Source organism: bacterium, from assembly GCA_022616075.1.
Lineage (GTDB): Bacteria > Acidobacteriota > HRBIN11 > JAKEFK01 > JAKEFK01 > JAKEFK01.
In genome coordinates this window covers 1-42,271 of the sequence record JAKEFK010000169.1, presented here as the reverse complement: position 1 = coordinate 42,271, position 42,271 = coordinate 1, and the positions used below count along the sequence as shown (strand labels likewise).

The window sequence follows — 42,271 nt, the reverse complement described above, 5'->3', positions numbered from 1 at the left end:
CGGACTTCTCTTCGATATCATTTTGGTTGTCGGCTATGCCGCGCTAGGTAAGAAGGGAGATAGAAGAGATATGGGGATATTTTTTAAAATCTTCTTATCATCATCAAACCCACACCCCCTTCTTACACTGATTATTTAAAGGTGTGACGATTGTGGACGATTCCAGGATGGAATAGGAGTGACTTCAATCATCGATTTAAACTGGTTCAGGTCTTCTTCAATTTGATGCGCGGGATCTTCGCCCAAAAGTGTGGCTACAATCGCGCCCACTTTGCCCGCGGGCGGCTTGTAATTCAAAACAACTTTCAAATCCGTTCCGCCGGCTGCGTTCTCTTTGAACTCTACCGATCCCGCATGGTCAATCTCAGAACCATCGACCGAGCGCCAGGCTATCAACTCATTCTGAATTTCATTATGTGTCACCGCATCCCATTCGACAACCTGTCCAGCAGGTGCTCTGCCAATCCAGTGCGAATGCTGATCATCCACAACCGTTACAGATTCCAGGTGCTTCATCACAAAGGGAAGGTTTCCAAAATTTCTCCAGAAACGGTAGAGCTGTTCTGGAGTTCGATTTATGCTGATTGTGTGTTCGATTTTGATTCCCTCACCATGGGGAACGCTCACGATCGGATTCTGAGTTTTTTGGCCGTGATTAATTCCGAAAGCATCGTAAAAGAAACTGTGACCGCTGATTCCGCAGTACATAAGACCGCCGCCTGCCGCTGCACTCAAAAGTCCACCTTTGGATCGTTTCTTCAACCCGTATGCTGCTAAAGCCAACCCGGCGATGGTCGCGATCCACCGTTCAAGATTCCCTACATTCTTTTTTGTGGTGTTAAATGTTACATTTGCCATACGATTTGCTCCTTGTTCCTCTCTGAAAACTATGCGCGCATCACTTCAAGTCAATCGCGTCATTGGCCACACGCGATGTAGAAAAGTTATGATAGAGTCACCGTTATGTCTGATCTTGTTCGAGTGATGATGATCGATGACAGCGAAAGCGATGTGTTTCTGATCCATGAGATTTTGCACAAGAGTCTGGATGCGTATTTCGAGGTGGAATCGTATCCCACGCTGGGAGAAGGGCTGAAACATCTTGCTGAAACGCGGTTCGATATCGTCCTGCTCGACCTCACTCTGCCGGACTCCCGCGGGATTGATACTTTTCACAGAATGTCCCAGGCGTATCCGCTTCTTCCGGTCATCGTTATGAGTGGCTTGGATGATCATGACACGGTTCAGACGATTATTGAAAGCGGAGCGCAGGACTATCTAGTCAAAGGAGAGATCAGCTCAACGTTGTTGAAACGCTCCATCCTGAATGCGCTTCGGCGGAAACGAGCTGAAGAAGAATTGAAGCTATTTCGAAAAGCAATTGATGCGATGCAATTGGGCGTTGTCATTACGGACGGAAAAGGCGAGATCCTTTACAGCAATCCCTCCGCTGCTGATATCCTTGGATTTTCAACAACCGAAATGATCGGACAACCCCTGGGCCAACTTACTCCCGATGCTCATCGTTTTCGTGAAGACAAATATTTTGATACTTCTTTTCGTCGTAAGGACGGCACCAGCGTGCAGGTGAAAATTCTGGCTGATCCGATCTCGTTTTCCTCTGATCCGTCGAGGTTAGTGTTTGCCATCCTTGAATTGAAATGAACGGCGAACAGCGTATCTGCGTATAAAAAGTAAATGAGCAAACGGCTCGGTTTCCTGATCCTCCTGGCTGTGATCATACTTTCACTTCGCGCTCACCAGATCTACTGTATTTTTTCCAAAGAATATCTGCATGAAGCAGAAATTGGTTTTCTCGGTGATGTGCGAAACGGCCATCTATACGTGAAGTCCATCCAGGAAAAGCGTTATACGGGAAATCCTACCGCCGGTTATCTTGCAGGACTAAAACCGGGAGATGAGGTCATTGCTATTTACAATAGCCGCGGAGAGGGTAAAGAAATCAAAAGCTATTTCGACTTAGGGGATACTTGGAAGACATTGCGGTATGGTGAAGCCTGGTCGCTGAAAATTTTGCGTGGTGGCAAGGCATTGATTTTATCGGCTCCGGCCGGCACCGAACCACCGAAGGATTTTCGTTACTGGTTCATTAACACGGTACTTATTTTTAAATTACCGCTCGTGATATTGTTCGTTGCATTCTTCCTGGGCTTTGCCAAGCCGGAAGACGATAATGCTTTTCTTGCGAGTGTTTTCTTTGCAACTTTTTCCTTCGTCTTCGGAATTGCCTTTCAGTATTTCCCGCCCGGTTTGAGAGACTTCGGTGTGCTACTGAGCGTCACCTGTGTTTCTTTTGCGGCTTATTTGTTTTCCCACTTCTTTCTTGTTTTTCCCGCGCGTTCTATTCTAGGCCGCAAGTTTCCATGGTTACTCAAGTTTCTACTGCTGTTGTCCGTGATCTTCTGGGTGTTGAATATTGCAGTGACTTACTCCTTTCATTCTTCTTTTGCAATGTTTGAACAAATCGACAAGGCGTTGGAGCCGTTCCTATGGCTGATTGGATTGATTCCGCTTGTCGTGATGCTGGTGGGACTTGTTTCCCTGGCTTTGCATTTCGTGAAAGCGGAAACAAAAGATGAACGGCGGAAAACAGGGATCCTGTTGGCCGGCGCTTTGTTCGGAATCGTTCCTCTGGCTGTTTTCTTGATGGTATATGCAAGCGGCGAATCCATCCCCCCTTTCTGGACGATCGCCGCGCTCGTGATCAGTGTGGGAATCTTTCCGCTTTCATTCCTCTATGTTGTTTTGCGTCATCGCGTACTGGGGATCCGCTTAATCATCCGCAGGGGTTTGCAGTATGCGTTGCTTTCCCGAGGTTTCTTTGTGATTGAAGGCTTCGTTATTTTTGCAGTTGTTTATTTGGCACTGGGTACACTGCGCGTGTTGAACACCCGGCAATTTAGCATTTCTACTACTCTAACCACGGCAGCGGCGGCATTCGGAATAGCAATTGGATTGCGGAAGATTAATACAAAGGCGATGGAAGCGATGGATCGGCGATTTTTTAGGCAGGCGTACAATGCGCAGCAGGTCCTGACGGATCTTGCGCGTGGTGTACGTCGCCTGGCCGCTCAACCGGACAAGCTCTTTGATCTCGTCACGGATGAAGTCAGCGATGCTCTATTTCCCGATCGCGTTGCTGTCTTTTTGCGAGAAGAAAATCCATCCGGTTTCCGCTGCCACGGATTGCGAGTTCGTACCGGCTACGATGATGAAATCTGGTGCAGTCCGGAGGAATACAAAAACTTCCATTTCAGTTCGGCTTCTTTTATTGGTCAGCAGCTCAACAAATTCAAATTGGAAGAGCCGGCATGCCTTGAAGTTTTCGTAAATGATCCTAAGTCCTGGGTATTTGCATTGATGAAAGCGGATACAGAGGACTCGCTTTATCAAGAAAAAATATTGATACAAAGGTTAAATACCAAACTTATTGTTCCCCTGGTTTCCGGAAAAGAAATACTGGGTTTTCTCAGCCTGGGCGAAAAGCTTTCTGAAGAAGCATACTCAAAACAGGATAAACAACTGCTGCTCAGCGTGGCCGAACAGACGGCAATTGCACTTGAGTATTCGAATCTGATTGCGCAGGTGTCGGAACAGGAGAAATTGAAAAGGGAATTGCAGATTGCGACCGAGGTGCAGGCCAGGTTGTTTCCACAAACTTTTCCACCGATGGAGACCTTTGAATATACGGGCTACTGCAAAGCAGCGCGCGCAGTGGGCGGTGACTACTTCGATTTTTTGCCGCTGGACGGCAATCGGCTTGGCGTTGCTCTTGGTGACGTATCGGGAAAGGGGATTTCTTCTGCTCTTCTGATGGCCAATTTGCAGGCATTGTTGCGGAGTGGCGCAGCGCTGCGCGGAAAGGAAATTGATTTGCTTATGAATGATATCAACCGCCTGCTTTGCGCTTCCACTACGACATACAAATATGCGACATTCTTTTATTGTGTTTATGAAGATCATCAACGCCGTCTTGTTTACGTGAACGCCGGTCATAATCCGCCGCTCGTTTTTCGAGCGGAGGGTGGGATCGAGCGATTGGGAACAGGCGGGCTGGTGGTGGGCATGTTGCCGGATGTTGTCTATAAAAAGGATGTCGTGGATCTCAGAACCGGAGATATTCTCCTGATCTACTCGGATGGGCTGACCGAAGCGATGAATGCACAAGATGAAGAATTCGGCGAAGAACGTCTCATCAAAGTCATTTGCGATCACAGTACGTTACCAGTGAAAGAGCTTTGTGATCGAATTTTGTGTGAAGCGAATGAGTTTGCCGGAGATGTCCCGCAACACGATGACCTGACTCTGGTGCTGGCAAGGGTTCTTTGAGTTAACCGCCAAGACGCCAAGGCGCCAAAAGTTTTCTAAGTTATCCTCACCCGCATTAACAGATCGTGAAAAGGCTCCATCAGCATGCAGAAGCCAAACCAGATCGGAGCATAATCCCAGCGAATCAGTCCTTTGAAGCTGAGCTTTTTGCCTGAATAATCCCACGGACATTTTCCAGTTATGCCCCGCAGGACCCATCCAGTCAAAAATTCAACCGCAAAAAAACCTGCTACGTAAATCAGTCCGCGAAAAAGCCAGAACACAGGACGCAACGCATCATGAACCGGCTCGAAGAGGAAGGCCAGTAGTCCGTAAATGGGAAACATCCATATGTAGCTTTTTCCACGAAAGCTCCAATCCTGGAAATTCGAACCGATCCAGGATTTGATTCCTGTAAAAATGATTTCAAAACAACACCCCGCTGCGCCATAGATCAAAAAGCGGACATAGATCGGAAGCGGCATATTCAGACTTTATAGTATTATTTCCCCTTTATGAATTCCGAAGATTTTCAGACCGGACAAACTGGACCCACGCCCGAACCACATCGAGAGCCTCATCTTACGGTTCTGCAAGCTGTCGGTGTTGTCATTCTATTGTTTGTTCTCCAACTCATCATTGCACGTTTCTTTCAATTCTCCCGAGATTCCATGCTTTCGGAGAATCATTGGTTAACTCTTTCGCTTACACATCTTGTTTCGGGACTGATTGCAGCGAAGGCAGGCGCGATACTTGCCGGGTTTACATTGATCGCTTTGATTCTTCGGCCGCGATTTCAATTTTTGCTTCTGCTGCCTCTTGCCGTTGCTTGCTGTGGCATCACGATTCTTGCATCCGAATTAGGGAACGTATTGCATTCGATAAAACCAATTCCGAGTGAGTACATCGATTTCATGAATCAGCTTTTCGCTCAGAATTTCTGGGGTGTGCTTTTCACGATTGGTATCGTTGCTCCCCTGGTGGAAGAATTGGTTTTTCGGGGTGTGATACTGGAAGGACTTCAGATCCGGTACGGCGCTAGAACGGGGGTAATCATTTCCTCCGTTCTCTTTGGGCTTACGCACATCATTCCCTGGGCAATCGTGAACGCATTTCTGCTGGGTTTTTTCTTTTCCTGGCTAAAACTGAAAACTGGCTCGCTGCGGTTATGCATCATCGCCCATGCCTTTTACAACAGCATTCCGCTGATACTTAGCCGGTTCGCGCAAATGCAGATACCCGGCTTTAATACTACTCCCGGTGACATAGCAGTTTTCCAACCGTGGTGGTTTGATCTCATGGGAGTAGTACTGCTACTGCTTGGAATCGGCGGAATGAACGCGCTCTACGAGCCGGAACCACCGCCGCTACCAGTCGAGCCGAACTCTTAGGGATGTGATCTGCGCAACATGATGTTGCCCATGCCAGGAGTAAAGTGCTAGATTCTTGTCCAGACTAACAAGTCCCAACTCCGGATGTTGAAACGATCTGGAAAAATCTGATTCACTCAGTGATTCCAAGAAGTAAACCCATCTCTTGTGAAGTGATTCCAATAAGTCCAGTGAAAAATCAATCGGCGCATTTCGTGAATCATTCAGCTCGGCCCAACGATCTTCGTAGTAGGGCCGAATCGTTGGTTGCTCTTCCGTCATCGCAAGGCGAAAGCGCGTGTAGGCATTCAGATGGCTGTCCGGGAGATGATGGGCAAGCTGGCGAATCGTCCATCCTTCCGGCCGGTAAGGAGTCTTCAGTTGTTCCTCATTCAAATCAGCAACCGCAACTCGCAGTCGAGCAGGTGTTTCTGCGATATTCGCAATGAATAGTTTACGCTGTTCTTCGGTTGCAACTCCCGCATACTGGAACTTTCCAATCGGGTAACGTAAGTCTTCCACAAAATACTCCTTAATATAATTGGAGCTGACCGGCTCTCTGAAAATGTTTGGTACTCAGCTCAAATTCCTCTTCATTCAGGCCGTACTTTTTGCAAGCCGCTTGAAATAAGGTGTAAATTGTATCAGCAAATTCTCCTTCGCCTGACATGCGTGAATGGAATCTCGCGTCGCTTAATTTTCCGCCTCTCAAATCACGGATCCGGTTGAGAATTTTCATGGCGCGTAGCGGAAATTCACGATGTACCCATTCCACGAACAGATCCTTCACGGCGTAGGGCAATCGAACCATGATGTAAGCAGCGAATCGCGCGCCATTTTCCGCCGACCGTTTCACAATCTCCGGTAATTCTTCATCGGTTAAACCAGGGATGATGGGCGCGGCGTTTACACCAACCGGGACTCCGGCTTTCGCCAGCTCATTCATCGCGAACAATCTTCTGTCAACAGTCGATGCCCGGGGTTCCATTTTGTTGAGGATTTCCGGATTCATGCTGGTAATCGAAATGGAAACCGAAATGCAATCGTATTTAGCCAGTTCTTGAAGTATATCGATATCCCGCGTGATCATCGCACTTTTCGTAACGATGCCCACAGGATTGCGATATTTCAAAAATATTTCGAGGCAGGCGCGCGTGAGTTTCAGTTTTCGTTCAACCGGCTGGTAGCAGTCTGTATTGCCGGACAGCGCGATCACTTGAGGCTCAAACCTGGGATTTCGTAGAGCCTCTGCCAGAAGTTGTGGCGCGTCCTGTTTCACCATGATCTTGCTTTCGAAATCGAGTCCTGCAGAAAAACCAAGAAACTCATGCGTAGGCCGCGCGTAGCAATAAATGCAACCATGCTCACAACCGCGATACGGATTCACGCTGAATGTAAACGGGATATCAGGACTGTCATTTTTGGCGAAAATGGTGCGCGTGCTGTCCTGATAGAAGCTTGTTTGAACTTTGCGTTCCTTTTCCGGTTCTTCCCGATCTTCCGATAGTTCATCGATGTAAAGTCTTTCGAAGCGGTTGCCCGGATTGAACGCTGCGCCCCGGCCATGAACTCGCATGAGTGTATTATAGCGCAAGGGCAAAGAAAAAGCGAAGATTCGCAGACGGGATGTCCGCGCCACTTTGTTCACATGCGTCGTGCGCAGCGGAAGGATTTTGCATACAGGCCTCGCCGGCAATCTGCAGACTTCCTTGAAACTGAGCGGGCGCTGCTTCTATGTATTGCATGGCAATTGCAAGCACATCAGGCGTCTGGTGAATGTGGCGGCCCAAGCGTTGCTGCTGTCACGAACTTCCGTTCGCGCAGGATTCTTATACTTATGGTAGGTGTAGGTTTGGGCAAAGCATGGAATCGCGATCAAAAGGAAGAAGAAGACGATTTTTTTCACGTCGGTGATTTATTCTGCGGGACATCCCCTTCGTGAATCAAGGAGAAAATGAGCTAGAATAGGTAAAAAGCGATGATTGATAAGCCAAATATTAATAATGAGGAAACGGAATGTATCGAGATCAATACGAATTGCCTTATTTTGACGAGGCTGGAAATGAGTTTGTACGCGAGCTTAATAAACAGGACGCATTCCTTAAGCGCGGGGGTAGATTATCAGCCGCTCAAATGATCAAGTACGAAAACCGGGTGGCGATGCTGGCGGAGAGGCTGAACCTTATTTTTGAGGCAGTCAAAGAGGATGCGGAATCCGTTAAAGATTATCTTGAATCGATAGAGCAGAATCGGCGAATGGGGCTGCTTCCTCGAAAAGTATACCAGCGTTTTCAAGAGCAACTGCATAAATCGGAAGAGGAATCGAAGCATTCCGAACGAGATCGCGATCGTTATCGCGTTGTGAGTGCTGGAGTTCGCGAAGAAAAATCGAACTTAACGGATATGCCGGTTTCCGAATTGCTGGATCTGTACCAGAAACGCGGGATTAGCCGGGAAATCCTTTTTCAAGAATTTCGAAAAAGAGAGAACGCAGGCATAAAACTGCAGCGGATGGATCCGGATCTCTGGGGTCGATACAGGAGTTGGGTGGCGGAACAGCGGCGCCGCAGACAAATGCGATCATGATTCAAAGCAATCTTCAGGTTTTGGTCGAAGAAGAGAAGTACGACGAACTGGAAGATCGCTGGCTTGATCAAATGACCTCGGGGCAACTGGGTGTTGAAGAATCACTTTACATTGCGCGGCTACTAGGTCGCAACAAGGAAAAGGAACGCGCAGGACTACTCCTTGGACTGCTGGCGGATCATTTTCGGGAAAAAGAGAATTGGACCGGTCGCTTCCGTGTTTTGGCGGAAATCGCTCGCCATTCAGCGGATCCTAAAAAAGTAGAAGATCTGAAAGATCAGATTGAAGAAAGTCTGAAAAGACTTTATCCGGATGCGCCTTCCTTCAGTCAGATCCTCCACCATTTTCATTTCCATGAAATAAGAACACCCGATGAGATAAAGCCCTGTCTGGACAAAGTCCAGCAATGGCTGTCGCACGACATTGGGCGTCTCTTCTACGAACCAGGTCGTGGTGTGGGCAAAGTACGTGAGATTAATCTGAATCTCGGGTTTGTGCGAATCGATTTTGAGAATCGCAAAGATGTGGCTGTCGATGTTGCCGATTCGGACCTGCTGGCATTGTTGAAAGGCCATATTTTGAGAGAGAAGATGGAACAGCCGGATGCCCTTCGCGAAAGGTTATTGGAATTGCCGGAACGGTCGCTCGGGGAGCTCCTTCAACAAATGGCCCGGCCCATGAGTGTCAGCGAAATCAAAGATTGTTTCAGCATTGTTCCTGAAAACCGATGGGCAAAATGGTGGACTTCAGCCAAAAAGAATCCTCAAGTTTTGGTTGAAGGTAAAGGTGCACAGGCGACTTTTTCTTGGATCTCATCGTCAGAACTTGCTGACGAGTCGATTAAGAAGGCATTCGGTGAGGCAAATCCCAAAATGCGATTGGAGCTTGTCAAACAGCATGCCTCGCGTTCTTCTGAGCTGAAGGCTTTTTTCGAGGAGCAGTTGCATCACATTGCGAAGTCGTCGTGGTCGAATCAAGATTGGCCGGTTGCTCTGGATTTGCTGGACCTGATTTCAAAGAGTTCTCTGCATGCAGATGTTGGTTATACGTTCGAAGGCGTTTTAGGCGCAGCCGAATCACGTTCATTACTCTCTCAAATCGAAAACGCAAATCTTAAGTTACGAATTTTGGAAGGCTACAAGAGAATTTATCCCGATCGCTTCCGCGAAATCTTTTCTTATGCCTTGTTGCATGAAGAAAATCCGCGAATTCTGTCGTACGCCTACGAAACTTTGCAAAATGAATCGCCCCGGGAGCTGGAGAATTTGCTGGATCAAGCCTTACGAATGCCGCATTCACATCCAGGCATTTTTAGCTGGATGTGTCAAAAGGGGGAAGTGGAGGGGATGGATTTGCTAAACGATCCCATAGGTCGACGGCTGGATGGCAAATTCTTGACCACTCTTTTGAGCGTTCTCGATGACCCGGAGCTCTCCGGCCATCGCAACAGAATCAAGAAGGCTCTGGAGAACGGATTATTGATCAACATTTTGGGAAGCAACGTGGACCAGGATACTGCAGGAAGAGCGATTGATATACTCGAGCATTCCTCATCAATTGAAGATTACCGTCGTGACCGCTGGAAGAATGTGGTCCGGATGCGATTCCCTGAATTCAAACGGAAAGAAGAATGGGTGTTCAGCACAAAAGAAGCTACGGAAAAGAAACGTCTTGAGCTGGAGCATCTTATAAAAGTAGAACTGCCAACGAATCGAAAAGCAGTTGGCGAAGCTGCGGCGCTTGGAGATCTCAGTGAAAACCATGAATACAAAGCCGCGCGCGAAAGGCAGGAATATCTGATCAATCGTGTTCAACAATTGCAGAATGATCTGGGCCGCGTCCGTATTCTGGAACCAGGCAAGGCCGATACGAGTGAAGTCAGACCGGGTACCTGTGTGACACTGCTTCAAAATTCACAGAAGGTGGTGGTAACGATTCTGGGGCCGTGGGATTCCAATCCAAAGGAGAACATCTTTTCCTACCAATCGCCGATCGGAATCAATTTGATTGGGAAATCGCCCGGTGATCAGGTGCAATGGAATGATACCGTCTGGATCATCGAGAGGATTGATCCATGGTAGCTCGGGCATCTCGCCTGCGAGCTTACGCAGACGGGACGTCCGCGCTACTTTGATTAAGTTCTCTTGCGTTCGGGGTTAAAGAAGGGGATTTTCACAACATCTGCCATCACTTTCTTGCGCTGGTATTCAACCGTCAATTCCATTTGCACAGAAGTTCCCGGTTTGGCATACGCGGATTCGAGCGTTGAAAGCACGATGTATTTCTTGAGCACAGGAGACCAGCATCCGCTGGTCGCTTTTCCAATCTGGTGTTCACCGTTGTAAACGGGAATTCCGCCGCGCCAGGCAGCAGAGGGAAGCTGTGGCGGCAAACCATCTTGCATGAATGCTTTTTCGAGATCATCCCAGCGGATTTCCAAACCTACAATTTCTCTGGCAGGTCCTTTTTGCTTCGCTTCCATTAGTTTCTTTTTGCCAACAAACGGACCTTTATCCAGGTTAACGGTCCAGCCTAAACTGATTTCGTATGGCGTGTATCGTTGCGAATCTATGATCGCTTTTTCCGAGCTGACGTAATCGACTTCAATCAGCACGAAGCCCGCTTCAATGCGCGCGATGTCGAGCGCAAGGTTGCCGGCTGGTGTGATGCCGTAAGCTTTTCCAACGCTCATCAGGACATCATAAAGTTGAACCGCCTCCTCCACCGGCACAAAGATTTCGTAGCCAAGATCTCCCGTATAACCGGTTCGCGACAGAATGACCGGAATTCCTTCAATAATTTCTTCACTCAGGCGGAAAAATTTCAGCTCTTCAATCGGACTGTGCATCACCTGCTTCAGGATCTCGCGGGACAATGGCCCTTGCAACGCGAGCGCCGCGTTCTTGTGTGTAACATCCGTAATCTGCACGTTCATTCCAACGGCGTTGATTTGCAACCAGCGATAAGTCGGATCAGCAGCATTAAATCGAAAATAATCGGGACCGATGCGGAAGATGGTGCCATCTTGCATCGTCATTCCATCTTCATCACACCACGTAGAATAGTAGACCTGCCCGACTTTACATTTCTTGACATCGCGCGTGATGACACGATCCACAAGTTTGGCCGCATCCGGCCCCGTTACGTCGTATTTGTACAGGGGAGTGATGTCGATGAGAGCGGCAGAATTGCGAATTGCGTAATACTCCACATCATGATGGACCTCATAGGAACTCGGTACAAAGTACTCACCCCAGTAGCGCCACATCATGCTTTTGCAAAGCTTCGACGTTCTCGGATAAAAAGGAGTCGGATCCGGCATAGGGCATATTGTTGCAACAAATCATTGAACTTGCAAGAGATTGATGATTATTCATTGCTCGATTACAATGAAGCGGATGAAACAACAGAAATACGACGCTATCGTTATCGGTGCGGGCCACAACGGCTTGATTACCGCTGCTTATCTTGGCAAAACAGGACGAAAAGTTCTTGTGCTGGAGCGGCGGCATCTGGTTGGCGGGGCTGCGGTCACGGAAGAAGTTTTTCCGGGATTCAAGTACACCGTGGCGTCCTATGTTGTTTCTCTTTTACGCCCCGAAGTGATACGAGAGCTCGATTTGCCTCGATTTGGTCTCGAGATTCTTCCGCTCGAAAGCACCGTAACACCCTTGCCTGACGGCAACTACCTGGCACGGTGGGCCGATCATGCAAAAACCCGTCAGGAAATCATGCGGCATTCCATCGCTGACGCCGAAGCTTATGACCAGTTCGGGAAATTGATGTATCACATGGCCATGATGGTGAAACCAATTCTTGGAATGGTTCCTCCTCGCATCATGTCGTTGAACGGTCTCTCGGCTGTTTCAGAAATGGGAAAATCATTCCGCCAGTTCGGCGGAAAATACTTTTATCTGATGCACAAGCTCATGACCATGAGCTCAGCAGATTTTCTGGACGAATGGTTTGAAAGCCAGGTACTGAAAGCGACCATGTCCGCAAGCGGAATCATCGGAACATTTCTCGGACCAAGATCGCCCGGAACTGCGTACGTGCTTCTTCATCATTACATGGGCGAAATTGATGGAAACTTTCGCGCCTGGGGATTTCAGCGTGGCGGAATGGGCGGCGTGAGTGATGCGTGCGCCCGCGCCGCGGAGCATTTTGGAGCTGAGATTCGCCTCGAGGCGCCGGTAGCTCAAATCATCGTGAAAGATGGCCGCGCAAAAGGGGTCGCGTTCGAAAACGGAGACGAAGTCTATGCCGATGTCATTGCCTCCAGCCTTGATCCCAAACGGACATTTTTGAAGCTCGTCGAACCGGGGATTCTGGATGAGGACTTTTTGCGGAAAATCCACAACTACAAAATTAGAGGATCATCCGGAAAGGTAAACCTTTCTCTTTCTGAGCTGCCCAATTTCACCTGTTTGCCAGGGGACGGACCGCATCTTCGCGGCGCATTCTCGATCAGTCCGGACATAGATTATCTTGAACGAGCGTACGACGACGCAAAGTACGGTAATTTTTCGCAAAAACCATACATGGACATTGTGATCCCTTCCATGATTGATCCCGGCATGGCGCCACCGGGAAGGCATGTGATGTCAATCTTTGTCCAATACGCTCCCTACGACTTAAAAGGTCGAACCTGGGAAGAGGCACGTGAAGACTTTGGTGATGCGGTGGTGAATACGCTTTCTGAGTACGCGCCAAACTTGAAAGACGCCATTTTGCACAGGCAGGTTTTGTCTCCCTGGGACATCGAGCAAAAATTCGGTTTGACAGAGGGGAATATTTTCCAGGGAGAACTGTCGTTGGATCAGCTTTTCATGTTACGTCCTGTGGCCGGTTGGGCCCAGTACCGGACACCGATTAAGAATTTCTACATGTGTGGCTCGGGAGTGCACCCCGGTGGCGGAGTCATGGGTGGACCGGGAAGACTCGCCGCTTTGGAAATCATCAGGGAAAAAGGCTGGTAGGGAGTCTACTTTGAAAAAACTAAAAGTATTTTGTCTTCTCGTTCTTGTTGTTCTTGTGGCCGGGTGTATCAACTATGAAGAAAATATTGAATTGAATGCAGACGGATCCGGAAAGATGTTGATGCATTACAGCATTCCCCAACAACTTCACGCGATGATGGAAATGGGGCAGGATGCGCAAACAGATAAGAAGGATGAAATGCCTTTTAAGTTTAAAGAAGCAGAAATCCGCACTGATATGCAGGCGCCTGGTGTAACAGTGGAAAAAGTGGAATCAAAAACAGAAGGGGATCAGCAGCACTATTATGTTCACATTTCATTTAAGAAACTGACAGATCTCAACCAGACGAAACCATTTGAGAAGATGAAGTTTCAATGGATTGAAGAGGATAAAAAGGTCACCTTTCAGCAGACATTGGAAGGAGATAAGAAACAGTCGGAAGACAATCCGATGGGAGACCAGATGGCCTCTGCCATGCTGGGCAACGCCAAATTCACTTTCAAAGTGAAACTGCCGGGAAAAGCGCTCCCTGCTCCTGATACGAATGGGACCATTCAAGAAGATGGGAAGACAGTTGTCTGGTCCTATCCATTATTGGAAGCAAGCAAAGGACAGGTGATGATTGCGAAATTTGAAAAAGGCGGATTCAATTTGCCTTTGAGCATGCCGTTAATTGCTGCTATTGGCGGCGGCCTGGTTATCTCCGTAATTGCGCTGATTATTGTCATTTCCATGGCGAGAAAAATGTAATGAGTTACGACGTAATCATTGTAGGGGGCGGCCATAACGGGCTTGTAGCGGCCGCGAAGCTGGGTAAAGCGGGGAAGAAGGTTCTTTTGCTGGAGCGCCGCTCTGTAGTTGGTGGAGCCTGCGTTACGGAGGAAATACATTCCGGATTCAAATACTCCACTTGCGCCTATACGCCCGGTATGTTTCAGCAGTCCGTGGTAGATGAACTGCAGCTGAAAGAACATGGTTATGAATTGATTGAATATGATCCCGGACTATTTGCTCCGGTGGCGGATGGAAGTTCTTTGACTTTCTGGAGCGATACGAACAAGACAGTCGAATCCATCGCGCGTTATTCGGAGAAGGATGCGAAGAGATATCCCGAGTTTGAACGGGACATGGCGAAACTGGCTTCTATTTTGAGAACGCTGTGGACAAGAGCGCTACCGGATCCTGCCACGGTGGGAGCGCGCGATTGGAAGAATCTGGTGGGTCTCGGCTGGAAGATGCGTGGAGTCAGAGAAAAAGATGTACTGGAGCTTTTGCGGGTTCTTCCGATGTCGATCGCGGATTTATTAAATGAATATTTTGAAAGCGATCATCTCAAAGGAGTTCTTGCAAGCGAAGGCATTCTGAGCAGTTTTTACGGTCCGCGATCGGCCGGTTCCGTTTACATCATGTTGTATCTGCGAATGGGCCGTGGAGATCACGTTCAGCAACAATGGCCGCTGGTTCGCGGCGGTATGGGAGCGCTCACACAGGCGCTGGCCCGGGCCGCTGAAAAGAACAAGGTTGAAATACGCACGGGCGTTGAAGTCTCAAAAATTATGGTCCAGGAGGGAACCGCTCGCGGCGTTGTTCTAGCAAACGGTGACGAAATTCAAGCCCAGGTCATCGTATCGAATGCTGATGCGAAGCGCACGTTCCTGAAACTTGTCGATCCGTATCATCTGGATCCGCATTTTGTTCTCAGCGTTCGTAACGTTCGGTCTCGCGGCGTTAGTGCGAAAGTGAATTTTGCTCTGGACAGCTATCCCAAATGGAAAGCGCTTCGGGAAGATATCAAGCCGGTCGTTATAGGAATTGCTCCCAACATGAATTATCTGGAACGCGCATTTGATGATGCGAAGTACGGCGAATATTCGCGCGCTCCTTTCCTGGATATTGCCGTTCCCTCGGTTGTCGATTCCTCTCTGGCGCCGGAAGGGAATCACGTCATGTCGGTGTATTGCTTGTTTGCTCCTTACCATTTGCGCAATGGAGATTGGAATGCGATGCGGGAATTGTTCGGTGATCTCGTAGTTCAAACGATTGAGAATTACGCTCCAGGATTTTCCGATTCGATTCTGCACAGGCAGGTAATTACACCGCTGGATCTTGAAAGGATCTACGGGCTAACTGAAGGACACGTCCATCATCAAGAGCTGACTCTGGATCAAATCTTTTTCATGCGTCCGGTTCCAGGATATTCGCACTACCGTACACCCGTGCAAAACCTCTATATGTGCAGCGCCGCCACTCATCCAGGCGGCGGTGTAACCGGGATTCCAGGAACTCTTGCCGCGCAAGCAATCCTCAGCGATCTCTAGACTCAGCAGACGCGTTAACGCGCAACGAGTAGACGCATAACGCATGCCACAACTTAAACTTGCTTTTCTCGGGTTCTGTGGGATTGCGGTCCTGCTTTACTGGTTAATCCCATCGCGCTGGCGAAATATTTTTCTCGCGATCGGTAGCAGCCTTTTTCTTGGATACCTTGACCTGCTCTCTTTTGGAGTCCTGGCGGCACTGACGATCCTCGCTTATTTTTATGGCCGCCATCCGGAATCGAAGAGTCTATACACAATTTGCCTTGCTGCCATTCTCCTCCTTTTTTGTGGAATCCGGGTTGAACAGCTGCTTCAAAAATCAGGATTGAAGGTTCCTTACATTGTACTGGTAGGTTATGGATTTTATGCATTGAAGTTGATTCACTACGCAGTGGAAAGCCGTTCCGGTAAGTTTCGCCCTCATAGCTTTCTTGACTTCTACAACTACATGTTGTTTTTTCCTACGATTACGATTGGTCCGATTCACCGCTTCGAAGACTTCTTGAAATCGGAACGAAGAATCCGGTGGAGCGATCAGGATTTTGCCAATGGATTGGAGCGGGTTCTATACGGGTACGCCAAAGTCATCGTGCTTGCAAACTGGATTGTTGCGGCTCAATTGGACTCTCTTTTTGCAAGACTGCAGCCGAACACCGCGCTCTCTGTGTTTGCGGAATCCATGATTTATGGTTTCTATCTGTATTTTGCGTTTGCGGGTTATTCGGATATTGCCATTGGCATTTCGCTTTTGCTCGGGTATCAGATCTGCGAGAACTTTAACTATCCTTTTCTGAAGCGTAACATCGGCGAGTTCTGGCAGTCCTGGCATATGAGTCTTTCTGCATGGTGCCGCCAGTATGTTTTTCTTCCGATTTTTGCGAGATGGAGGAAGCTGCCGCTAGCACTGATCGGAGCCATGCTTGCCATTGGATTGTGGCACGAGTTCTCTCTGCGATTTTTTCTCTGGGGTATCTATCATGGATTGTGGCTTCTCATTTGGAGATCGTTCAGGAAAATGAAGGAAAGCATGCTACCCAAACCGGAGGGACGAATTTGGATGCGTGTCAGCGCAATTATTTCAGTCGCTTTAACTTTTGTTTTTGTGATCGTTGGATTCACTATCCCGCGTGGCGAATCGTTAGCTGAAATATTGCAAAACCTCAAACGATTGGTGGGCTTTTGAGGTTACAAGCCCCAATAACGAAAGTCCCTCTCCGCCGTGTCGTAAAAGAGGAAGATCAGAAGCAAAAGAAACAAATACCATAGAAAGCGAAGACCTGCGCGAAGCCATGGGGAATGATGGATTCGGACATATACCGGTTTATCTTCACGAGGAACGTCGTTCATATTTCAACAACTCATCAGCAAGAACCGGATAAAACCAGTTTAAAAACTCCCTGCGACCTCTAGGGTTCGCATGATTGTAATCTACGAAATATTCGTCCGGCAAGATGCGGGGATATACAAAAGTCACTGCTCCTGATTTTGAAAGACTCTGAAGCGCTGCAGTTCGTTTCGTAAAATATTCCCGGGAACTGAAACCTGCTGACGTATTACTAACGGGCAGCTCCACCAGAACCACGCGAATTCCCGTCGCCGATGCTCTGTTGATGAACCTGCGAGCCATTATAAATATTGGGTCAGCCGTGGAAACAACTTGATTGCTCCATAAATGCCGGGTAACTTCCAATGATTCGTCACTTTTTTTCGTACGTGGTCTGGCCTTAGGCGCTTGTTTTTCGATGGTGAAAAATTGCTTCTTACCTTCTTTGCTCCTTTGCTGTTGAGAATGACCAAACACTTTGAGTCCTAAGATCCCCGACCAGGTTCCAACCCGCTCCTTTAGCGGCTGTTCTGGCCGGTTCTTGTAAATTCTGCGGACAACCATCTCGCTTTGGATCACAATGATCGAAGGTCGCGCTTCAATCAGCTGTTCAGACAGTTCCTGAATGTTCCAAATTCCACCAGTTGTAACCTTGACAGCCGAAATCCTGGATTTCAACTCGCCCTGCTGAAACCGTCCTGCAAGAGCGGTGTTCACGGATTCGTCCTTATACGGCAAAACCGCTCTCAATAAAGAATCTCCCAAAAAGATAATTCCTATTTCATCCTTCTTAAAATGAGTCTGTGCCAACTGGTCCGACAGACGGACATCCCTTCGCGCAAAAATGACTTTAATAGGATCAGAAAATGATAGAAACGCGCCCGCTGCCAGAATCACAACTAATATCAGCTTCCAAACAAACAGTGGCGAAGGCTTCGAGTTCATTTTTCCGTTAATGTGAGCTTGTTCCGGATGATTTGAACCGCAGCTTCCAGGGTTGTGATTTGGATGACTTCCCGCGGGAGAAGTTCTACTGCGAATTTCTTTTCGAGATTCGTAACAAAATCCATGTGCGCTACGGAATCCCATTTGCTGCAGCTTGCAGGCGTTGTTTTCATGGATAGCTCAGTCGAAGGAGTGCGAAAACTTTCGGACGCAAGTCGTACCACCTGCTCTTCTAAACCTGCAAGTGTTGTTTCTCTATTCTGAAAGGTTTTTTCTTTGAGCCTATTAGCCAGCTCGTTGAGCAGCACTTTTCCGGATCGCCCTTTGGGGAGCTCCGTAAGAATATGGATTTCTCTTGGAATTTTGTAATCAGTCAGATATTTTGCCGCATACTGAATTAATTCGCTGGAAGTGATCCCATCTTTTGTCACGACACAACTGACGACGCGTTCTCCCCAGATTTCGTCTGCAAAACCGAGAGTGGCTGCCTCGATTACAAAGGGATGGGAAAGGAGCGCATTATTGATTTCATCAGGATGCACATTTCGCCCCCCTACAATGATAATGTTTTTCTTGCGGCCAACGAGCCAGTAAACTCCAGCGTCATCGCAGTAAGCCAGATCGCCTGTTGGAAACCATGTAACTCCATCCATGAACTTTGTTGTAATGCTCTCATCTAAATATCCAGACGTGATGCTTGCGCCTTCCAAAAGAAGCTCGCCTGTGTCTCCAGCCTTCGCTTTTTCGCCGCTCTCACTGAGGATTGTTGCCTGGCAATCCACCGGCTTTCCAATGGATCCAATCTGATAGCTTTCTTCGTCTGGTCCGGCAAAAAGATTATTTCCTGTTTCGGACAAGCCGTAGACATTTACAATTTTCTTATCGGTTAGCTGATGAAAGTCGGACCACAGTTTGGGTGGAAGCGTTGCAGCAACTGACACAACGAAACGGAAGTCCTCGGTTTGAAACGACTCCCGGATCTCCTCTCCCAGACGAAGCATCAAACCAAGAATCGATGGAGTAATCAAAAGATGAGTGGCCCGGTATTTGTAAACAGCATCAAAGATGTCCGGCAACAACGAAATCGAAAAGGGCCCCAACCGGATAAGCGTGGCAGCATTGCAGAAAGTTGTGAACAAGCCGGAAATGACTCCATCATAATGGGTCAACGGTAAAAGGTTGAGGACTCTGGTGTCCGCATCGAATCCTAGCTGATTTGAGGTTGTCTTTGCGGCAGCCAAAAGATTTTTCAGACTCAGTTGCAAAATCTTGGGCAGTCCGGTTGTTCCTGATGTGCATAACAACAAAGCAGGCGTCTCCAGAGGGATAGTTTCAGGGAGCGCTTGCGTGGCTTTATCGAATTCATCAAGGCATTCCGGGTAGCTTTGACTGCCCTTGGGGGATTCGACCCTTTTCTTCCCAAGCAAGCGCGAAATTAATTTGTTCTTTTTTGGCTTCATCATGAATAGAAAGGGAACAGAAGGGGACCACTCTGCCACAAGGCCTTGATCCAGAAAAAGCGATTTCAATTGGAGTCTATCGATGATCTTGGTTGCTTCAGGTTTTTTCGCACCAGGGTCAATGAGGGCAACAGGCAATCCGAGCCGCAGACAGGAAAGAATCAGCGCGCAGACCTCAATTTCGTCACTGGAAGCGATGCCGATCCGGTCCCCTGAAACAATATTGTTAGATCCTAGAAAGGCGTGAATCTGTTTGCATTTCTGATTCAATTCACCATAGGTCAACGTTCGTAACCCATCGATGATTTTTTTTGATCCAACTCTCTCCGTTCTTTCAAATAATGCTTGAAGATCCATCTCTTACTTACTCCGCTGAAGTTCTTCCTTCAAAATCTGATTTACAGCTTCTGTGGATATTTTGCCGCCAGGCCCTTTCGGCGTTTGCTTTACTGCGATCAGAAGTACAGGTACATGCGCAGAGGGAATTTTGCCTACCAGCGTTTTTCTCAGCTCGGAAAGCATGTTCTCCTCATTCTCTTCCGGTTGCTGAAACTGAATCAGTGCGGCAATGTGATCCACCATTAGATCATCTTGAAAGGCCGTTACATAGACCTCGGCGACGCCATCCAGACTGGTGATTGCAGTTTCGATTTCCTCCGGATAAAAGTTTTCACCGTTCTTGTCTTTCATCATTCTGTCTTTTCGGCCGATCAACAAAACACATCCCGATTCATTGATTCGCGCGATATCTCCTGTCATCAGCCAGCCATGACGGATCCTCTTGCCGGTTGAGGAAGGATCGTTTAGATATCTCAACATCAGATTCTCACTGTAGATGGCCAGCTCCCCGTCTTCATGAATCTTTACCAGACAACCCCATGGTTTGCCCAGCCCCTTCTCTTTGACCCCACTCAGGTCTTGATTCTCAAGAATGCATGCGCCTGTGGTTTCGGTCAGACCATAGTAATCGTACACAGGAGCCTGGAATTGTTTTTCAAAGATTTTGCGATGAATTGGTTGCAGCGCCGAGCCGGTAGAAAGCACCATACGCAACTTGTGTGATTGAAAATACTTTGATTTTTGCGCCGTGCGGCCCCAGTAAGCTAGAAATCCTGGAGTGACATTGAGGATCGTCACGTCATTCTTTACGCACAACGAAAGAACGCCAAGTGGATTTTGAATGTCTTCCTTTTCTGGAATTACAACGGAAAGTCCGGAATGAAGAACCGCGATGCATGGATTTCGCAATCCGCTCATTGTATGAAAGCTTCCTCCTCCCATAAAACGATCTTTGCTGCTCCATCTGTAAGCTTGATCCAGAATGCGGCTCGTGCGAAATAGAGCGCCGTGAGAGAGAACAACCCCTTTGGGATTTCCTGTGGTTCCGGAAGTGAAGAGAATCACTGCGTCTTGTTCTTCTGAAGTATCCGGAAACTCCTCGCATACTTCACTGTCCGCTAATCGTTCGGAGAAAGAACCGGAGAATTTATCGGAGCCTTCAGGGAGTCCGAATTGAATCACCTTATGGTCCATGCCCGCGATTTCGGAATTGGCCAGTATCAATCGTGGTTTGGTATTTCGAACAATGTCTGCAAATGTATCCTGTTTGATTTCAGGATTTACCGGCACAACGACTGCCCCTAGCAATACAGTCGCCCAAAATAAAAAAACAAATTCAGGATGAGGCGTCGCAACTATCAGAACGTTATCTCTATGAGAAACCCCCTGCTCTTTCAAAAAGGATACTGCTTTTCGAACAATCATGTCCGAATCGGCATAAGAAAAAATGGAGCCGTCCTGTGGCCATACGATAAATGATCGATCGCCATGCAACCGTACAGTTCTTCTCCATAGCTGAGTGAGAGTTGCTTCATCCGAAGCGTATGGTACTTGCTGGGTCGAGTAATAGGATTGCAACCTTGCCATAGCGGCCGAGACATTTTGCAATTGCACCAGTTCTTTGGATTCCATTTTAAGAGCACCGTTGAAAATATCTGCAACGTCGCGTTTCAAGATTGCAGCGATTTGCGAAACTGTTTTGTGCCGGATGGCCCAGTAGAGGATCAAACGGTCTTCCTCTGAGAGGTGAATGGGTGATTCATTTTTCAATCGATCCTGGTAAATAGGATGGCGAAAGAATAGAGTTGCGCCCCCGGAATCCATCGCTTCCGGCGATACGACCGCCTCACCTGTTGTCATGTCAATTTCCCAGAGTGGATTGACGATGATATGAGCATCCTTGAATGCATCCACTTTCTTCTCAGCCCGTTGAAAAGAACGTCCCTCGTGGCGCGGCTCAGCGAGAAGGATGCAGGCGTTGTAGTGATCGGTATCCGCTTCATCTTTTAAGACGTAATTCGTTCCGGCTTCGAATAGAGTTTTTTCTGACAGAATGAATGCGCGCCGGTTAGCGTTCCTGAAAAGACGTTCAAAGTATTGCTGGTAATCTTTGCCATGGAGCTGGTCTTCACCACGGTCGAAATAAGGTTCCGGCTGCGAATTCGTCAGATGATTGTGTGGGAACAGAATGACCCCGTCCTCTTTTACAACGCGCAAACATTCCGGAATCAACGGCGCGTGCGCGTACCGGTGAAGGGTATCCAATCCGTGAACAACGGAAAACATCCGGCCGGTAAAGGGCAGTGAATTGTTCGGCGAATGAAAAATGATATCAAGATTGCTGAGCCGTTTTTTGGAGCTCAGCCAGTGGTGAAATCCTTTCAGTCCCAATAGCCCTGAAGAGCCCTCCCAGATGGAAATTACTGACTGTTCGGGAAAAAGGGATGCAAGCAATTCACCGGTCCAACCTGTCCGGCACCACAAGTCCAGAATGAAATCACCGGGCCGAAGCACTTCCCGCAGAAGAGGAATGAGTGGGAAGATGCATTGCGTCGATTCATTGAAGGGTTGAAACGCGGCATAAAGATCGAAAACGGGTTTCGTCCGTTTTTGATCCAAAAACCTCTCATAGTCCGGTTCTTTGCCGAAGAGTGAATTTAGTCGTTCCGCTGGATTCCATTTCTGAGTAAGATACTGTTCCCCGAAGATGGGAAAACCGTTCAAAACAGGAACGGCCACGCAGCAAACAGGACAGGTCAACAGAGCTTCTTCAACGGCATCACCGAATAACGATTGCTCTGTGATTGTGTAGCGTTCTCTGCAAGCAGGGCAGCAGAGCTTTTTCAGGGATGAGGTCCTCAAAACACGAACACCTCTGGTAGAAAAAAATTAGGAAGGGATTATACAACGGCATCGTCATTTCTCGTAGTGGCAGAGCATTGTCTGCCGTTCCGGTTTGAACTCGTTTGGCAATAGACCTGCGTCCTGCGGCATCCTTACTTTGGTCAGACAATGCTCTGCTGGCTCCCGTTGGATGCAGAGCATTTGCGCCCAGGAAGTATGTTTGTGCTATGGCAGACATATGTGGGAGAACAAGTTCATTCAAAGACAATGGCAAATGCTCTGCCACTACATATCTTTCTCTTTGAGCAAATGACTGTCGCTGGAGTTCAAGTCCAGGCCGTAGATTTTCTTGAACGTCTCGATCCGGCGGATCGACTTTTTGCTAAAAGGGTTCTTGCCTTCAAACGCATGCAAAAGGATTCCCTCCAGCAGCTCTCCGGGAGTCATATCGTAGTATTCCGCCAGGGCCTTTAGGATCTTCACCATCCTCTTTTCGATTCTTAATCCCGTCTGGACCCTTTCCACAACCAGGCGATCCTCAGTCTTTACTTTCATGGGAATCTACCATTTTAACCTTGACAACAACCGGGTTCAATATGTTATTATATTACCATGGTAACAAAATCACAAATGGGGCTGAAAATCATGTCAGACCAGGAGTTCATTGCTTCTTTTGAACAGGGCCGGCTGGAGCAATTCAGACACAGAGACCATATCCGAATGGCGTGGATCTATTTAACATCTCAAGGTTACCCGCAGGCTGTAGAGGCAATTACCTCAGGCATCAGGGCGTTTGCTGCAAGCAAAAACGCGACCGGGCTTTACCATGAGACAATTACTCTGTTTTGGATATACAGCGTTGCTGAAGCGATCGAAATAACAACTGCGGAAACCTTCGAAGAATTCATTTCTCATAACGAGAACTTAACTAGAAAAGAATATTTGTTTGAATTCTATACCCGGGAGCTCGTGATGTCGGCCGAAGCGAGAAGTACCTGGGTACCACCTGATCTCAAGCCGATGCGTTTTATCTGTTCCGTTGCCTGCTAAAAAACTCTTTTAGGAAGTGCTCGATCTTCTTGTTGAATGTGTCGCGAACCTCGCGGAAGGAATCAATGTCCTCCGGGTCTTGAGTACTCCAGTGTATGGTCCTGGCTCCGGGAAAGACCGGGCAACTCTCCTTTGCATTGTCGCAAACTGTAAGAACGAGATCGAATTTCTCGTTTTCAAACTCGGCAACGTCTTTTGATCTGTGATGACTGATATCGATTCCAATTTCATTCATGACTTGAACTGCAAGAGGATTCAGACCTTTGGGTTTAGTGCCTGCACTCTGGACTTCCACACGGTCAGACGCCTTTGCCCGAAACAAACCTTCGGCTATTTGGCTACGCGCAGAATTGCCGGTGCACAAAATCAGGATTCGTTTTTTCATAGGTTACTTTGTCGCGAGAATAGTAACACGCTGCAACACCTTATCGGAAACCAGGTGATGCTCGCCGCGGTCCAGGAAAACCGGTGTTTGATAAGGTTTTCCATCGACTTTTAAACTTACGTCCTTGCCCGCGTGAATGCTATAAACAAGCGGCAATTCGATCCAGAATGCAGCCCTGTTGTGGGAAAGATTCTCAGCGCTGAGCTCCTTGCCAGCAACAAAAATTTCGAATTGTCCGACCGGGAGATAGTTCGCGCGTATAAAGTTTTGAACCGGTTCCGGCAGATCCGAGACACGGTCGTCATAAATGACGATCCTGCAGGAGTGTTCCTTCAAAGCATCGATGATGCTGTCCCGTATTTCACCGCGGTCGATCTTATACCGGATTCCTTCCACCAGTGCTCCGTAATAGTAAGTCTGCGGGCGAAAGATGTAGGAGGCGTTTCCATCGAAGATTTCTTCACCCTGTTTGGTGTTCTTGAGAATGTATCGGATTCGATCGAATTGTTCCGTGTTAGTAATTGCAAAGGAATTCCGTAAGAAGAGGACAGTGACCGGAATGATGAGAGCGGTTGTGAGTGTGAAGCTCAGGAGTAGAAAATTTCTGATTGTGAAACGGCTTTGCCACGCTACCGATTTTTGCCATGCGATGCCTGCGTAAAGAGCGAGAATCGGGACAAATGTGAGTGCGGATTGCGAAAAGGTTGCCGGCAACACAAAGATCAGCAGGCCCAACAGAAAGAGGCCCGGTACAAGAAGCAACGAACGAGTCCGGTAAAGAGCAGCTTTGCGATGTTCACGATCGCTTACGGATAAGTAGATGCCCGCAAATGCCAGGAGGAGGAAGCCCAGATTTTGCGGAAGCAGCAAGAAAGATGGGCCTCGTGTGTCCGGATAGGAAAGGTTCTGAAGTAAGGTTGATTCAATCAGCAGGGGATGCGCATTCTGCGCATAAAAATAAAGTGCGAGTGGAACAATTGGCACAAGAAAGCCCAGGGAGAAATAGATCAGTCTTTTCGCAATTCGGGCCAACCGCGAAGGATCCTGCACTGTGATCAGGATTGCGGCTGATGTAAAGCAGAGAAGCGCCTTAGGTGAAAAGAGCATCCCAATTCCAAGGCTTAAGCCCGCCGCCAGAAGCAGGCTAACCCTTTTGGCGGGGAAACTGCGAAAACAGAAGTACAAACTGATCAACCAGAATAAAATCAAAAGCTGATCCGTGCGAACTTCAATCGTTTTTTGCAAGAAGATTTCGGAGAAACTCAATACGACAAGCGCAAGTAGGGATGTTTCCTTGCTGTGATCGAGTCGCGCGATCAAATAGACAAGAATGGCGATTCCGAGTCCTGTGGCGGAAAGAATGACTCTTGCCGCAAGAACTGCGGAAATTCCTTCACCGAAGAATGCCAGAACCGGCGCCAATAAAAAATACAGAAGGGGAGAGTGGTTTTCCCAAAAATCTCGATACGGTAGAAGACCAAGATGGACCATCCAGGAGGCGTGCAAATGCTGAAACTCATCCGCATTCAATCTGCGGAAAAAAGTCAAAAAGATGCGAACGAATAAGGTGATGGACAAAAGAAACGATAGAATCCAATAATAGAAGCGTCGATGGAACATGTTTGAGACATCATATCTGAAACCAGACCAAGGGTGAGGGTAGACAGGGAAAGTCAATTGGATGGTTTGACATTGGGTGACATGAAAACCGGTCAAGATAAAAAGCTAGTCTTTAAAGAAGCGCTGCTCGGTCTCTTGAACGGCGCGTTAGTGGGAATTTCCGCAGCGACAGGAATGTTTATTCTTGCGACGATTCAAAATCATCCTGCACGGCTGTCTTTGTCTTTGATAGTTTTCGTAGCAATGATCGGGAGTTGTGTTGCAAGTGGAATTTCCGGAGCGATTGTTCCGCTCCCATTGAAAAAGCTAGGCGCCGATCCTGCAACTGCATCCAGTATTTTTCTTACGACGGCTACCGATGTCGTGAGTATGGGGACTTTGCTGGGCCTGGCAACGATATTTCTCCGATAGGTGGTCCATGGAGAATTTGCAGCCGCACGGATTTCTTCAAGACCTTGCCTTGGTCCTGGTTGTGGCTGCAGTAACGACCGTTCTTTTCCAGAGATTAAAGCAACCGGTCGTTCTTGGTTATTTGCTCGCTGGCTTGATTGTGGGGCCACACATTCCGATTCCATTGTTTGCTGATCTGGATCGAATCCATACTCTATCCGAACTCGGGATCATCCTTGTAATGTTTGCCATTGGACTTGAATTCAGTTTTAGAAAGCTGGCAAGTCTGGCAACAACGGCAGGGATTACGGCCGTCATACAGATTTGCGTGATGTTGTGGCTGGGTTATGTGGTCGGTCTTTCCTTTGGCTGGACATCTGTCGAAGCGCTTTTTACGGGCGCCATGATTTCTATTTCCAGCACGATGATTATCGCGAAAGCGTTTCAAGAACAAAGTATTACCGGAAAGATCTCCGATCTCGTGATGGGAATATTGATTGTGGAAGATCTCGCCGCGATTTTACTGTTGGCGGTGCTAACGGCCTTCTCCACCGGGAGCGGAATTCCGGGTATGGTTCTGGCTACAACCGGAACGCGATTGATTGGTTTCCTGCTGATCGCTCTCGTTCTTGGGATCTTGATTATTCCAAGATCGATTCGGGCGGTCGCGCGATTAAACAGTTCCGAAACTTTATTGATCGCCAGTGTCGGTGTTTGTTTCGCATATTCTTACATCGCTCAAAAAGTTGGATATTCAGTGGCGCTCGGAGCGTTTTTAGCCGGATCGCTGGTTGCTGAATCGGGACATACAGCTCAAATAGAACATCTCGTTCGACCTTTGAGAGACATTTTTGCCGCTGTCTTTTTTATTTCGGTGGGCATGTTGATGAATCCACTGATTCTTCTTCAACACTGGCCCGCGGTTCTCGTGATTACTGTAGCAGTTCTTTTGGGAAAGATTCTAAGCGTTTCTTTGGGGTCCTTTCTAACAGGATCGGACGTACGAACGTCTGTGAAAGCAGGATTTAGCATGGCGCAGATCGGAGAATTTTCCTTCATCATCGCTCTTGCCGGACTTTCCAGCGGCGCGATCCGCGAGTTTTTGTATCCGGTATCGATTGCTGTTTGCGTCATTACAACTTTTACTACTCCCGCATTGATCCGTATTTCGGACCGAACGGCGTCGTTCGTGGATCGTCTTCTACCTGATCGATTGAAAACTGTAGCGACCCTCTACAGCTCCTGGGTAGAAAAAATGCGAACTCGTCCGGCCGTAGGTGATCGTGCCTCCATAAAGAAAAGAATTTTCCGCGTACTGCTTTTCGATATGGTTTTTATTACCGGCATAGTGATCGGGTATTCCCTGAACAAAGATTTGCTCCGGGACTTGATCCTGAAATATCTTCACGTGAATTTGAATGTCGCGCCGATTCTGCTTGTTTTTTTCATCGCGTTAATCTCCTTGCCGTTCTTGATTAGCATCGTCAGCGCGGCGCGCACACTGGGAGCTAATTTTGCGGCCGATGTTTTGCCGGAGAATTCGAAGCTGGATCTGGCGGAAGCTCCCAGGAAAACCATGACACTTCTGTTGGAGTTTCTAACCGTACTAACTACGGCAATCATTCTTTTAACTGTTACCGTGCCCTTCTTGCCGCGGTTTTCTGGGTTTGTGATTCTGGCAATCGTCTTCGCTGTTTTTGGTTTTACGGTTTGGCGTGGTGCAACCGATCTTCATGCGCACGTCCGCGCCGGAGCTCAGGTGATTATCGAAGCGCTCGCCAAAGAATCAGAATCTTCCGAAATTACCGCATCTAAAATCGAACAGATATTGCCCGGCCTTGGAAACATTGTCTCCATTCAGTTGACCGAATCGCACGCCGCCGTAGTGAAAAACGCTTGGAAGTCTGGATATCCATGGGCTTACTGGCGCGCTGATTGTGGGAATTATCCGCAGTGGAAATCAAATGGTGGTTCCTGGCGGAGCCGAAGTGCTGAAATCCGGTGACGTAATTGCTCTATTGGGATCAGAAGAAGCATCAGAATCCGCAAAGAAGTTGCTGACCACGGTGAAAGGGCGTTGATCCTTGCATCCACAGATTGTGGATTTACCGACACATTTTTAGGCGGCGTTTTTGGAAGTGAGTTCGTGGCACAATTTCATTTCTTTTAGCATGCGCGAGAAAGCTTCGAGAAACTCATCGGATCGGAGCCTGGCGGAACACTCGTCGCAACATTCGAGATAAATGCTTGCTAGCAACGCTCGCTGGGCGTCCGCAGGGTTGATGGATTCGGTTTCGATTCTTTTTTCGATTTCGTGAAACGGGTTTTTCATGATTAGGACGAATACAAAGGTCGTGCCAAGGCAAAGTAGCGCGGACGTCCCGTCCGCGCAGTGCAGGCGAGACGCCCGCGCTACTTTGTTTATTGCCAGTAGAGTTCTTCAGCGTTCCAGAGGGTTCGGTGGCGCGGGACGATCGGTTTCAAGTTGCCGAGCTTTGTTTTTGCGCAGACGAATGCGTAGGGATGAACGGTGTAAATCATTGCCTGTTGTTCTGCAAGAATCCTCTGGACATCGTTGTAATATTTTTTACGTTGCTGGAAATCGGAGACGGACATTGTCAATGCCATCAATTCATCGATTTTCTTTTCCCACGGCGTGAACGGTTTTTCTTGTCGCGGCCACCAGAAATGAAGTGATCCCTTGCTGAGCATGCTGTTGAGACGGCTGCCCGGATCAACATCATCCTCACTGATTCCCAGAAGCACGGCATCATATTCGAATGTTCGATCTACGCGGTTGATGAGTGTCTGAAAATCCAGAGCGCTGTATGTGACCTGTATGCCGAGTTTCGCAAAATCGGAAACAATCAAAATGCATTGCGTGTTTCGAACCGAGTTTCCGGAGTTGGTAAAAAGGGAAAATTGAACCGGATTCCCTTTGGAATCAAAAAGTACAAGTTTGCCTTCCTGAGACTTCTGATAAAAGCCGTTGTTCAATAGCAGTTGGCGAGCTTTCATCAGATCAAATGGGAACTTTGAAATGTCCGGATTGTACCAGAGTGTGTTGCCGGGACTTTCCGGACCATACGCTGGAATGCCCTGTCCATACAATGAATTTCGGATCAGGGCATCCCGGTCGATTGCATGAGAGAGCGCGCGTCTGAAATTGACATTTTGAAACCACGAAAGCTTGATTGCATCCACGTAAGGCTTTTTGGTTTCAGGATTTGCCGCCGCATTCTGATTCAGGAACAGGCCTTCCATATCGAACGTAGGTCCGACATTGATTACTCTTAACTGCAATGAGGCCGCTTTTTGCTTCAGCCGGTCGACATCGCCCGGGCGAACGCTCTGATAAGTATCAATCTCACCATTTTCTATCCTTAATTGAACTTGATCCTGATTTGCCAGTATCAAGAAAACGAGTTCGTCTAAATAAGGAAGACGAACTCGATTGCTATCGATTTTCCAATAATGAGGATTCCGCGACAGAACAAGTTTCTCTCCCGGCGCGTAGCTTTTCAGGCGGAAAGGACCAAGGCCCGCAAATTGATTTGGGCTCATACTGGCCTGCAGTGTTTCTGTAAATCGTCCTTCCAGATAATCTTTCTCCCATCTGTGTCGGGCGAGAATCGGACATTGGGACGCATCCAGGTGTCGCAGAAAAGTGACCATGGTGGATGGTAATTTTGCCTGAACCGTGTATTGGTCGATTAAACTCCACTCAATCTTTCGGCCTTGGAACGTGAGGGAATCGCCAACAAGGGAAGGGATTTTTGGATCATTAACGAGACGCATGGTAAAAATGACATCTGTAGCATCGAAAGGGTGCTCATCAGACCATTTCAAACCTTTTCGCAATTGAAAGGTCCACAGGGTATAATCGCTATTGACCTTCCATGATTCGGCAAGGGCCGGCTCTAGTTCTTGTGTTAACGGATGCAATCGAATGAGACCTGCCTGGATCAATCTGTTGTAAGTTTGTGTTTCGTTGTCGGTCGCCAGAAAGGCATTCAACGTCTTGACTTCGGTGAACGTTGCTGTCACCAGAGTCCCGCCTGGTCTTCCGCCGGCGTTAGATTGAAACGAAGCTGCGATTAGGAGGACCAGGAAAGTAGTCAGCAATAAGACTTTGAGGCGCATAATATGACGCGACCCGGTAGGAGCTTTCTACTATAATATAGAAAACCATTTGGTAAATGATAGGGGATAGATACACGCTTGGTGAGTTGTATAAAGCGGGCTCTCAAGCCAAGGTGTGGAAAGCGCTGGATAGAATCACCGGGGATCAACGTATCATAAAGACCGGCACCGGAATCAGGAAAGAAGCGATTCTGGCGCGGCAGCTGAGGCATTCATTAATTGGTTATCCGTATGATTGTGGGCTGGATCCTGAATTAGGCGAGTTTGCGGTTTATCCTGAATTCAGCGGAATGAATTCATTGGAATGGGTGAAACGCTATGGAAAAGAGAATCTAAAACTTTTCGCCTTTCAGGTCTCGGAATTTCTATCATTTCTTCATCAACGCGGATGGCTATACAACGACTTCAAGCCGGATCATTTTCTGCTATGTGAAAATAAATTAAAAGTTCTTGACCTGGGTTTGTGCAGTCCAATCCGGAACTCAGGTTTTTCCAATACATTTTCCGGAACATTTCCTTATATCTCTCCGGAACGCTTGAACGGACGTCCCTTCGATCAGCGTTCTGATATTTTCGCCTTTGGGGTTCTTCTTTTACATTTGTTACTTCCCGACGAGACTCTACCGGAACAACCTTCTCTTGGAGCTCTGAACAGCCTTTTATACAAAGTGCAATCACTCAAGGAGCCATGGAGAAAAATCGTTTCCGAAATGACCGCGCTGGAGCCTTCCCAAAGAATTGCCGATGCGATTGAGCTCCGGAAAAAGCTTATGCCGGATAAAGAAATAAGTGTTCCGTTAGACACAGTTCAACAGGAATTTTCGTTTCCTGAAGAAGTAATGCAGGGGAAACGGGTTCTGGTTCATTCCTCTGCCGAGCCTCTACTTGCAGCGGCCTTTAATCAACTACTCATTTCTTCATGGGAGCGCACAGGTTCAGTCATTTCTTTTGATCTAATTAGCATTTCTCCCGATCAATGTTTTGATCGGATTTGCCTTGCATTGACCGGTTCTTATCCCGGAAGCCTCTATTTGGGATTTCAATCTTTGAGAAACCTGGAACACCATTCTTCGATAACGGTGATTTTTCGCTCTACCGAAGCGTTAAATCCTGAAGAAAGGGCGATACTTCTATTTGGAATATCCTGTCTGACAGAAGTGAACTGGATTAAGGTTGTTTTATTTAGTTCAAACGCGAGGCTCCCCGGGCTGGATGAATCCTGGAAGCGATTCGATGTTCCCATCTCAAAAAACTACATGCATTTTTCTGTAGAGTCTTTAAATATTGCCGGTAAGAAAATCCTGAATGCTCTTGCTGTTGCTGGTGGGACGTTATCACGAACATCATTGAATGCCTTTTCTGAGGATCAAGTTCTGGACAACTTGCAGGAACAGGGCCTGCTTCTCGGGCGTGGAGGCTCAATATCTCTCGCGATTCCGTCTGACACGATTCTTTCCCGAATGCGCCCCAGTCAAAAACAGGCCGTTGCGCTGCGGATGTTGCGCAACAAAGGCTGGTCCGGTGATCCCGGGATTTTATTTTATCTTGCGTCGAATGCGAACAGAAAGCGACTGGCCGCCCGGAGCGCTTTGCTACAGGCAAAGCGCTATCTTCTGCCGCAAGATAATTCGATTCGGCTGCAATGGTATTGGAATGCATTTTCCTGGGGAGCAAAATTGCCGCGATCGCTGTTGTTTCAAATGACAAAGCAGAATCTGCTTCGCGGTGATTTTGAAAAATCCCTCTCTTTGCTAAAGCACGTTCGCGCCCGGTTCGGCGCGTCCTTTCATTTTGCCGACCTCTTGTTGGACTACTTTCATCGGAAATACAAACTGGACCGAGCGGTTCGTACCGCGGCTCGATACGCCAATCATGCAGCGCGAATCCAAAGCAGCCTCCAGGAATATTTTCGTGTGCGACAGGCGGGATTCCTTGTTCTCAAGAATGACTTTACTGAAGCACAAGAAATTTTGAAAACGATTCATGATAGCACGAACCCCCGTGTCCAGGGTCTAATTCATCATTTTTATGGGTTGTTGCATTTTCATCAAGGCCATCTGAACGATTCCTTGCGAGAATTTCGAAAAGCCTGCAGAATTCCTCATCGTTTCCGCAGTTCCAGCGCGATGAACATCGGGATGGTGCTCGGTCAAATGGGGAAATATAAACGCGCTGAGAACTGGCTGAATCGATCGATCAGGCTTTTTTCTAGAAATCAGGACCAAGACAGGCTCTCGTACGCTTTTAACAATCTGGGAATGCTGTACCTTGCTTCAAGTGAAATCTCGAAGGCTCGGGATAATCTCACGCGGGCTCTGCATCTTGGTCGAGCTTGCAAGAATCCGCATAATTACATTCTTCCGTTAAACAATCTCGGTGTTACGTATGAACTGGAAGGCCGCATTGATAAAGCGATCTCTTATCGAACGAAAGTTTATAAACTCTCTGGAAAATTCAAGCTCATCACTCTACAAACACTCGCTCTGACAAATGCCGGGCTGCATCTGGCGTACATGGGCCGTTTTCGGCGCGCACTTTCCATGCTGCGAGAAGCGTTACATCTTCGGTCTGCGTTAAAACTTAAGTTGCCACAGGCGCGCGCTTTCGAATATCTGGGGATTACCTACTTGCTGGCAAAACATTTTCAGGCTGCTGAAAAATCTCTTCGTCGATCAAAAAAGTTGTTTCGGGAAACCGGTTGTTCCATCGATTCTGCGCGCGTCGAGTGTTTCCGGGCGATACTGGCGATTAAACGAAAGAATCCTGAAGTTGCCGGCAGGATTCTCGAAAACATGTACCACTTTACACAGGATTCCTTTGAAGAAGGAATTTGCTGCTACGTCCGTGCGATGCATGCCTTGACGATTGGAGAAAATAAAACCGCAATCGATTTCCTTCACACGGCGGAACGTATTTTTCGCAAGATACCTTCACTTTTCTGGCTTGCCAAAGTTCACAAACTGAAATCAGACTTTTACCGCAAAACAGAGAATCTGGAAAAGTTAACCCTCAGCTTGCAGGCAGCGTATCATCTCTTTTCACGGCTGGGTGCGCGGAAAGAGTTACAGAATCTACCTAAGGATGGTCTCGACATGCAGATTTATGAAGACTTTTTGAACCGCCTTGCTGATCGACTTCCGTATAGAGCCCTTCAATTGATCAAAGAAATTTTATCCGTTGAGGAAGTGGATGCGATGGTGAAGAGAATCCTGCAAACAGCGCTCGAACTAACAAGCATGGATCGCGCCTTACTCATACTGAATGAGGAACCGCCTCGCATCTTCAAATCCGCTGCATTGGAGGAGTCAAATCTGCAGGACATTCTGGAAGTGAGCCGTTCCGTTCTGCAATCCGCAACTGATTCGAACAAACCGGTGCTCTGCTTCGACGCATTGAGTGATCCCCGTTTACAGTACAGGCCAAGCATCATCAACAACCGCATCTTGAGTGTTGTTTGTTTGCCTTTACGTTCGGGAAACGGTCGAACACTGGGATGTCTCTATCTGGACAGCAAAGAAGGCGTCGAAACATTAGCCGGAACTGAAACGGTAACACTGGAAATCTTCTCCTCTATTATTGGTCTTGCTTTGAATCAAACCTTATTGCTGGAAAAATCCGTCACTGAAAACCGGCGATTGCGCAACTGGCTGGAATTGAGAAAAGAATGTCCGGAAATCATTGGTTCCAGCAAAGAGATCGCTGATGTTTTGCGAAAAGTGCATCGTGTTTTAAACAACAACTTGCCGGTCTTGATCACGGGCGAGACAGGAACAGGCAAAGAACTTGTTGCGAGAGTGCTGCACTATTCCGGAAATAGAAAAAAGGGACCTTTCATCGCCGTGAATTGCGCTGCTTTTACAAGGGAACTTCTGGAAAGCGAATTGTTCGGCCATGAGAAGGGCGCTTTTACCGGAGCGATTGGGCTGAAGAAGGGTGTATTTGAGCAGGCCCAAAATGGTACGCTCCTGCTGGATGAGATAGGAGACATGCCCCTGGACATGCAGGCAAAATTATTGCGCGTACTTCAGGGTGGGGAGTACCGGAGGATCGGCGGCACGGAAACTTTTTCTACAAATGCCAGAATTATTCTTGCCACCAACCGGAATCTTGAGGAAATGGTCGCGCAGGGAAATTTCAGGCTTGATCTTTTTTATAGAATCAAGGTTGTCGATATCCATATTCCCGCCTTGCGGGATCGCAGCGAAGATATTTCACTTTTGGCAACCTCCTTTCTCAAGCAAGCGGCGGTTTCGAATGGAAAAGATCTATTGGGTTTTACCCCGGAAGCGTTGGATGCTTTGAAGCAATATCCCTGGCCCGGAAACGTGAGGGAACTAAAAAGCGAAATTGATCGAGTTGCTACCCTCTGCGATGCCGACTGGATTGAAATTCAAAACCTGGAGCAAAGGATTACACATCATCCTGATTTGGAAAAGAAAAAAAAGAGAACAGCTCCTTCCGGCAGTCTCAACCAAATTGAAAAAGATATCATCCAGACTCGACTTCAGGAAAACAACTGGAATGTTGCTTCTGCCGCGAAGAGTCTGGGAATCACACGTCATGGACTCTACAGCAAAATGAAGCGATTCGGGATTTCGCTTACCGATAAGACTTGATTTGAATGTAGTTTTTGTCAACTTCTCCCCATTTTCCCTCATACAGTAGAAACTTCCTATTTCCCAATAACTTAGAGCTATTTCCACTTTCTGGCACTGATGTTGCGTAGAGCTGGCTATTGGAGGAGACAAATGAAAAAACGTTTGTTGACAGTTGTTCTGTTCGCAATCTCTTTGACATCTGGTTTTGCTTTTGGTGAAGGGGGTTGGAGTCCAGGAGATCCAAAACCGATTGAAGGCTGGTTTACACAGATAGGTCTAGTCTGCAGCGACTTGTGGAATTACCTGTTTTAGTTGAAGCTCGAGCCTGATCGGGGAGAGAATGAACCTATGTCAAGCAAAGTGATGCTCAGTCTTCCAGCGGAGGAGGAAATCGAAACCACAATGGAAAGAATGATTCCAGAATCCTCTTTCCTGATTGAGAAGACGATTCGTTATAAAAGCGGTTTGCTCGTCAAGTTGATTCAGGATTTCACCGGCCGGATTTTCCGCTTCTCGGTGAACTGTGCAGACGATGCTTTGTGGATTTCGAATCAGAGTTTGTTGCATTCAGATGCAATGCGGAGACGAAGCTAGGCTTTGTTGACAATTGCTACACCCGTACCGGCGGCGTCGGGTGTTTTCAATATAAAGTCCTCGAGTGTTGTTTTTGTCAACAGTAGCTCGTTTTTGTGCCTTTTGATCACCGATACTCGAGAACTTCACTTCAGCGCTACTTTTCTGCCCGTGGCATGTTCCTTGAAGGGTAACTTTCTGTAACTGAGGGGGCGAAGCCACGTTAGGAGTAGTTCAAGGTCATTGTGTTTGTTCTGAGGCCGAGCTGAGTGATGCTGCCAATTCTTTATAGGATTCCCAAATAGGTCAGCATCCTCAGCTCCCTTCTTTCTGCGACAAGCCCCTCATAACGAATGTAAAAGGAAAATCAATTGACCAGTCACCTCCGGCTTAATTTTTATGATGCTTCATTTGAAAAGGTATCTGATTCTATGCGAATTCGCCTGGAACACTTAGTGCTTCACCGGAACTATGAAGTTCAGGGAACAAAAAATCCGGCTGAGCTTACGATAGATCATTCGGAAGCGGGACGCGGAGGCCGATACATGCTGTGGGTGAATCCGGATCGTTATCGCTCCATGTTTACGATCATCAGAATCAGCACCACTGAGGAGAACGAAGAAGATATTGTTCTGGCAATTGATCCAATGAGTGTAAAAGAGGTCCGTTTTCCGAAATATGAAGAACTGTCGTCTGAATTGATGAACCTTCTCGAAAAATCTTCCTTTGATCCATTCAAAAAATTGCGAGGCAAACAGCTTTACGATGCTCCGCATTTTGATCCGTTGAAAAAAACCGGTCTTTTTAATCTTTACGCAAAGTTGAGCGCCACGGTATTTCAAAATGGGCGCACGGCATTTTCTTACATCGATACTCTTACAGGATTACGCGGAGACCGTATTTTCGCGAGAGTTCAGGAGGAACTTCGCGATGAAGTCATCAAGGCCTGCATGGACGAGCAATTCCATGAAATCGGTAGCACTTTACACGCGGCTTCGTCCGCTTTTGAGCTCATCGACAGCTTTAAGACGCCGGAACTTTACGGAAATTTGCAGCTCACTTTTTCTTGCAAGCCCGGAACTCTGGAGTTATTTGTGGAGGCGTACATCGATGACGCCGGAGGAATCCAATCCATTTTTCAGGTTGCTGAACATAAACTTGCTCAATCAGCAACACATCCATACGACATTCATCAAATCTTGTTGCATTATCAAAAAATCAATCCGGGCTATACCCTAATTGTTTGAGGAGACTGTCACGATGCTTCATCTGTGAATAGACGTCCGCAATGGATCAGTCGGGTGGCATCGAAGCGGTGGTGGGCAGTCAGCCCAGGAGGCAGAAACCCCCCGTTTTTGAAGACCTGCGGAAGCCCACCGCCGCACTCTTCCAGCCTACTCATTTCGAACTTACCGATTTCAGGATCACATCCGAGTTGATAGTTCAAAAATCAATTTTGATGTAGTTAGTCCACCACACTCTATTTCAGAATTCAAAATTAAGCCTCTTCATCACAAGTAGGGTCGCGTAAGTAAGAATTGCTGACAATTACTACACATCTTCCCAATCTCGAGCATCGTGCATGCGTTCGCTGTCGTTTTTGTCAACAGATGTGCTTGGTTCAACAATTTTGCATACTCGAGAAAGACCTCGCGTAATTCCGTTGCTTGATCATGGCATGTTCCTTGATGTCATTTTTGTGACTGACGGGGCGCAGCCATGTTTGGGGTAAAAGAGGGAGAGTGAAAGCAATCGGAAACTTTTTTAGGCCACTCTCAGAATGGTTTTTAAAGTACCCGTTGTTATTCCTGTCCGCTGCTGCGATCATCGGTATCCTCTACGGTTTTGGACGTGGTTTGGGACTGCCTTATCTGTTCTGGCACGAAACCAAATGGCTTCAGTTTTTTGCTGGAGTCGGTCTTGCGTGGCTGCTGACGGACCTATCTGCGGTTGGATATTTACTGGATGCGGAGAAGTCCTGGATCAAAAATCTTTCCAGAACAAGAAACTGGTATTATCTGCGGACTTTCGGTGTGTTGATGGCGATTGCTCTCCTATCTTCACTCAATGCCGACACATTCGAAGTAGAAAAAACGCTCCCTCTAATCATTGGCGGAATCCTGGGTTCCATTCTTTTTTGGTTTACTTCAACCCAGGTCCACCAACTCCCCATTTGGAATTATGGTCTGATCAATTGGGTTACATGGCTGCTTCGCAAAATGCCCAGATTAGCAGAAGCGGATAATCGCATTTTGAGACGACACGCAATTGCTTTGCTTTCGTTTATTGCCTTTGGATTATTTTTCGTTACACTTTCGGCATTCTTTATTTTCATACTCCCCCCATCGTGGGGATTGTGCATCGGATTAGGACTTCTCGTCCGAATTTACGGCGCCATTCATTACTATTTCCGGACATACCATCCGGGCACGATTTTGGCGCTTTTGCTGCTACTGGCGCTCCTAAGCATGTGTTCAGCAAAAAACAGTCGCTTTGGCGAGAAAAAAGAGCTGGATTACGACATCGCTACACCTATACCGCCAAATCCCAGCTGCATGAAGCAGCCGGATGGACTGCTTGAGGATAGTGAGGTTTTAGACAACTGGAAGAAACACATAAACCAGAAGAACCCGAAACTTGTTGTGGTTGCAACGAGTGGGGGCGGGATCAGGGCGGCAGCATGGACAATGAGTGTACTTACAAAGTTGGAATCGGAGATTCTCGATTTTGCTTCGTCTATTCGCGTGATTACAGGGGCTTCAGGTGGCATGGTGGGTGCTGCTCATTATGTTGCGCATAGAAGGTTGGAACAGATGGGGTGCAATCCGCTTCCGGATCGAATGGAGAGCGTCATGAAAGATAGTTTGAGTCCAGTTGCTCGCTATCTTTTCCTACGAGACGTGCCACTTATACCTTTTTATGGCATTGCAAATTTTCAGGATCGCGGATGGGCGTTGCAGAATGCGTGGGCCAAAAACACAAACTATTTAATGGATGTCCCGGTCAGAGAACTCAGGACCGAAGAAGAAAAGGGTACCCTTCCTTCACTTATTTTTTCACCGATGCTGGTTCAGGATGGGCGGCGTTTGCTAATCAGCAACCTGCACCTTGCAACCATGTTGGATAGTGAAGGGCCTTGCTGTTGTCCGGATCTAAACAGCTATCCCGGGTGCGATAAAGAAAACAGATATTCCCTTTCCGCATTAGAATTCTTTTGTCTTTTTCCCGAATCACAGCTTAAACTCGCTACTGCCGCGAGAATGAGTGCATCCTTTCCCTATGTTACTCCCGCTTCATTTATACCGACGGATCCGATGCGGCACGTTGTTGATGCGGGTTATTACGACAATTACGGAATCGATGTAGCTTCACTTTGGATTTACAAGAATTGGGAGAAGCTAATGGAGGCTGGCATCAGCGGAATCCTCCTGGTTCAGATCCGCGACGTATTGGAACTTAAGAGGACTTCCTATACAACAGACGGCGAGTCGGGCAAAATATTGCTACCATGGGTTACAACTCCCATTAAGGCGATGTTGAGCGCGCGGGAAGCCTCCATGTCTTATCGAAATGATGAGATCTTGCAGGCTTTGTACAAACGGGCGAGCGACAAATCGGATTTTCTGTTTAGAACCGTAACATTCGAATTCTCGGGTGAGGCGGCTCTCAGCTGGTACCTTACTCGAAATGAAAAGGACGAGATAAAGAGCGGCATGTTAGAAAAGAAAAACGACAAAAGATTGGCCGCCCTGAAACAATGGTGGTATCAGCAACCTTCAGTTCTGGCTTCACAAACTTCCGATTAGAAGTGCAGGTCAAAACTTATTGCTTGTGCACACGCCACAGAACGTCAGTGAAGAATTTCCGGGAATCGTAGAACTGCGTCATCGGGGAAAACGTGGTATCTTCAGCGAGTTTCGCGATATCACTTTCCAAATACTTATACGAATATTCGGTGTGGATCGGCTCCCACGGGTCAAAGGAGAAACTCTGGCCGATCTCCTGAATCATCACTGTTTGCTTTTCCAAACTTACCAGATAACTTTCCATCGCTCCTGAAAAAACATTGTAGCTCGCATAATGCCGGAAACGGCTCAAATCAAAACCCCCGCCTAACTCGCGGTTGATTCTTCGCAGTAAATTCAGATTAAACTCGCGAGTAACGCCCTTTGAATCATTGTAAGCGCGCAGCAATAGCTCGATATCTTTCTTCAGATCGAAGCCAATCAACGCATAGTCATTTGCGTTCAAAGAATTCCAGAGACTATGCAGAAACACGCGGGTGGAGTCACGATTGAAATTACCGATGCTCGATCCTAAAAACAGAACAACGTTTTTCCTGTGATTTAGATTTTTCAACCAGTTCAATGCATTGAAATATTCGGATACCAGCCCGTGAACGCGTACGCCCGGGAATTCCAATTCCATATTTCGAACGAGGTCCCGCAATGCCGGCTCGGAAATATCGATCGGCACGTAATGAAAATCCAGTTTTCGATCCAGAAAATGCTGTAGCAAAACCCGAGTTTTTCGCGCGTCTCCCGGGCCCAGCTCCACCAGGTTGAAACTCTCCGCGCGGAGAATTCCGGCAATGTCTTCTTTGTGATTGTGGAAGATTTCAAACTCGCATTGAGTGAGATAGTATTCCTTCAAATCGGTGATTTGCTGAAAGAGACGGCTTCCTTCAGCATCATAAAAATATTTTGAAGGGATTCGTTTCGGGTTGCTGGATAGACCGATCAAGACATCCCGCGCGAAGGTCTCTTTCATGCTGATCTTGCTTTCCAGATCAGTCAAAACCTCATATCCGGCGAGCATCGCTTTATTCATCGGAAGCGAGTCGAATTCCTGTAAATTGCCAGCGCTTATCGCACTGGAAAAAGTTACGGTAGGTTTTCCGAATGTGATTTCGCGGGGTTGCGCAGGATCCTCCGCGGAGAATCATTTGATCACTCATGAACTTTCCGTTGTATTCGCCTACGGCGCCGGGCTCCGGCTGAAATCCGGGGTAAGGTAAGTAGCCGCTCTGGGTCCACTCCCAAACGTCTCCAAACATTTGCATCGGAGAGTGCGCCGACCAGTCGCCCGCACCACAAGGCAGGGGATGGAAATTGCCGGCTTCAACAAAATTTCCGGAGTCTATTTGCTCTTCAACGTTGCCTGCCGCGTGTTCCCATTCCGCTTCTGACGGAAGGCGTTTGCGGGCCCATTTTGCATACGCATCCGCTTCATAGTAGCTGACATGACAAACAGGTTCGGATAGATTCACGCGTTGCAGACCGGAAAGAGTCATGACGTGCCATTCACCATCTCTATCTTCCCAATACATCGGGGACTTCCAAACCTCCTGCTGCACCAGGGCCCAGCCATCGGATAACCAGTGCCTGAAATCGGAATAGCCGCCATCTTTCATAAATTGCAAATAGTCGCCATTCGTAACCAGACGATTTTGCAAAGAGAAGTCGTTTAGCCACACTCGATGTTTTGGGCGCTCATTGTCAAATGAAAAACCGGAGCCGGCAAATCCGATTTCGACGAGTCCTCCTGCAAACTGCAGGTATCGATTGGTCGCAGCATCTGGAGCGGAACTTACAGACCGCGATTGATAAACCGGTTTGAGTGGATTTAACGCAAGAACATTCTTGATGTCTGTGATCAGCAGCTCCTCATGTTGTTGTTCGTGATTCAGGCCCAGCTCAAGCAAAAAATGAAAATTCGAATCCAGCGAGCCGGACTCCATCAACTCTCGCATACGTTCATCCACAGCCGCGCGATAAGCATAGACTTCACTTACTGTGGGCCGGGACAGAAGTCCGCGGTTTGCGCGCGCCCACCGTTCCCCTATCGTTTCGTAATAGGAATTAAATAGATAACCGTAGACTTCATGGTAAGGCTTGTAGCCGGGCTGATATTTTTGGAGCAAGAAGGTCTCAAAAAACCACGTGGTGTGTCCCAGATGCCATTTTGCAGGACTCACATCCGGCATGCTCTGGATGACGTAATCTTCGGTCTCGAGCGGGCGGCACAGTTCCTCGGTCCTTTGCCTTACCGACATATAGTTTTGTAGCTGCTGCGAAACCTGCACGTCCTTCATCATGTACAAGATACTCCTGCGATGGACATGGCGCAATCAAGCCCTTAGGTTAGAATAGAAGCATGCGAATTCCATCAGAGCCAATCGGCAGTATTCCAAGATCACAATCATTAATAGAGGCAATGCGCGCCTTCAGCACGGGAGGAATCACTCACGAAACCATGGACGAGCAATATCGAAAAGCCGTAATCGAAACAATGCGGCTCTTTGAAGCCACCGGCTCGAAAGTCATCACGGATGGTGAGCAGAGCAAACCAAGTTTTGCAACTTATCCGATTCATGGTGCGCAGAATTTGGGAGCCGGCGGCGTGACGATCCCGTTTGCAGATGGGCACACCCGGCAATTGCCGGTGCTCACTTCTGGTCCATTCCGTTATCAGACATATGCCGATTCTTATCTGTCATTTGCTCAGCAGTATGCTCATCTTCCGATCAAACAAGCTGTGATATCCGCATCGGCTCTCAGTCTGCTTTACCCGCAAGCAGGAATTGAAGGTTACTCCAGAACAGAATTCTTAAAAGATTTGACGGATGAAAATGAGAAGGATATTCGGCGTTGTCTGGATCAAGGAGCCCACAACGTTCAGGTCGATTTCACCGAAGGCAGATTGGCTTTGAAGCTGGATCCTTCCAAGAGTTTGTTAAAAAGCTTTATCGACTTGAATCAGCAGGTTCTGGACCGGTTTTCTCCGGAACAAAGAAGGAAAATAGGGATTCACACCTGTCCAGGAGGCGACCAGGACTCCACTCACAGCGCTGATGTGGATTATGCGCAATTATTGCCAGAGCTCTTTCAGATGGAGTTCGGAAATTTCTACATTCAACTGGCAAGTGAAAAGGACCCACGACGCGTATTGCAGCTGATCAAAGGGTGCCTGCGTCCCGGACAAAAGGTCTTCGTTGGAGTCATCGATCCGATTGAT

General features: G+C 47.7%; 33 protein-coding genes and 2 pseudogenes. 20 read left to right on the top strand and 15 right to left on the bottom strand.

Translation table 11 applies throughout. From position 1 onward, the window contains the following. Positions 1-135: 135 nt before the first annotated feature. The gene (locus L0156_13450; protein MCI0604002.1) at positions 136-858 is read right to left on the bottom strand and encodes a DUF2892 domain-containing protein; all 723 of its coding nucleotides are present in this window, start codon (positions 856-858) and stop codon (positions 136-138) included. A 105-nt stretch (positions 859-963) separates the two neighbouring features. Here L0156_13450 and L0156_13445 point away from each other — a divergent pair, with 105 nt between their 5' ends. Together L0156_13445 and L0156_13440 are read left to right on the top strand one after the other, a co-directional pair. Then, positions 964-1,665 carry a response regulator gene (locus L0156_13445; GenBank protein MCI0604001.1) on the top strand — a complete coding sequence of 234 codons (702 nt, stop codon included), beginning with the start codon at positions 964-966 and terminating at the stop codon, positions 1,663-1,665. A gap of 33 nt (positions 1,666-1,698) precedes the next feature. Further along, positions 1,699-4,350: a SpoIIE family protein phosphatase gene (locus tag L0156_13440; protein MCI0604000.1), complete on the top strand. Its 2,652-nt coding sequence runs from the start codon at positions 1,699-1,701 to the stop codon at positions 4,348-4,350. Between the two features lie 35 nt (positions 4,351-4,385). Here the strand turns inward: L0156_13440 and L0156_13435 are convergent, their stop codons facing one another. Continuing rightward, positions 4,386-4,814, bottom strand: coding sequence for a putative ABC transporter permease (locus tag L0156_13435; GenBank protein MCI0603999.1), 429 nt, complete (start codon positions 4,812-4,814; stop codon positions 4,386-4,388). 30 nt (positions 4,815-4,844) lie between these two features. Here L0156_13435 and L0156_13430 point away from each other — a divergent pair, with 30 nt between their 5' ends. Beyond that, entirely contained in the window at positions 4,845-5,720 is an 876-nt protein-coding gene (locus L0156_13430) for a CPBP family intramembrane metalloprotease (protein MCI0603998.1), read from the top strand. Here the strand turns inward: L0156_13430 and L0156_13425 are convergent. Together L0156_13425 and L0156_13420 are read right to left on the bottom strand one after the other, a co-directional pair. Next, on the bottom strand, positions 5,697-6,221 hold the full coding sequence (locus L0156_13425; GenBank protein MCI0603997.1) for a putative metal-dependent hydrolase: 525 nt from the start codon (positions 6,219-6,221) through the stop codon (positions 5,697-5,699). The two genes, L0156_13430 and L0156_13425, sit on opposite strands and share 24 nt — an antisense overlap. A 10-nt stretch (positions 6,222-6,231) precedes the next feature. Continuing rightward, positions 6,232-7,275, bottom strand: coding sequence for a PA0069 family radical SAM protein (locus tag L0156_13420; GenBank protein MCI0603996.1), 1,044 nt, complete (start codon positions 7,273-7,275; stop codon positions 6,232-6,234). Between the two features lie 440 nt (positions 7,276-7,715). On the opposite strand from L0156_13420, the gene L0156_13415 reads away from it, so the two are divergent. Continuing rightward, entirely contained in the window at positions 7,716-8,285 is a 570-nt protein-coding gene (locus tag L0156_13415; protein MCI0603995.1) for a hypothetical protein, read from the top strand. Continuing rightward, complete coding sequence (locus tag L0156_13410) at positions 8,282-10,366, top strand: GreA/GreB family elongation factor (GenBank protein ID MCI0603994.1); 2,085 nt, start codon at positions 8,282-8,284, stop codon at positions 10,364-10,366. The genes L0156_13415 and L0156_13410 overlap by 4 nt, the downstream gene beginning before the upstream one ends. Positions 10,367-10,419: 53 nt before the next feature. Here the strand turns inward: L0156_13410 and L0156_13405 are convergent, their stop codons facing one another. After that, positions 10,420-11,607, bottom strand: coding sequence for an aminomethyltransferase family protein (locus tag L0156_13405; GenBank protein MCI0603993.1), 1,188 nt, complete (start codon positions 11,605-11,607; stop codon positions 10,420-10,422). Between the two features lie 76 nt (positions 11,608-11,683). Between L0156_13405 and L0156_13400 the strand changes: the two genes are divergently transcribed. From L0156_13400 to L0156_13380, 5 genes and pseudogenes are all read left to right on the top strand, one after another. Continuing rightward, entirely contained in the window at positions 11,684-13,264 is a 1,581-nt protein-coding gene (locus tag L0156_13400) for an NAD(P)/FAD-dependent oxidoreductase (protein MCI0603992.1), read from the top strand. A 10-nt stretch (positions 13,265-13,274) separates the two neighbouring features. Continuing rightward, on the top strand, positions 13,275-14,015 hold the full coding sequence (locus tag L0156_13395) for a hypothetical protein (protein MCI0603991.1): 741 nt from the start codon (positions 13,275-13,277) through the stop codon (positions 14,013-14,015). Then, a pseudogene (locus tag L0156_13390) lies at positions 14,015-14,110 on the top strand (NAD(P)-binding protein). Before L0156_13395 ends, L0156_13390 begins: the two are co-directional and overlap by 1 nt. Then, positions 14,084-15,583: pseudogene (locus L0156_13385) on the top strand (NAD(P)/FAD-dependent oxidoreductase). Before L0156_13390 ends, L0156_13385 begins: the two co-directional pseudogenes overlap by 27 nt. A gap of 43 nt (positions 15,584-15,626) precedes the next feature. Next, the gene (locus L0156_13380) at positions 15,627-16,766 is read left to right on the top strand and encodes a hypothetical protein (GenBank protein MCI0603990.1); all 1,140 of its coding nucleotides are present in this window, start codon (positions 15,627-15,629) and stop codon (positions 16,764-16,766) included. A 144-nt stretch (positions 16,767-16,910) separates the two neighbouring features. On the opposite strand, the gene L0156_13375 is transcribed toward L0156_13380, so the two are convergent. From L0156_13375 to L0156_13360, 4 genes are all read right to left on the bottom strand, one after another. After that, entirely contained in the window at positions 16,911-17,852 is a 942-nt protein-coding gene (locus L0156_13375) for a hypothetical protein (GenBank protein ID MCI0603989.1), read from the bottom strand. Beyond that, positions 17,849-19,669 carry an AMP-binding protein gene (locus L0156_13370; protein MCI0603988.1) on the bottom strand — a complete coding sequence of 607 codons (1,821 nt, stop codon included), beginning with the start codon at positions 19,667-19,669 and terminating at the stop codon, positions 17,849-17,851. The genes L0156_13375 and L0156_13370 overlap by 4 nt, the downstream gene beginning before the upstream one ends. 3 nt (positions 19,670-19,672) lie before the next feature. After that, positions 19,673-22,513 carry an AMP-binding protein gene (locus tag L0156_13365; protein ID MCI0603987.1) on the bottom strand — a complete coding sequence of 947 codons (2,841 nt, stop codon included), beginning with the start codon at positions 22,511-22,513 and terminating at the stop codon, positions 19,673-19,675. A gap of 267 nt (positions 22,514-22,780) precedes the next feature. After that, positions 22,781-23,050 (bottom strand): hypothetical protein, encoded by a 270-nt coding sequence (locus L0156_13360; GenBank protein MCI0603986.1) that lies wholly within the window; start codon positions 23,048-23,050, stop codon positions 22,781-22,783. 57 nt (positions 23,051-23,107) lie between these two features. Here L0156_13360 and L0156_13355 point away from each other — a divergent pair, with 57 nt between their 5' ends. Next, positions 23,108-23,545 (top strand): hypothetical protein, encoded by a 438-nt coding sequence (locus L0156_13355; protein ID MCI0603985.1) that lies wholly within the window; start codon positions 23,108-23,110, stop codon positions 23,543-23,545. Here the strand turns inward: L0156_13355 and L0156_13350 are convergent. Together L0156_13350 and L0156_13345 are read right to left on the bottom strand one after the other, a co-directional pair. Then, complete coding sequence (locus L0156_13350) at positions 23,523-23,930, bottom strand: arsenate reductase ArsC (protein MCI0603984.1); 408 nt, start codon at positions 23,928-23,930, stop codon at positions 23,523-23,525. The genes L0156_13355 and L0156_13350 overlap by 23 nt on opposite strands. A gap of 3 nt (positions 23,931-23,933) precedes the next feature. Further along, on the bottom strand, positions 23,934-25,550 hold the full coding sequence (locus tag L0156_13345; GenBank protein MCI0603983.1) for a glycosyltransferase family 39 protein: 1,617 nt from the start codon (positions 25,548-25,550) through the stop codon (positions 23,934-23,936). Positions 25,551-25,631: 81 nt separating this feature from the next. Here L0156_13345 and L0156_13340 point away from each other — a divergent pair, with 81 nt between their 5' ends. Genes L0156_13340 through L0156_13330 form a run of 3 tightly spaced genes read left to right on the top strand, consistent with a single transcriptional unit; the run spans position 25,632 to position 28,021 of the window. Further along, positions 25,632-25,961: a magnesium transporter gene (locus L0156_13340; GenBank protein MCI0603982.1), complete on the top strand. Its 330-nt coding sequence runs from the start codon at positions 25,632-25,634 to the stop codon at positions 25,959-25,961. 7 nt (positions 25,962-25,968) lie between these two features. Continuing rightward, complete coding sequence (locus L0156_13335; protein MCI0603981.1) at positions 25,969-27,945, top strand: cation:proton antiporter; 1,977 nt, start codon at positions 25,969-25,971, stop codon at positions 27,943-27,945. Next, positions 27,878-28,021, top strand: coding sequence for a hypothetical protein (locus L0156_13330; protein MCI0603980.1), 144 nt, complete (start codon positions 27,878-27,880; stop codon positions 28,019-28,021). Before L0156_13335 ends, L0156_13330 begins: the two co-directional genes overlap by 68 nt. Positions 28,022-28,059: 38 nt before the next feature. Here L0156_13330 and L0156_13325 read toward each other — a convergent pair whose 3' ends face one another. Beyond that, entirely contained in the window at positions 28,060-28,272 is a 213-nt protein-coding gene (locus L0156_13325; GenBank protein MCI0603979.1) for a hypothetical protein, read from the bottom strand. Between the two features lie 89 nt (positions 28,273-28,361). Further along, on the bottom strand, positions 28,362-29,987 hold the full coding sequence (locus L0156_13320) for an ABC transporter substrate-binding protein (GenBank protein MCI0603978.1): 1,626 nt from the start codon (positions 29,985-29,987) through the stop codon (positions 28,362-28,364). A 152-nt stretch (positions 29,988-30,139) separates the two neighbouring features. On the opposite strand from L0156_13320, the gene L0156_13315 reads away from it, so the two are divergent. The 5 genes from L0156_13315 to L0156_13295 all read left to right on the top strand — a co-directional run bounded on the left by L0156_13315 (position 30,140) and on the right by L0156_13295 (position 39,060). Further along, positions 30,140-34,699: a sigma 54-interacting transcriptional regulator gene (locus L0156_13315; GenBank protein ID MCI0603977.1), complete on the top strand. Its 4,560-nt coding sequence runs from the start codon at positions 30,140-30,142 to the stop codon at positions 34,697-34,699. A gap of 132 nt (positions 34,700-34,831) precedes the next feature. Continuing rightward, positions 34,832-34,993: a hypothetical protein gene (locus L0156_13310; protein ID MCI0603976.1), complete on the top strand. Its 162-nt coding sequence runs from the start codon at positions 34,832-34,834 to the stop codon at positions 34,991-34,993. Positions 34,994-35,029: 36 nt separating this feature from the next. Beyond that, on the top strand, positions 35,030-35,275 hold the full coding sequence (locus L0156_13305) for a hypothetical protein (protein MCI0603975.1): 246 nt from the start codon (positions 35,030-35,032) through the stop codon (positions 35,273-35,275). Between the two features lie 410 nt (positions 35,276-35,685). Next, a complete protein-coding gene (locus L0156_13300) occupies positions 35,686-36,501 on the top strand; it encodes a hypothetical protein (GenBank protein ID MCI0603974.1) in 816 nt (271 codons plus the stop codon). A 495-nt stretch (positions 36,502-36,996) separates the two neighbouring features. Beyond that, positions 36,997-39,060 (top strand): hypothetical protein, encoded by a 2,064-nt coding sequence (locus tag L0156_13295; GenBank protein MCI0603973.1) that lies wholly within the window; start codon positions 36,997-36,999, stop codon positions 39,058-39,060. Positions 39,061-39,076: 16 nt separating this feature from the next. Here L0156_13295 and egtD read toward each other — a convergent pair whose 3' ends face one another. Both egtD and egtB read right to left on the bottom strand, forming a co-directional pair. Continuing rightward, positions 39,077-40,084 carry an L-histidine N(alpha)-methyltransferase gene (egtD, locus tag L0156_13290; GenBank protein MCI0603972.1) on the bottom strand — a complete coding sequence of 336 codons (1,008 nt, stop codon included), beginning with the start codon at positions 40,082-40,084 and terminating at the stop codon, positions 39,077-39,079. Next, positions 40,077-41,351, bottom strand: a complete 1,275-nt coding sequence (egtB, locus tag L0156_13285; GenBank protein MCI0603971.1) for an ergothioneine biosynthesis protein EgtB — start codon at positions 41,349-41,351, stop codon at positions 40,077-40,079. Before egtB ends, egtD begins: the two co-directional genes overlap by 8 nt. A 59-nt stretch (positions 41,352-41,410) precedes the next feature. On the opposite strand from egtB, the gene L0156_13280 reads away from it, so the two are divergent. After that, the coding region (locus L0156_13280; GenBank protein MCI0603970.1) for a 5-methyltetrahydropteroyltriglutamate--homocysteine methyltransferase at positions 41,411-42,271 on the top strand (861 nt) is incomplete at its 3' end.

Coding starts and splice junctions, on each gene's coding strand:
- L0156_13450 (MCI0604002.1), bottom strand. CDS start 858: ATGGCAAATGTAACATTTAACACCACAAAAAAGAATGTAGGGAATCTT.
- L0156_13445 (MCI0604001.1), top strand. CDS start 964: ATGTCTGATCTTGTTCGAGTGATGATGATCGATGACAGCGAAAGCGAT.
- L0156_13440 (MCI0604000.1), top strand. CDS start 1,699: ATGAGCAAACGGCTCGGTTTCCTGATCCTCCTGGCTGTGATCATACTT.
- L0156_13435 (MCI0603999.1), bottom strand. CDS start 4,814: ATGCCGCTTCCGATCTATGTCCGCTTTTTGATCTATGGCGCAGCGGGG.
- L0156_13430 (MCI0603998.1), top strand. CDS start 4,845: ATGAATTCCGAAGATTTTCAGACCGGACAAACTGGACCCACGCCCGAA.
- L0156_13420 (MCI0603996.1), bottom strand. CDS start 7,275: ATGCGAGTTCATGGCCGGGGCGCAGCGTTCAATCCGGGCAACCGCTTC.
- L0156_13415 (MCI0603995.1), top strand. CDS start 7,716: ATGTATCGAGATCAATACGAATTGCCTTATTTTGACGAGGCTGGAAAT.
- L0156_13410 (MCI0603994.1), top strand. CDS start 8,282: ATGATTCAAAGCAATCTTCAGGTTTTGGTCGAAGAAGAGAAGTACGAC.
- L0156_13405 (MCI0603993.1), bottom strand. CDS start 11,607: ATGCCGGATCCGACTCCTTTTTATCCGAGAACGTCGAAGCTTTGCAAA.
- L0156_13400 (MCI0603992.1), top strand. CDS start 11,684: ATGAAACAACAGAAATACGACGCTATCGTTATCGGTGCGGGCCACAAC.
- L0156_13380 (MCI0603990.1), top strand. CDS start 15,627: ATGCCACAACTTAAACTTGCTTTTCTCGGGTTCTGTGGGATTGCGGTC.
- L0156_13375 (MCI0603989.1), bottom strand. CDS start 17,852: ATGAACTCGAAGCCTTCGCCACTGTTTGTTTGGAAGCTGATATTAGTT.
- L0156_13370 (MCI0603988.1), bottom strand. CDS start 19,669: ATGGATCTTCAAGCATTATTTGAAAGAACGGAGAGAGTTGGATCAAAA.
- L0156_13360 (MCI0603986.1), bottom strand. CDS start 23,050: ATGAAAGTAAAGACTGAGGATCGCCTGGTTGTGGAAAGGGTCCAGACG.
- L0156_13355 (MCI0603985.1), top strand. CDS start 23,108: ATGGTAACAAAATCACAAATGGGGCTGAAAATCATGTCAGACCAGGAG.
- L0156_13350 (MCI0603984.1), bottom strand. CDS start 23,930: ATGAAAAAACGAATCCTGATTTTGTGCACCGGCAATTCTGCGCGTAGC.
- L0156_13345 (MCI0603983.1), bottom strand. CDS start 25,550: ATGTTCCATCGACGCTTCTATTATTGGATTCTATCGTTTCTTTTGTCC.
- L0156_13340 (MCI0603982.1), top strand. CDS start 25,632: ATGAAAACCGGTCAAGATAAAAAGCTAGTCTTTAAAGAAGCGCTGCTC.
- L0156_13335 (MCI0603981.1), top strand. CDS start 25,969: ATGGAGAATTTGCAGCCGCACGGATTTCTTCAAGACCTTGCCTTGGTC.
- L0156_13325 (MCI0603979.1), bottom strand. CDS start 28,272: ATGAAAAACCCGTTTCACGAAATCGAAAAAAGAATCGAAACCGAATCC.
- L0156_13315 (MCI0603977.1), top strand. CDS start 30,140: ATGATAGGGGATAGATACACGCTTGGTGAGTTGTATAAAGCGGGCTCT.
- L0156_13310 (MCI0603976.1), top strand. CDS start 34,832: ATGAAAAAACGTTTGTTGACAGTTGTTCTGTTCGCAATCTCTTTGACA.
- L0156_13305 (MCI0603975.1), top strand. CDS start 35,030: ATGTCAAGCAAAGTGATGCTCAGTCTTCCAGCGGAGGAGGAAATCGAA.
- L0156_13300 (MCI0603974.1), top strand. CDS start 35,686: ATGCGAATTCGCCTGGAACACTTAGTGCTTCACCGGAACTATGAAGTT.
- egtD (MCI0603972.1), bottom strand. CDS start 40,084: ATGAATAAAGCGATGCTCGCCGGATATGAGGTTTTGACTGATCTGGAA.
- egtB (MCI0603971.1), bottom strand. CDS start 41,351: ATGATGAAGGACGTGCAGGTTTCGCAGCAGCTACAAAACTATATGTCG.